This is a genomic window from Streptomyces sp. NPDC002619, from assembly GCF_042889305.1.
In the GTDB taxonomy this organism is placed as follows: Bacteria; Actinomycetota; Actinomycetes; order Streptomycetales; family Streptomycetaceae; genus Streptomyces.
Window position 1 is genome coordinate 110,835 of record NZ_JBIAQV010000015.1, and the last position, 57,518, is coordinate 168,352.

Below are 57,518 nucleotides of genomic sequence, written 5' to 3' on the forward strand. Positions count from 1 at the left end.
AGGCCGTTGAGCGTGGCGGCGCCGTACCTTTCCGATTCGGGCTTCGTGGCGTCGCCGAGCAGCGTCGCGTTCCAGTCAGGGGTGCTGAGCGTGCGCCACGACTCGACGCGGGAGCGCCGGAGTTCCTCGTGCTCCTCCAGCGCGGGCATCATCGAGAGGTACTGGACGGCCCGGACACCGTTGTCGGAGAGGTTGGGCGCCACGCCGTGCGCCAGCAGCCCGTTGAAGATCAGCAGGTCGCCGGCCTGGAGGTCAGGACGTACCACGGGGAACTCGGAGCGGTCGATCGCGGGCCTGATCGGGTCGCGGTCCGCGGGCTGGGTGATCCGCCACTCCTCGAACTGCCGGAACAGTTCGGGCGCGCACTGGAAGCCCCCGAGCTCGGGCTGGGTGTCGTTGAGGGCGATGATGCCCTGCACGCGCTGGGGCAGCACGCCGAGGGTGGTGTCGACGTCCCAGTGGAGCTCGATGTCGAAGCCCGTGTCGGTCGGTTCGATGAGGGAGCGGGAACGGGTGCCCCTGTTGGGCGGGTTGAGGTTGAGCCGGTCGAGCGTGACCCACAGCTCCTCGCAGTCCCAGACGTCCACGAAGGCGTCGTAGACGCGCTGCGACTGCCGGCTGTCCCAGATGAGCTGGTGGTGGTAGGCCTCGACGAAGCCGTAGACGTGCAGATCGCGGTCCAGGTCGGAGCGGAACGTGCGCTCCTGATACCAGGTTTCGGGGCGATCGGGGTCCAACCCCTGGAATTCCCAGGCGAATTCCAGGAGGCTCTTGGCCTCGCCGGGCGTGATGGCATTCCGGACGACGACGTACCCGTACGTCTGCCAGAAGGCGAACTCCTCCTCGGACAGCACACGGAGGGGGCGGGACTTGTCGATGTGTCGCAGTGGTGTCTGCGCGAGGTACGTCTCGCCGTCCGCGCTGAAGTAGGGGCGCTCCGAAGCGGCGCGGTGCAGGTAGGGGGCATGCGTGGGCATGCGATCACTCCAGGGATCGAGTTCTTCGGCGGCCGTGTGGCTGAATCCCCGACGGCCGCGATCATCGAACTGAGGTTCACTCAACCTGGACTAGACCACTTGCCGATGTCAACGCGATCCGCCCGAAGTTGCCGCCAAGTGCCCTCGAAGTGCCGGTAGTTGGAGTCCCATCCCGATTCACGGTCCCGCAACAGGAACATGCCGAGGCCCCCGGCGCAGCCACGCCCCGGAGGCCCTGGTGTCGTACGGCGCTCGGTGTCAGCCCGTGACGATCGCCTCCGCCGCGGCCACTCCACAGACACGGGCTGCACCGTGCGTAGCGATGTGTACGGCGCCTCGCGGAGGGGACTGCGGTATGCCCATCTCGACGACGATCGTGTCCGGGCGGGCGGCGAGGAGCACGTCCAGGGCCGACCTCATCCACGCGTGCCGGTGCTCGTCGCGGACCACCGCGACGATACGGCGGGCGCCCGCCGCGGCCAGGGCCTCGGTGCCCGCGTCCGGCCCCGTGAAGGTCCCGGTCGTCGTGCCCGGCAGCAGCCGCTCCAGCTCCGGTCCGACGCCCCACGGAGTCACGTCCCCCACCGCGATGTTCGGAACGGGGTTGAAGGTCGCGACGTACACCGGCCCGTCCACCGGCGCCGCGGGTCCCTGGCGCCGTACGGCAAGCGCACGGCGGGCCGCCACCAGGCCGATCTCCGGGTCGGGCGCCGCATCCGCCGCCGCGTGCCGTCGCGTCTCGACGGTCCACCGAGCCAGCCGCCGCACGCGGGCAGCGGCGTCGGCCAGTCGCTCCTGCGGCATCTCCCCGCTGTGTACGGCTGCCACGAGCGCGTCCCTGAGACTCAGCACCGTCTCCTCGTCGCACAGCCCGCCGCCCACGCAGATGGCGTCGGCGCCCGCAGCGATCGCCATGACGACCCCGCGCTCCAAGCCGTACGCCCCGGCGATGGCCCGCATCTCCATGCCGTCGGTGACGATCAGCCCGTCGTAGCCCAACTCGCCGCGCAGCAGGTCGGTGAGGACACGGCGCGAGAGGGTGCCGGGGCGCTCCGGGTCCAGCGCGGGGACGAGGATGTGGGCGCTCATGATGGCCTGCGTGCCGGCCTCGATGGCCGCGCGGAACGGCACCAACTCCCGCTCGCGCAGCGTCACTTCGTCGACGTCGATGCGCGGCACGGCATGGTGCGAGTCCACGTTGGTGTCGCCGTGTCCGGGGAAGTGCTTGGTGCACGCGGCGACGCCGCTGGACTGCATGCCCTGGACGTACGCCGCCGTGTGCCGCGCCACCAGATCGGTGTCGGAACCGAAGGCGCGCACCCCGATGACCGGGTTGTCGGGGTTGGCGTTGACGTCCGCTGACGGCGCCCAGTTGAGGCTCACGCCGCATTCCGCGAGGCGACGGCCCAGCTCGCGTGCGACGCGCCGGGTGAGATCGGGGTCGTCGACGGCTCCGAGCGCGTGATTGCCGGGAAACGCGGAGCCCGTGTGGACGTCCAGGCGCGTGACGTCGCCGCTCTCCTCGTCGATGGCCACCAGCAGATCGTCCCGTTCTGCCCTCAACTGCTGGGTCAGGGAGGCGACTTGTTCCTGGGTGACGACATTGCGGCCGAACAGGGCCACGGAGGCGAGACCTTCACCGACGCGGCGGCGCACCCAGTCCGGTGCGGTGGTGCCGGCGAACCCCGGTTGCAGCACCGCGAGGGCGTCCCGGGTGAGGGTCTCGTTGCCGGTGGCGATAGTGGTCATCGGTGACGTCATCCCTTCACGGCGCCGTCGGCGAGGCCGCGCGCAACCGCGTGTTACTGAGGTGGAAAGTGATCGAAAGGGGGCACGAGGGGAAAGCCGGACAGCATCAAGGCGCACCACCACGAGTGCCGGGCCGCACCACGCCTCCACCTCCTTCACGAACTGCCACGACTCGCCCCCGGCGATGTTCCGAGCACGCCGCCACCGCACGCGGGCGGGGCCCGGCGCGCCAAGTGGTGTAGACCTGCACGAGGGAGCTTGGCCTAGACTTTTGGGCAGCGTCAAGGCCGCAGAAGTGACCGATCTCGACACTTACGCGAAGAACGTCCCGCGATATCCGGCCGCGCAGCGCATTCACCGGTTGGACTAGACCAAAGACAGGTTGGCCGCTATAACGGGGTCCGGCGAGAGAGCCGGGAAGGCAGGCAATGACCACCGACGTCAGCAGCGCCCAGCAGCACGGGGCGGCGTCCGGCCGCACAGCGCGAGTGCCGAAGTACTACCAAGTCAAGCAACAGGTCCTCGAGATGACGGATGCGCTGACGCCCGGTTCCCGCATGCCGGCCGAGCGATTACTCGCCGTCCAGCTCGACACCTCACGCACCACCGTCCGGCAGGCGTTGCAGGAACTCGTCGGTGAAGGCCGCCTGGACCGGATTCAGGGCAAGGGCACGTTCGTCGCCCGGCCCAAGCTCTACCGCACCCTCCTGCTCACCTCCCACACCGAGGACATGAAGGCCCAGGGCCTCGAACCAGCCTCCCAGGTCCTGGAAATGGGCCAGATCGAAGCGGACGGGAAACTGGCCGGCCTGCTCGGCATCGCCGTCGGCGAGAGCGTGCTGCGCATCGAACGGCTGCGGCTGGCCAGCGGCGAGCCCATGGCCATCGAGACGACCCACCTGTCCACCCGGCGATTCCCCCGGCTACGGCAGTCGTTGGCCACCTACAGCTCGCTCTACACGGCACTCGCCGAGGTGTACGGCGTGCATCTGACGGAGGCCGAGGAGGCCATCGAGACATCACTCGCCACTCCCCGCGAGGCCGCCCTCCTCGCCACCGACGTGGGCCTGCCGATGCTGCTGCTGTCCCGCCACTCGCGCGACGCACAGGGCACACCCGTGGAGTGGGTGCGCTCGGTGTACCGCGGCTCCCGCTACAAGTTCACGGTGACCCTGATGCGCCCGGCGGACTGACCCCGCCCCGCTTCCCCCTCCCCCGCTCCCGAGACGGCCGTACGGAGCACAACTCCTCCCTCCTCCTCCCCGCGGCGAGCTTCCTCTGTCGCTCCCGCAGGCTCACCACCGTCCCGGCGTCCGGACATCGGGACAGCACCGAACGACGAAATGGGCGTGATGTGAGCGATACATCCACGTTGAACACGCTTGCGGCGGCACTGGTCAACGCGCGCGAGGCGGCCTGTCTCACCCAGGAGGACCTCGCGGAGAGGTCGGGGCTCAGCGTGCGGGCCATCCGCAATCTCGAAACCGGTCACACCTTGCGGCCCCGAAAGCAGTCACTGCTCCTGCTCGGCAAGGCGCTCGGGCTGCCACCCGCCGAGGTCGGCCGGTTACTTCGCACACCCCGGGAGGCGAACCGGACCGAACGGCCGCCCAGGTTCCTGCCCGCCGAACTGCCCGCGGCCCCCCGCGATCGTCTGGTCGGGCGAGAGCGGCTCATCGACTCCCTTCGCGCCCATCTCGCAACGCGGGAGCTCCGGGATCGCGGACGGCCGGCCGTCGTCGTCGGCCCTCCTGGCGCGGGCAAGACGTCGCTCGTGCTCCAGGTCGCGCACGGCGTACGCGACCGGTTCCCCGAGGGACAGGTCTTCGTCGACCTGCATCCGGCCTCCGGCGACCCGCTCACACCCGACATGCTCGTGCGCCGCATTCTCCGTTCGCTCGGCGGCGCAGCCGCCGCCGAGAATCCGGAGGAGGCCGGCGCCCGATTGCGGGACGCGCTGAGCAGGAGACAGGTCCTCGTCGTTCTCGACAACGTCGACAGTGAGGCACAGGTACGGCCGCTGCTCGTCGACGACGCCCGAAGCGCCGTCCTCGTGGCCGCGCGGCGCGAACTCGCCGCCCTTCCCGGGCAGTTCCGGCACCGGATCGGTGGTCTCGACCCGATCGAGTCCCACAAGATCCTGGAGGATCTGGTGGGGGCCGTACGCAGCCGGGCGGAGCCGTCGGCCGCGATGAGCATCGTACAGTCCTGCGGGCGGCTGCCTCTGGCTCTGCACATCGCCGGGCTGTGGCTCTCGGCACGACCGCACCGTGCCCTGCGGGACCTCGCCGGCCGTCTGGTGGACGAGCGGGACCGCCTTCCGTTCCTGCGGCTGGGGGATCTGTCGTTGCAGGCGAGCGTGGCGGCCCGGCATCAGGTCCTGCCGGCCTCTGTCACCGCCGCGCTGCGGCAACTCGGCGCGTTGCGCGGTGACTTCGGCATCGACGACGTGGTGGCGCGTGCGGCTCCTTCGAGGGAGGTCGCGGTGGACCTCCTCGACGAGTTGCTGGACCGCCAGGTCACCTATGTCAGCAAGTCCTGTGGCAACGATCGGGTGCGCTACCGGTTGTACGACTCGGTGCGCCTGTACGTGGCGTACGGCCCCGGGGGTCCGCCGAGCGACGGCGAGCCGGCCGGCTCGGTCTGGCTTCCTCGCCAGGCCGGGACGACGAGGGTGCCGGTCAGCGCAGAAGAACGCAGGCGATGAGGACGGCCAGGGCTGCACCGCCCTCCCGCCCGGCGGATCAACCCGCTCCGCCGACTCACTCGAACGGCTCGAGGCGAAAGCTTGCCTTGAAGTCCGCTTCAATTCGTAGCGTGACGGCATGACAACACCTCAGCACAGCATCGAGTCGGGCTTCGGGGCGCACAGCACCGCCCGGGGCGGTCGTGCGCGGAATCGACCTCACCGGAAGACTCGCGGCCGTCACCGGCGGCTACGCGGGCCTGGGCCTGGAGACGACGCGGGCACTCGCCGACGCGGGTGCCCGCGTCGTGGTCCCGGCCCGGCGTCCCGCAGTCGCGCGGGAGGCGGTGGCCGGCATCGAGGGCGCGGTGGTCGATGAGCTGGATCTGGCCGACCTCGACAGCGTCCGGAGCTTCGCGGAGCGCTTTCTCGCCTCCGGTCGCCGTGTCGATCTGGTGATCAACAACGCCGGGATCATGGCCTGCCCGGAGACCCGGGTCGGCCCCGGCTGGGAGGCGAGGGATCCCGTACAGGCGGCGCGGCTGTGGGCGCTGTCGGCCGAACTCACCGGCGTCGACGCGTTCGTGGCAACCACCTGAGCGGTCCCGCCCCAACGCCGCTGCGCGGCGGCACCGCTGGAGGCTGTGCCCCAGGCGGTGCCGCTTCGTCGTACCGTGCCCGTGCGCGTTCAGGCGCTAGGTGTCACGGGAACTGGGTGAGCTTCGACGGGACGGTGTCCGTTCCCGACGTCGGGGCGCCCGTGTTGTTGATGACATGGGCGTACTGGCCCTTGCCGCCCAGGGAGATCACCAGGATGTCGTGCATCTTGATGCCCGTCTTGACGGGCACCTGGAAGCCGTGGGCCTGGACGATCGACGGGTCGGACGTGTAGTTGCAGTAGCTGCCCAAGCCCCACGCCTCGTGGTCGTTGACGGTGTCGGCGACCTTGTAGGCCGCGTAGCCCACGATGCCGTCGTGGGTGATGGCGGCGGCGTTCGGGGCGTCGTAGGCCTTCTCGTTCTGGAAGAAGATCGTGCGCCCGCGCTCGCCGCTCCACAGCACGTCGTACTTGTTGAAGTGCTCGACGAACAGGCCGGTGGCCAGGACGTCGTCGCCGTTGACGCGCAGTCCGTAGTCGGCTCGGTTGGTGTCCCAGCCGACGCCCTCGCCGTGGTCGGCACGCCAGATCCAGGTGTGATCGATGACCACGTCGTCGCTGTTGACGACGACGGAGTTGGTGGCCAGGCCCGGGCCCGCGCCGCCGATGCGGATGAACACGTCCTGCATGGTGGTGGGGTTGGCGGAGTGGTCGGCCGCCGAGCCGGACGGGCCGATCTGCAGGAGCGTGTCGGAGTTGGCGGAACCGGCGTCGATCAGGAAGCCCGCGAGCCTGACTCCGTCGACGTCCGCCACGTGCATGGCGTCGACGCCGTTGTCCGGGACGAGGGTGGCCAGGCCGAGGCCGAGCACGACCGTGTTGGCCCGCGTCACGTTCAGGGTCTGGTTCAGGTGGTAGACACCGGGCGTGAACAGCAGGTTGAGGCCCTGGGCCAGCGCGGCGTTGATCGTCGTCGCGGTTGCGCCGGGCTTGACCACGTAGAACTGGTCCAGCGGGATCGAGGTGCCGGCGTTGGCGGGCCAGGACACGCCCCGCGCGTTCGTGCGCTTGGCCGGGACGAAGACCTTGTAGGCGCTGCCGTCGAGGTAGAGGAACGGCTTCTCACGCGAGACGGGGGTGGTGTCCAGCGTGGTGTACGGACCGCTGTCGAAGTTGGTCGCCGGGGCGCCCTGGACGCCGGAGAACGTCATGTTCCACACGCCGTTGGTCCAGCCGCCCACCGAGCTGTCGCGGGTGTACCACTGCTGCTGGGAGTACGGCCCGACCGTACCGTCGATCTTCGAGTCGGCGATGTAGCCGCCGGAGGCCCAGCCGTAGCCGTTCGGGGCGAGGTTGAGGCCGCCCTGGACGTGGATACGGCGGAACGGCGCGGCCTGGGCGACGGCCCAGCGGTCGTCGCCGCTGACGGGACGGATGGCGAGGTTCTCCGCCGAACGCCAGAAGTTCTGCGTCGCATTGCCGTTGAACCAGCCCGCGTCGACGGTGATGTCACCGTTGATCTGGGTGTCGTCGGGGTTGAGGCCCAGGCCGGAGATCGAGGTGTAGAAGCCGAGTTGGGCGTTGATGCCGTTGTAGGTGCCCGGCTTCAGGAGGAACTGGTAGCGGCCGCTGCCGAACTGGCTGGACTCCTGCTGCGCGAAGACCTGGTCGAACTTCTGCTGGAGGTTGGGCGTCGAGGGGTCCACGACGATGACGTTGGGACCGAGGTCGCCGCCGCCCTGGACGGGAGGCGTGCCGGTCGATCCCGTGTGGACGGCGACCTCCCACAGGGAGTACCCGTAACCCGTCCCGCGTACGGTGCCGTTGATGCGGACGTAGCGGCCCGAACCGCTGACGTCGTAGGACGCGGTGCCGCCGGTCGCGCCCGTGACGCTCTTGAGGGTGGTCCAGTTCTGGCCGTCGGTGGACGCCTGGATCTGGAACTCCTTGGCGTACGCCGCCTCCCAGTTGAGGTCCACCTTGCAGACGTCCTGGACCGATCCCAGGTCGACGCGCACCCACTGCGGGTCGGACGCCTGGCTGGACCAGCGGGTGCCGGTGTCGCCGTCGAAGGCGGCGGACGCGGGAGTGCCCGCGTTCTCCGTCGAGGACGCCGTGGCCGTCTTGCCCTGCGCGGCGTTGGCCGTGCCGCAGGACGGCGCGGTGCCGCCACCGGTGGTTCCGAAGACCTGGAACTCCCAGAGCGAATAGCCCCATTGGGTGGCCCGGTGAACGCCGTACATCCTGACGTAGCGGCCCTGGCCCGAGACGTCGAGCGTGTCGACGCCGCCGTCGCCGCCGGTGACGGACTTCAGGTCGGTCCAGCTGCTGCCGTCCTGGGAGACCTGGATCTTGTAGTCGCTGCCGTAGGCGGTCTCCCAGTTGAGGACGACCTGGGTGACCGAGGCCGTGGTGCCGAGGTCGACCTGGAGCCACTGAGTGTCACTGGCGGCCGAGGACCAGCGCGTACCGGTGTTGCCGTCCACGGCACCGGCGGCCGGGGTTCCGGCGTTCTCGTCGGAGGACGAGGTGGCCGTTCTGCCCTGGGACAGCAGAGTGTCGGCCGCCGCGGCCGGTGTGTGGGCGACGGGCAGGGTGATCAGCGCTGCCATGGCAGCCAGCGCGACACCCAGGGATCTCAGCTTCATGTGGGGTTCCCCTGCGGGTGCGAAGTGTCGGTGGTCACGACGAGCGGTGGCGGTGAAGTGCGGCCCTGCCATGTGCCCCGATCGACGTGAGGGCCGAACAGGCCCATGGATTCGCTTAGTTCACGACTTGATTTAACTGATGAGTCGTCGGGGCAGGCAAGCCCCGGGACACAGGAATCTTTCAACTTCTTGCCGCCGATGCGCGCCTACCACGGGCCCGCGTATTCAAGAAGTGGAGGGTCGCCACATCAACTGCCCGGTCGGCGAGGTCAGTTCATCGTAAAGAACCTTGACAGACGATTGGTCTAGTCCAAACATGGCTGTCCTCGCGTACGCAATTGCCTGCTCATTTCACTCTGGGAGCGTCCATGAGACGATCTGGCCCTGTTCGCACACTGCTGTCCGGTGTGACCGTCACCGCACTGTCCACCGCGCTGATCTGCCTGGCGGGAACCGGCGCGGACGCCTCGTCGCGTGCGCACTCGTACGCCGGCAGACCCATGCCCGCACATGTGGCGGCGCCGTACTTCGAGGCCTGGACCGGTGACAGTCCGGCCCGGCTCGCCGCCGAGTCGGGCAACAAGTACCTCACGATGGCCTTCCTCCAGACGGACCAGGCCGGTTCGTGCACCGCGTACTGGAACGCCGACACCAGCCAGCCGATCTCGAAGACCGCCTTCGGTGCCGACATCGCCGCGATCCAGGCCCGCGGCGGCAACGTCATCCCGTCCTTCGGCGGATACAGCGCCGACACCACCGGCACCGAACTGGCCGACAGCTGCGCCGACGTCCACGCAATAGCCTCGGTGTACGAGAGCCTGGTCAAGACGTACGGCGTCACGCGCATCGACCTCGACATCGAGGCCGACTCGATCAACAACGCCGCCGGCATCGACCGCCGCAACAAGGCCATCGCCGAGGTCCAGCGCTGGGCCGAACGCACCGGGCACAGCGTGGAGTTCTCCTACACCCTGCCGTCGACGACCACCGGTCTCGCGCCGAGCGGGGTCGCCCTGCTGCGCAACGCGGTCGACAACGGCGCCCGCGTGGACGTCGTCAACATCATGACGTTCGACTACTGGGACGGCGCCACGCACGACATGGCGGCCGACACGGAAACCGCCGCGGCCGGCCTGCACGGCCAACTGGCCGCCCTCTACCCGAAGAAGAGCGCGGAGAAGCTCTGGCGCATGATCGGCGTCACCGAGATGCCCGGCATCGACGACTTCGGCCCCGAGGAAACCTTCACGACGCAGGACGCGGTCACCGTCGAGAAGTGGGCCGAGGCCAAGAAGATCAACACCCTCTCCTTCTGGGCGCTCCAGCGTGACAACGGGGGCTGCGCCGGAACCGCCGGGGCCAACTCCTGCTCCGGGATCGACCAGGACACCTGGTACTTCAGCCACACCTTCGAACCGTTCACCCGGGGCGCGGGCGTCCGCTGACGGCCTGACACCGCCGCGAGCCCCGGGCGCCGACCGCCCGGGGCTCGCCGCCTCGCTCTGTCAGTCGAAGTAGTCGGGCTGCGTCTGCACGTTCAGCTCACCCAGGTGGATCCCCTTCGCAGGATCCGTCCGCCGGTCGCTGATCTTCAGGACGTCGAAGCCCTTGGCGATGTCGTTGGAGTAGATGTAGCCGTTGTAGTAGTACGCCGACCATGAGCCGCCGATCGAGAGCTGGTCGGTGGTCAGCGGACCGCGTTCGAAGTAGCCGATCTCCTTCGGCGCGGTGGAGTCGGTGAAGTCCCAGACGGAGACGCCGCCCTGGTACCAGGCCTGCACCATGAGATCCCTGCCCTTGACCGGGATCAGTGAGCCGTTGTGGGCCACGCAGTTCTCGGTGTCCGCCTGGTGGCGGGGGATCTTGTAGTAGCTGCGGAAGACGAGCTTGCGCCCATCGCCCTTGCCGACGATGTCGTAGATGCCGTCGGCCCCGCGGTTCGGTCCGATGGCCGCGTTGCAGGTGGCCGCACCGCCGCCGCCCAGTTCGTCGGTGAAGACGACCTTGTCGGCCTTCTGGTTGAAGGTCGCCGAATGCCAGAACGCGAAGTTGACGTTGTCCTGGACCTGGTCGATGACCTTCGGGTGTGCCGGGTCCTTGATGGACAGCAGGATGCCGTCACCCATGCAGGCGCCCGCGGCCAGGTCCTTGGACGGCAGGACCGTGATGTCGTGGCAGCCGGTGGTCTTGGAGACGCCGGGGTTGGTGGGTGCACCCGGGTTGCCGCCGCCGTCCGGGCCCTCACCAGGGAACAGCACCGGGAAGTCGACGACCGCCGCCTTCTCCGGGGCGTTGCGCGGGACCTTGATGACGGAGATACCGTCGTGCGGCGGCCGGCAGTCGGGGTAGGTGGCGCTCGGCGAGTACGAGGCCACGTAGATGTAGACGTTCCCGCGCTCGGGCACCAGCGTGTGCGTGTGCGAGCCGCAGTTGGTCTCGACGGCGGCGACGTACTTCGGGTTGGTCTTGTCGCTGATGTCGAAGACCTTCATGCCCTCCCACGAGGACTTCTCGGTCGCCGGCTGCGTGGTGCTGTTGCAACTGCTGTCGCTGCGCGAGGAGTCGGTGGAAAGGAACAGCAGGTCGCCGGAGACGGACACGTCGTTCTGTGAGCCCGGGCACAGGACCTGGGCGACCGTCTTCGGGGAGCTCGGATTGCCGATGTCGAAGATACGGAAGCCGTCGTAGTTGCCCGCGAAGGCGTATCTGCCCTGGAAGGCCAGGTCCGAATTGAGCCCGAGGAGGGCGTCCTTGGGGACGTTGACGAGGTGTTCGATGTTGGTGGAGTGGACGATCTCGTCCTGGCCGGGTATCTCGCCGCTCGCGATGGCCTCCCGCGCCTCGGCCTGCGCGCTGCGGGAGACCGCCGTGCCCGTGGCCGGAGCGTCCCCTGGGTCGGGGGTCGCGGTGGCCGGAGCTGCCGTCACGAGGGCGGCCAGCAGTCCAGCGGCCGCCGCGGCAACTCCCAGGCGTCTGCGTCGCGTTAGAGGGTCGTTCAACAGGATCACTGTTTCCTCCCTTGTGCCGTTCGCCTCAGAACGGTTCACGCATCCCGCAGTATCGTCTTCATCATGCACATACCAATAGAGGGCAACGTACTTGTAATGAAGGTTTTCGATCGGTAACGCGCGGAAGCCTGCAAGGACAGTCACCACACTCACGAGGTGTCCCTCAACCCGCCTGTCACAGGAGGTCGTTGTGCAGCTCCGCCGCACGTCACTCGTCGCGATCGCACTGTCCGTCGTGGCCGTGCTCGGCAGTGGGGGGTGCGATTCCGGTACGACGGCGAAGCCCGCCGCGGTCAACGGCCCTTCGGTGATCGTGCCGGGCGAGCCCGGAGAGGCGAACCGGACCCTGTCCGCCGAGGATGCCGCCGAGCAGCGGGCGGAGGACGACTCCCCCAACTCCGCGGACGTCTCCTACGCGCAGATGATGATCGAGCACCACGCGCAGGCGCTGGACATGACCGAACTCGCCCCGAAGCACGCCGATTCCACACAGGTCGAACGGCTCGCCGAGCGGATCGCCGCCGCCCAAGGGCCGGAGATCAAGGCCATGCGGGGCTGGCTGACGTCGTACGGCAAGCCGGAGAAGCCCGGCGGTCACGCGCACACCGCGATGCCCGGAATGGCGACCGAGGCACAGCTGAAGCGACTGCGCGCGGCCGAGGGGAAGGCCTTCGACCGGCTCTTCCTCACGCTGATGATCACGCATCACGAGGGGGCGATCACCATGGCAACCGACGTGAAGGCACAGGGCAACAACATCCGGATCGAGGAGATGGCCGACGATGTGATCGCCCAGCAGACCAGCGAGATCGCGAGAATGCGCAAGATGCTGTAGAAGGCAGGAATTTGGGAGACAGTTCCAGTTCCATCAGAATCGCCCGCAATGTCATGTTTCATCGGCCGGGATGCCGGGACTCTCCTCGCGCGGCCGCGAACGGCACAGGCATACTCGGGCCCTGCGGGCGCGCCGGTGTCCGTGAGAACCAGGAGGTGGGCGATGGTGTCGTCGTCGGTGTCGGGGACGGAGCCCCGGAAAGTCACGATCCATGACGTCGCCCGGTCCGCCGGAGTGTCACGTCAGACCGTGTCGCGGGCGCTGAACGACAAGGGCGAGATCGACGGCTCCACCAAGCAGCGCGTCCTCGACGCCGCCCGCGCGCTGGGCTACCGGCCGAGCCGGTTCGCCCGCGGACTGGTGCGGCAGGACACCACCACCATCGGGCTGGTCATCCCCGACCTGCTCAACCCGTTCTTCACCGAGGTCGCCGCGGCCGCGCTGGAAGCGGCCCGGGCCCGCGGCTGGCACGTCGTCGTATACGACACCGCGGACAGGGCCGAGGAGGAGCTCGGCACGCTCCAGGTGATCAGCTCGCAAGTGGACGCGGTCGTTGGTTACTTCAGCTGCTCCGAGGACGAGCTGGAGCTGTTCACCCGGGGCATGCCGGTGGTGCTCATCGGCCGTGAGCACCACTCCGCGCGGTTCAGTTCGATCCGGATCGACGGCGGGGAAGGCGTCCGCGCCGCGGTCGCGTACCTGGTCGCGCAGGGCCACACGCGGATCGGGATGCTGGACCACTCCGGCCGTGCCGAGCCGAGCGTCCGGCACGAGTGGTTCACCACTGCGGCGTCGTCCCACGGGCTCGACGCCCGTATGGTGGTCGCCGCCGACCAGTCCGCCGACGGCGGCGGCGCGGCCCTCAAGAACCTGCTCGCCGCCCACCCGGACGTCACCGCGGTCTTCACCTTCAACGACATCATCGCGATCGGCGCCCTGCGCGAGGCGCGCCGGCTCGGCCGGAGCGTCCCGCGGGACCTGGCCGTGATCGGCTTCGACGGTCTGCAGCTCGGCGCGCTCATCGAACCCCCGCTCTCCAGCGTCGCCCTGGACACGCGCAGACTCGGCGCGCTCGCCATCGACCAGGTCGCACGGCTGCTGACCTGCGTGGACCCGCTCGGGGCCGACGACCTCGTCGTGCGGGCCGAGTTGCGATTGAGCGGGTCAGCTTAACCTTCCTGACTCGCCTGCGAAGCGCAGCCTTGACACTCGACTGCACCGGAGCGCACACTTCCGAACACTTCGCAACGCCATCCGTGAGCGTTCACGTGAACGCTCACGTGAACGCTCACGGGCGGCTGAACGATCGTTGCCGGTAAGCCGCCCGAGGTGTCAACGTCGACCCGTCTAGCGCCCTCGCTAGTCGCTCTCTGGAACGGAAGATATGAGCAACACAGTCACGCGCATCCGCCTCGCCACTGTCGCCGCCGCGGCCGGTGTCGCCGTACTCGCCGGATGCTCGTCGCCAGCGCCGTCGGACAAGGCATCCGCGGCCTCCTGCACGCCCGCGAAGGGCAAGGTCACCCTGCAGTACTGGAACACCGTTCCGGGGATGGACAAGGTCGTCGCCCTGTGGAACGAGAAGAACCCGAACATCCAGGTGCAGACGAAGAACATCTCCAACGACCAGTACGGAACTCTCGGCAACGCCCTCAAGGCGGGCAAGGCGCCGGACCTCGCTCAGGTCGGTTACGACGAGCTCCCCAACCTGCGCACCCAGAACGCGTTCGTGGACGCCTCAGCCTGCTCGGCAGCCACCGCGGCCAAGTCGCAGTTCGTGCCGTGGACCTGGTCGCAGACCAGCTTCGGCGGCACCGGCGTGTTCGCCTTCCCGCAGGACACCGGCCCGATGGCCCTCTACGTGCGCAGCGACCTCTTCAAGCAGCACGGCCTCACGATCCCGAAGACCTGGGACGAGTACGCAGCGGATGCGCAGAAGCTGCACAAGGCGGACCCCAACCTCGACATCACGTTCTTCGACCCGAACAACGCCGAGTGGTTCAACGGACTCCTCTGGCAGAACAACGCCGAGATGTACAACTACTCCGGCAACAAGTGGCAGGTCACCGTCGCATCCGACCAGAGCAAGCAGGTCGCCGACTACTGGCAGAAGCTGATCGACGCCAAGCTCGTGCGCACCGACCTCGCCAACGGTTCGACCCAGATGTACGCCGCGTACCAGAAGAACCAGATCGCCACCTACGTCGGCGCCGCCTGGGGCTACAGCCTGATGCGTGACAACCTGCCCAAGCAGGCCGGCAAGTGGTCGATCGTCCCGATGCCGACATGGGGCTCGAGCGCCGCATCCGGCGACTGGGGCGGATCCACCGTCGCGTTCATGAAGGGCAGCACGCACCTGTACGAGTCGGTCAAGTTCAACACCTGGCTGAACACCGACCCGGAAGCCCTCGCGCTGGAGAACAAGCTGGGCGGCCTCTACCCGGCGGCCACCGCCGGTTCGAAGCTTCCCGCACTCTCGCAGGGCGTCCCGTACTACAACAACGAGAAGATCTTCAACGTCTTCGCCGATGCGTCCAAGAAGATCGACACCAACTTCTCCTGGGGTCCCACCCAGAAGACGGTGAACCTGGCGCTTCAGGATGCGATGGCCAAGGCGGCAGCCGGCAGCGGCACGCTCACCGACGCACTCTCGGCCGCCCAGGCGAGCGCACTGAAGTCGATGAAGGATCTCGCGATCCCGGCTGCGGCGGGCAAGTGACCGCAGCATGACTGACACCGCAACCCGCGCGACCCGCGTGGTGGCTGCGAACCGGGGCCGCCGGCGTCACAACGGCGGCGGCCCCCGGGCGGGCACCATCGCGGCGTTCCTTACTCCGTTCTTCCTCCCGTTCGTGCTGTTCTACCTGGTGCCGATCGGCTACGCGATCTGGCAGAGCTTCCTCGTCGTGCGCCGCACCGGCGGCCAGTACGGCACGTCGTACACGACCTTCGGCGGCTTCGAACAGTACGTGCAGGTGTTCCAGAACAACGAGTTCTGGAACAGCATCGGGCGCATCGGACTGTTCGGCATCGTGCAGGTGCCGGTCATGCTGTTCGTCGCGCTGGTCATGGCGCTGCTGCTCGACACTCCCCTGCTGAAGCTCAAGTCGTTCTTCCGCATCACGGCGTTCATGCCGTATGCCGTGCCCGGCGTCATCGCCGCGATCATGTGGTCGTTCCTCTACTCGCCGCAGCTCAGCCCCGTCATCGACCTGCTGAAAGCCATCGGACTCCAGCCCGACTTCCTCGGTCCGGGCGCCGTGCTGTGGTCGGCGGCGAACGTCTCGACCTGGCTCTGGACCGGCTACAACATGCTGATCATGTTCTCGGCACTGCAGTCGATCCCGCAGGAGCTCTACGAAGCCGCCAAGCTCGACGGTGCGAGCAACTGGGCGATCGCGTGGAAGATCAAAGTCCCGATCATCTCCCCGTCGATCATCCTCACCACGGTGTTCTCGATCATCGGCACGCTGCAGCTCTACGCCGAGCCGGCCGTGCTGCGCCAGATCTCCTCGAACATCTCGAGCACGTTCACACCGAACATGCTCGCGTATGCGGTGGCCTCCGGAAACAACTACCAGCAAGCAGCAGCGATCTCCGTGGTCATCGCCCTCATCACCTTCGTCTTGAGCTTCGGATTCATGCGACTGACCTCGAAGAGGGCCGGACTGTGAGCAACCAGCCCCTGATTCGCGAAAGCCGCGTCAGCCGCACGGCTGTCATGGCTCTGATGTTCCTCCTGGCGATCTACTTCCTGCTGCCGATCTACTTCCTGATCGTCGCGGCGACGAAACCGCAGGGCGACCTCGCCTCCACCAACGGACTGGCGTTCTCGCACTTCAACCTGTTCAAGAACCTGAGCACCCTGTTCAGCCAGAGCAACGGCATCTTCGTGCAGTGGGCTGTGAACAGCGTGATTTACGCGGTGCTGGGCGCGGTCGTCGGAACCCTGCTCTCCGCGCTGTGTGGCTACGCGCTCGCCAAGTTCGAGTTCCGGGGCCGCGAGTTCCTGTTCTCCGTCATCCTCGGCGGCGTCCTCGTTCCCACCACCGCGCTCGCGCTCCCGCTGTTCCTTCTGTTCTCGGCGACCGGGATCGTCAACACCTACCTCGCGGTGTTCCTGCCCAGCATCGTCAGCCCGTTCGGCGTCTACCTCGCCCGCATCTTCGCTGCCGCCGCCGTACCCGAGGAACTCCTCGAGGCGGCGCGCCTGGACGGCGCCGACGAGTTCCGCACGTTCTTCTCGGTGGCGCTGAAGCTGATGGCGCCGTCGCTGGTGACCATCTTCCTGTTCCAGTTCGTCGCCATCTGGAACAACTTCTTCCTGCCGATGGTGATGCTGCAGAAGGAGTCGCTCTTCCCGATCACGCTCGGCCTCTACGAGTGGAACGGTCAGACCTCCCGTGTCCCGCTCCTCCAGGAATCCGTGATCACCGGCTCGCTGGTCTCGATCGTGCCCGTGATCATCGTGTTCATCCTGCTCCAGCGGTTCTGGCGCACCGGGCTCGCCTCCGGCTCCCTCAAGTAACACCGCACCCCCCCGCCAATACAGAACGGTCCCTCTCGCCATGCAGAACTCCGCCGTCTTCGTGCCCCACTTCCACTGGGACCGGGAGTGGTACGAGCCTTTCCAGGTGTTCCGGCACCGGCTCGTCACCGCCCTCGACACCGTGCTGGAGACGGCCGAGTCGAACCCCGACTTCCGGTTCACCGTCGACGGGCAGATGGCCGCGATCGAGGACTACCTGGAGATGCGACCGGAGAACCGCGACCGTGTCGTGGCCCTGGTCACCGGCGGCCAACTCGCCATCGGACCGTGGCTCATCCTGCTGGACGAGTTCCTCTGCTCCGGTGAGACCATCGTCCGCAACCTGCAGATGGGATGGGCGGCCGCGGCACGGCTCGGCGGCTCGATGCCCGTCGGCTATCTGCCGGACATGTTCGGCCACATCGCGCAGATGCCGCAGATCCTGGCGCGCGCCGGCATCGAGCACGCGGCCCTGTGGCGCGGTGTGCCCGGCTCCGTCTCCGGTCACGCCTTCCGCTGGCGCGCTCCCGACGGCTCCGAAGTACGCACCGAGTTCCTCTTCGACGGCTACGACAACGGCCTCGACGTCCTGCTGGTGCCCGACCAGATCGGGCGCGCGCTCGGCGAGTACGCCGAGATGACGGCCGAACGGTGGGGCGGCGACCCGGTGCTGGCGATGGCCGGAACCGACCACAGCGCACCCGACCCGCGCCTCGCGGACTGGCTGCGGCGCGCGTCGAGCCCGGAGCGCCCCATCACCCTCGCGACACTCGACGAGTACATCCGTGAACACGTGCGCGACGAGGTGTCCAGCTGCGTCACCGGTGAACTGCGCAGCCATGTGCGGGGCAACATTCTCCCGGGTGTGCTCTCCGTGCGGCTCGGGCTCAAGCAGGCGATGGCCGTCGCCGAGCGCACCGTCGACCACGCCGAGCGGATGAACGCCCTGTGGTCCCGGCGCGACGACTCTCCGTTCCTCACGCTCGCGTGGCGCAAGATCATCGAGTCGACCGCGCACGATTCGGTGGTCGGCTCCGGCACCGACGAGACCTGCGAGCAGGTCGAGGCACGGCTCGCCGAAGCCGCCCAGACCGCGCGCGCCGTGCGGGACGCGGCCCTCGCCGAGCCGGCCGCCCTGGTGCCGAGCGACGGATACCTGATCGCCAACCCTCTGCCGTTTGCCCGTACGGCTCTGGTCGAGGTGGATGTCGCGGCCTCCTCCGAAGGAGCGGTCCTGGTCGCGACGGCCGCCGACGGCTCGGCGCATCCGGTGCAGCTGGTCTCCGAGGCCCCGACCGTGCTCAGCGACGAGCGCATGGACGCCTCGCAGCTCGAACGGGTACTGCGCCGCATCCACCGCCGCGAGCTCTTCGGCCGGCTGATCGACCACTACGAACTCACCCCGGGCTCGCTCGTCTTCCACCTCGCCGAGGTACCGGCAGACGCACCGTTCGACCTGCTGATCCTGCGCCGCGAGGTCGCCGCCGCGGCTGCCGCACATCCGGGTGAGTGGCGGGTGCTGACGCTGACGGAGGCACGGGCGACCGCGCTGGTGCCGGTGCGGGTGCCGGCCTCCGGGCTCGCGAGTTTCCGGGTCGGTCCGGGTCACCGGGCTGTCTCGCTGCCGACGGACTTCGCACCCGCGACGGCGACGGCTCGAGCGCTCTCGAACGGGCTCGTCGAGGTCGCGGTCGCCGCCGACGGCACTCTGGACGTGACCGGCGCCGACGGCACCGTACTGCGCGGAGTCGGCCGTCTCGTCGACGGCGGCGACCGCGGCGACAGCTACAACTACGCTCCCCCGGCCCGGGACGTGCTCGTGTCGGAGCCGACGGAGATCGCCGTCGAACTCCTGGAGAGCGGCCCGCTGCGTTCCACGCTGCGCGTCACCCGCGTCTACGAGTGGCCCGCCGCCCTTTCCTCCGACCGCGACGTGCGCAGCGGCCCGACCGGGCCGACGCCGGTGGAGACGCTCGTGGAAGTGCGCGCGGGTGAGCCGTTCGTGCGTGTGTCCACGTCGTTCCTGAACCAGTCCGCCGACCACAGGCTGCGCTTCCATGTGCCGCTGCCCGAGCCGGTGGCCGGGTCTGCGTCCGCCGGGCAGTTCGCCGTCACCGAGCGAGGGCTCACCGCGGAGGGCGGCTGGGGCGAGTACCCGCTGGCCACGTTCCCCGCGAGTTCGTTCGTGTCGGCCGACGCAGCCAACGTCCTGCTCGACCACTCCAGCGAGTACGAACTCGTCGACGACGGCCGCGAACTCGCCATCACCGTGCTGCGCGCGATCGGCTCGATCAGCGTGAACATCCATCCCCTCCGTGACGAACCCGCGGCGAGCGAGATTCCCGTTCCGGGTGCGCAGGACCTCGGGACGCGCGTCGAGAACCGCCTGGCCGTCGTGCCTTCGGCGAGCGGCTGGCGCGGCGCCGGCGTGGTCGCTCTCGCCGAGGAGTTCCGGAACGACGTGCTGGTCGTCCGCGGGACCGCGCCGGGCGCCGGCCAACTGCCGCCCGACGTAGTCGGCTTGCAGGTGGACGGTGCGGACGTCCTCGTGTCGAGCATCCGCCGTGTCGACGACGGCGATCGCGGCGCCGGCACCGAGATCCGGCTGGCCGCGATGAACGACACGGAGTCGACCGTCCGCGTGTCCGGCGCGTTCACCAAGGCCACCACGGTCGATCTGCTCGGCCGCCCCCTCGCGCCGGCGCCGGTCGCGGACGGGCTCGAACTCGCCCTCGGCCCCTGGGAGATCCGCACGGTCGTGGTCCGCTAGGGATCCTCAGCCGGCCTTCGCATCCCCCCGCCTGCTACCCAAGAAAGAGTCGTGACCTCTTGCTCCCCGAGCTTTCCGCGTATGTGTCCGACATCGCGCCAGGGCGTGGCGCGCTGCGCCCGGCGCGCTCGTGGCTGCACTCCGACGCCCCCACCCGTTCGCTGAACGGGGATTGGCATTTCCGGCTGTCGCCGACGCCGTCGGTGGCGGAGGACTTCGCGGCCGAAGGCTTCGACGACAGCGGCTGGGACGACATCCCGGTGCCCTCCCACTGGGTGCTCCGGGGCGACGGTGCCTACGGCCGGCCGATCTATACGAACGTGCAGTTCCCGTTCCCGATAGACCCGCCCCATGTGCCGGACGAGAACCCCACCGGCGACTATCGCCGCCACTTCGACCTGTCGCCCGACTGGGCGGAGGCCGAGCGCGTGGTGCTGCGGTTCGACGGTGTCGAGTCGTTCTTCAGGGTGTGGGTGAACGGCGTCGAGATCGGCAGCGCCGCCGGCAGCCGGCTCGCCCACGAGTTCGACGTGACGTCATCCGTACGCCCCGGCGGCAACGTCATCGCCGTACGGGTGCACCAGTGGTCGGCGAGCAGCTACCTCGAGGACCAGGACCAGTGGTGGCTGCCCGGCATCTTCCGTGACGTCACCCTGCTCGCGCGGCCGGCCGGGGGCATCGAGGACGTCTGGCTACGGACCGGGTTCGAGGACGGGCGCGGCCAGGTCGAGCCGGAGGTGACGGCCGATGCGGCCGCGTTCCCCGTCACCCTGCGCATCCCCGAACTCGGCATCGAGCACGTCTGGGGCACCGCGTCCGAGGTGGCCCCGCTCGACGTCGGCGGCGTGGAGCCGTGGTCGGCCGAGCGGCCTCGGCTGTACGACGTCACCGTGTCGACGGCCGCGGAGAGCATCGCCCTGCGGGTGGGTTTCCGTACGGTCGAGATCCGGGGCGACCGGTTCCTGGTCAACGGCCGCCGCGTCGTCTTCCACGGGGTCAACCGCCACGAGACCCACCCCGAGCGCGGCCGGGTCTTCGACGAGGCGCACGCACGCGAGGACCTGGCCCGCATGAAGCGGTTCAACGTGAACGCGATCCGCACCAGTCACTACCCGCCGCATCCACGGCTGCTCGACCTCGCCGACGAACTCGGGTTCTGGGTCGTCCTCGAATGCGATCTCGAGACGCACGGCTTCGACACGACGGACTGGGTCGGCAATCCGAGCGACGACCCGGCGTGGCGCGAGGCGTACCTCGACCGGATCCGGCGCACCGTCGAGCGGGACAAGAACCATCCCAGCATCGTGATCTGGTCGCTCGGCAACGAGGCGGGAACGGGCAGCAACCTCGCCGCGATGTCGGCGTGGGTGCACGCCCGCGACGCCGGCCGGCCCGTGCACTACGAAGGTGACCACGCCGGCGACTACACCGACGTCTACTCGCGCATGTACGCGTCGGTGCCGGAGACGGAGCGGATCGGGAGCGACGACTCGGACTCGACGCTGCTGAACTGCACGCCCTCGCAGAGCGCCAGGCAGCGCACCAAGCCGTTCCTGCTGTGCGAATACGCCCACGCGATGGGCAATGGGCCCGGCGGACTCGACCAGTACGAGGCGCTCGTGCACCGGTATCCGCGGCTGCACGGCGGCTTCGTCTGGGAGTGGCGCGATCACGGCATCCTGGCGACGGCCCCGGACGGTACGCCCTACTACGCGTACGGCGGCGACTTCTCGGAGGCCGTCCACGACGGCAACTTCGTGATGGACGGAATGCTGCTGAGCAACGACGTCCCGACGCCCAGCCTCCACGAGTTCAAGGCCGTCGTACAGCCGGTCCGCTTCACCTTCACCGGTGACGACGTGGTGATCACGAACCTCCGGCACTCGGCCGACACGTCCGACCTGCGATTCCGCCTGCGCGTTGAGCACGACGGAACTCCCGTGGATTCAAGGGACTTGACGATTCCCGTCGTCGCGGCGGGCGAGTCGGCGCGCGTGTCGTTGCCCCGGACACCTGTGGCGGAGGACGCGGAGACGTGGGTCTCGCTCGACGCGGTGCTGGCGGCCAAAACCGCCTGGGCGCACGAAGGCCATGTGATCGCCTCCGCTCAGCTGGACCTTACGCCGCGCCGTCCCGCACCCGGCGTCCGGCGCCGGACCGGGTGGCGCCGTGCCGACGGGACTCAGGTGCTGGGAATCGGCGAGTTCGTCGAAGGCTCCGTCGTACGCCTCGCCGGTCGCACTGTGGCGGGCCCGCGGCTGGAGCTGTTCCGTGCCCCGACCGACAACGACGAGAGCGCGTCCGAGGAGGTCGAGGAGAGCGACGCCGACATCCCCGGGGTGTCCAACGCCGAACTGTGGCGTCGCGACGGTCTCGACCGGCTGACCACGCGCCGGCTGTCCGTCGAACGCACCGCGGACGCCCTGCGCACCCTCGCCAAGGTCTCCGCGGCGAACTCGGCCCTGTCCGTGATGGTGGAGACCGTCTGGTCGATCGAGGCCGACGCACTGGAACTGCGTGTGGAGATCGAGCCGTCGAGCGGCTGGCGGACGGTGTGGCCGCGCATCGGGATCCGCTTCGACCTGCCCGATGGCGCTGCTCCGGTCGACGGCGCCGAGTGGTTCGGCCTCGGCCCGCACGAGTCCTACCCGGACAGTCTCCGCGCGGCACGCATAGGCCGCTTCGCCTCGGGCATCCACGATCTCTCCGTGGAGTACGCGCGCCCCCAGGAGAGCGGACACCGCTCCCGGCTGCGACAGCTCTCACTGACGAGCGGCGGCACCGAGGTACTGCGCGTCGCGGCACTCCCCGACACACGTGGACGGCTCCCCGGCTTCACCCTCAGCCGCCACAGCCCCCAGCAGATCGCACGAGCGGCCCACCCGTTCGAGCTCCCGGACTCGACGACGAGCCACCTGATCATCGACGCCGCCCAGCACGGGCTCGGCTCCCGGGCCTGCGGTCCGGATGTCCGGCCCGAGTTCTCGCTTCGTCCCGAATCCCGCACGATCCGCCTGCGCATCGCAGCGGGTTGACCCCCCGGACTCCGCCCGCACGCCGGCGCCCCTCACTCGTTCGGTGTCCCCGCTCGCGGACGCCCGCGTGCGGGGACGCCGGAGTGTGCGCACAGTGGGACTCACGGGTCGCGTGACGACAGTGAGGGGCGATTATCGTAACGGTGCTGTCGAACGTACGCGTCCCGTGGCCGTACGACACCTGGAACAACGCGCGTCCCGGCCGCTCACAGGACGGCGATCGGGTTCACCGGAGAACCGGTGGCCGCGGGCAGTCTGAGGGGCGCGACGACGCACAGGAAGCTCCAGCGGCCGAGTTGTTCGCAGACCGGGAGCAGTTCCTCGAAGTCCAGGTAGTCCATGAGGTGCAACCCCAGGGCGTTCACGGCGAGTACGTGGACGGGGAAGGGGACCTCGGCCACCGCGCTGGGAGCCGTGTCGTTGTTGCCGTCCGACCCGAGGGCGGCCACGCGGCGTTCGACCAGGAAGGACATCGCCGCGGGGTGCAGTCCCGCCCGCGCCTGTGCGGCATTCCAGGGGCCGAGGCTCCGGCGCCGATGGCGGTGCCCGACGCGCACGAACAGCAGATCGCCCGGTCCGACCGTGACGTCCTGGGCGGTCTCCGCGGCCAGGAGGTCGTCGGCCGTCACGAAGTCGCCGGGATCCAGCCATGGCTCGCCCCGCAGGCGCGGGATGTCCAGGAGAACACCGCGGCCGACGATGCCGTCCCGCACCAGGGCCAGGGTGAGCGCGTCGGCACCGTCCGGTGTCACGCTGCTCGCCGGGACACCGCCGTGGAGTTCGCCGTCGAAGATCACGTGGCACAGCGCGTCGAGGTGACTGTCGACTTCCCCGTGCACGTTCATCGCGAACCGGTCGCGGGCGAAGTGCAGTCCGGGCGCCTCGGCCTCGTGTCCGGTGGGTGCGGTCATCCGGTGGGACGCGGGCTCGGGGTTGTCCGGACCCGGCTCGGTCTCGATGGGGGCGGCGAGCGACACGCTGCGTCCGCGCCGTACCCCGGCGGCGGCGGCCACGACACGCTCGGGCGTCAGATGAGCCAGCGCTCCAGGCCGCTCGTCCGTGCCGCGCGGGGCCTGCTCGCGCAGCCGGCGGTACAGGGACAGGAAGTCCGCCCCGGACATCCAGTGCGGTGTCGCCGGGTGCGAGAGGGCGGGATGGTGGTGCGTGCTCATGGTGACCGATGGCCTGACCGGGCGGGAAGTCATGGTTCACCGCCCCGGGAGACGGAGCGTCGGCTCGGCCCTGTTCGTACGAACCGTCACGTGAGCTCCTCCTCGTCGGCTCGGGGCTCTGGTTCCAATGTCGACCTCCGTCGGCCGCTACGCATCCCGGGGTCCTCGGACGTCGTCCGCCACCCGGGCTCCAGGCGGTCGAGGAGCAGGCGGAAGGCCGTGGTGGCCCGTGCCCAGTCGCCGGTGGCCAGGGGGGCGAAGAGGAGGCCGAAGACGGTGTCGACGAGGAGCGTGGCCTCGTGCCGGGCGCGCGCTTCGGGCATGCCCAGGCCGCTGTAGAGGGTGGCCATCAGGTCCGTCCACTCGCTGAGCAGATCACGCATCAGCGGCCCGTAGCGGTCGGGGTGCAGCAGGCTGGTGGTCATCATCTCGAGGTACAGCGGGAGCGTGGCATGGATGTCGGGGGTGTCGAACCGCAGCCACAGCTCGTCCAGCAGGCGGCGCAGGGCCGCGGTGTCCCGCGGTGGACCGGCCGCGGCCAGGTCTTCGCGGACCCTGAGGAGCGGTCGTCTCTCGTCGATGGCGAGGGCCTCCGAGACCATCCGCTCCTTGGTCCCGAAGTAGTACAGGAGCATGCGGTCGCTGGTGCCCAGGGACCGTGCCAGGGGACGCAGGGACAGGTCGGCGAGGCCGTTGCGGAGCACGTACGCGCGGACGCGGTCCAGTAGTTCCCGGCGCTTGGCCGGATCGGCCGGGCGTGGCATGGACGCCTCCTGAGGCGGGGTCACGGACAGGCGACCCCTTATGTCTATCTTATTGCGCTTTACCTCTTTACCGTAGCACTCGCTACATGTATTCTATTCATGTAGCACTCGCTACATGCAAGGCAACCGGGCTGCACGAGATCGCCGAAGGGATTGATTCACCATGGCCCGCCCGACCGGTGCACAACGGCAGGGATGGGTGGCGAAGGACTCCTCGACGTCCTGGCTCGCGCGGCATCGCGGGCTGTGGGCACGCACACTGGCGCCGCTGCGTCCGCTGGACGCCCCCGCCGCGCGGGTCACAGCCCTGCAGGCGTCCTGGCCCCTGGCGCGAGACCTACGGTCGGCGGGCGTCGCGCGGCGAGCGGTGACCGGGCGGCTTCGCGAATGGAACCTGGACCATCTGACCGACAGCGCCGAGCTGCTGGTCAGCGAGCTGGTCACCAACGCCCTGCGGTACGCGCCCGGGCCCGTACGGCTCAACCTGCGAGTGACCGACAGCTGTCTGCGCTGCGAGGTCGAGGACACCCACGTCGCCGTCCCGGTGAGGCGCGGCGCCGACCACGACGCCGAGGGCGGTCGTGGCACGGAGCTCGTCGATCTGCTCAGCGACGGCTGGGGCAGCTACGAGACGGGGACGGGCAAGACCACCTGGTTCGAACTGACTGTTCCTCCCTGCCCCGAGAGCGCGGAGGGCGCCGGCGATCCGGTGTCGGTGGCGCTCTGACGGCACCGGCCGTGCGGGTCAGCTTGCTCTGCCCCGTCGACAGTCCGGTCCAGCGGCCGAACCCCGTGAAGACCAGCGACCCGATCCCGCTGGACACGAGCGCCGGGAGCATGATGGCGAAGAGTTGAGTGCCGCCCACTCCGGCCACCTCGATGAGGAACACGGCCCCGACCAGCGGATTGCCGAAGATCGCGGACAGCGCCGCCGCCGCACCGGCCGCGCCCAGAAGTGCCGAGCTCCGCGCGGTCACGGGGGCACGGGCCAGCCCCGCGAGGAGCAGTGCCAGGCCGCCACCCAGCGCGATCAGCGGGGCATCCGGACCGAGCGTGGCGCCGAGCGGCAGGCCGGCGACGGCAACGAGGATCACCCCCGGCAGGGCGGCCGAGAACATCCCGCCGGAGTACAACCCCGAGGCGGGAACGTGGCCGCCCGCGCCCGGGAGACGTGGGCCCGCCACGCCGGGTGCGGGGCGGGCCCGGACGGTGTTCGGTTTCTACCAGCCCACGGCGACCAGCAGCCACTGCGGATTGGCGTGGGAGACGAAGGAGGACTGGCCGGCCACATCGTCGTAGGGGAATCCGTAGGCGAGGCGGTTGATGGCGTTGTCGTGCCAGAACTTCGCGTAGTAGTTGGCAGGCGCGGCCTTGTAGTACTGGCTCGGGTCGCCCTGCTGGTTCGCCGGGAGTGTCGCGACGTGGCGGTTGAGCGCGGCGCACATGTCGGGGTTGGCGGCCAGGGACGCGGCGCAGCCGAAGATGTCCGAGGTGGCCGCGTTGACGCCGACCGACTGGGCGTAGGCGGTGAAGTAGCCGGCGTTGGCGCCGCCCGCGCGGAAGCTCGGGTCGCTGCCGGGGGCGATGATGCGGTACGGGGCCTGGGTCTGGGCGAGCACCTTGAACTCGGCCGGCACGTAGTCGGTGAACCGCTGGAAGGTGGTGGCGCGGTCCTCGGCGAACGTGCTTCGGTTCTCGCCGACCTCGACGTCGTAGCCGTCCTTGGTGTGCAGCCGCATGGCGAGCTTGAGACCGAAGGCGTCGACGCGGGTGGTGTTGCCGTTGAAGACGTTGTCGCCGACGGTGAACTCGATGAAGTCGTAGTAGGGGCCGTTCGGCGAGCCGAGGTAGAAGTACATGCGCCCCGCGGAGTTCGCCGGCATGTCCAGATAGGGCTGCTCGGCGATGGAGTGCACCTGGCCGTTGAAGCTCCAGTACACCTGACTGTCGGGGTACTTGCCGTTGGTGCGGTTGAGGATCTTCACCTCGACGACGTTGCGGGCCGGCGGAATGTCACTGGTGCTGCCCCAGAAGTCGTCCGGCGGCGGGGTGCTGCCGCCGGGTCCGCGGACCTCGAACTCCCAGAGGGAGTAGCCGTACGGCGTGCCCCGCTCGGTGCCGTAGAGGCGTACGTAGCGGCCGCTGCCGCTGACGGTGAGGTTCTGGGTGCCGCCGATGGCTGCGGTGGTGGAGTAGATCGTCGTCCAGTCCTGGGCATTGGCGGATGTCTGGATCTGGAACGATCTGCCGTACGCGGCCTCCCAGTTCAGGGTGACGCCGGTGAGCTGCTGGACCGAGCCCAGGTCGACCTGGAGCCACTGCGGATCGGCGAAGGCCGAGGACCAGCGGGTACCGGGGTCTCCGTCGACCGCCGCGGACGCCGGGAACACGGCGTTCTCGGTCGAGGAGGCCGTGGCGGGCCGTCCGCGGGAGAGCACGACGTCGGCCGCTCGAGCGGGCGACGGCGCCAGGGCGACGAAGCAGGCGGCGAGCAGAGTGAGGATCAAGCACAGAGCCGTTCGGGAACGCGTGGCGCTGGTCGACGGTCTTGCCGTGGGCGCGCTGAAGGTTGGCTGCATGGGGGTCTCCGAAGCCGGGCGGCCTGTGGGGATGGAGGGGCGGCAGTGCTTGAGAGCGCTCTCCCAGGGTTGTACTCCCGCCGGTTCCCGCGGTCAACAAGTGAACGCAGAACGAGGGAAGTTGGCCCCCGCCCCTGGCCTTGCGACCAGGAGTCGGCGACGGCTCACCATGCCGAGGAGTACGGCTCGTTCATGCTCACGCCGGCCGGTTCTGTTGCTCGATGTACTGCTTGACCACGGAGAGTGGGGCGCCGCCGACGGTTCCTGCAAAGTAGGAACCGGACCAGAGCTTGTTGGCCCGCCAGTAGTGCCGTACCAGGTCGGGGAACTCCTGGCGCAGGCGGCGGGAGGAGACACCCTTGAGGGAGTTGACGAGCTTGGTGACGGCGACCTTGGGCGGGAAGTTCACCAGGAGGTGGACGTGGTTGTTCTCGCCGTTGAACTCCACCAGTTCACACTCGAAGTCCGCGCACACCGACCGCATGATCTCCTCCATACGCACCAGATGAGCGTCCGTGAACACTTTGTGCCGGAACTTGGTCACGAAGACCAAGTGCACATGCATCACGAAAACACAGTGCCGGCCAGTTCTGATCTTCTGCATCTCACCCATAACCCAAGTATGTATCGTGGCCGCCATGCAGCTTCGGTACAGCTTCCGCGTGCGACACGAGGTCGCACCATTCAAGTGGGCAATCCGGTCTCAACTGGACTGTCCCAGACCAGTGTTCTGAGGTCTGGCCCCACGCTCACATGCGTCGCTGGCAACGGCGGGGTGTGAAGCTGAGCGCTCAAGGCCCAAGGGTGCCAAGGCATCTGGCGCCACAGGCCGAGGGGCAGTTCGGAAGGGTGAACGAAAGTGAACCCCTGTCAAAGCCTCGTCAAAGTAGCCCGCCCGATGCTGAGCAGGAGCGGCGGTTACGGCCCGGATGCTGGGAGGCATCGAGCGGGGCCGAAGGTTCGGACCTGAGGCTCGTGAACACCGCTGGCCGCGGGGCAATAGGGGGCACCCTCCCCGAACGCATCTTGGTGGTGCGGAACGTGGAAACCCGGTTGAGGTCCAGAGCGATCTGGTAGGCCGACCGCAAGGGAAGCAGAATTCCTCAGCCGGACAGGATGGTCCAAGAAGCGAATGCCGGTCCCCGAAAGGGAGAGGGAAAGCGGGCGAATGCGCCTGTATAACCTGCCGGATACGGGGTCGTCCCCGGCCTGAAAAGGAGCAGACGTGGACCAGGTAAGCCTTTGAAGTGAACTGAGAAGAAGCCCGAACCGACGGACAAGTTAGACACCGGGAGGACGGTGGACATGCCTGCTCTGCCACTCACCCCGGCGAACGGACCAGAGGACGCTTCCACGCTGTGGCATCAGATCGACTGGAGCCAGTGCGAGGGAGAGGTACGGCGACTGAGACAGCGGATCTTCAAGGCCGCGCAGGAAGAGGACTGGCCCAAGGTCAGGAATCTTCAGAAGCTCATGCTACGGAGCCACTCCAACACACTCATCAGCGTGAGACGAGTGACTCAGCTGAGCACTGGCCGCAAGACCGCCGGCGTCGACAGGAAGAAGGCTGTCACGCCCGGGGCCCGATGGAACCTTGCAACAGAGGTCCATCAGGCAGAAAAGCCATGGCAAGCCATGCCGGTCAAGCGGGTGTACATCCCGAAGAGCAACGGGAAACAACGACCGCTGGGGATTCCTACCATTCGAGATCGGGCCATGCAGGCTCGTGTCAAGAATGCGCTGGAACCCGAGTGGGAGGCTCGTTTCGAACCCCGGTCGTACGGTTTTCGACCGGGAAGGGGTTGCCACGACGCCATCGAGGCCATTTTCGGGGCGGCGGCACGCAAGAACGCCAAACGCCTCTGGGTCCTGGATGCGGATCTATCAGCGGCATTCGACCGCATCGACCACCCACGACTGATGGACGCCGTCGGAAGATTCCCCGGCCGGAGTCTCGTCCGGGCGTGGCTGAAAGCCGGTGTGGTCGAACAAGGGCGGTTCACGCCGACCGAGGAGGGAACTCCGCAAGGCGGAGTGATCAGCCCACTGCTGATGAACGTGGCACTCCACGGGATGGAAGAGGCGGCAGGGTGCCGGTACTGGGGAACCGAGGCGAAGTCATACGAGCCGAAAGCAGCCCCCAGGACACCGATCCTGATCCGGTACGCAGACGATTTCGTGGTCATGTGCCACAGCAAGTCGGAGGCGGAACAGGTCAAGGAGAAACTGTCGGAGTGGCTGGAGCCGAGAGGACTACGGTTCAACGAAGAAAAGACCCGGATCACCCACGTGGAGAACGGGTTTGACTTCCTCGGCTTCAACATCCGTCGCTACGACGGAAAGCTACTTATCAAACCGAGCGCCGACGCCGTCAAGAGGATCCGGCAGACCCTGCGCACCGAAGTGAAGGGGCTCTACGGCTCCAACACGGCAGGTGTGTTGAGGGCGCTGACCCCCATCATCCGAGGGTGGTCGGCATACTACCGGAAGGCGGTCTCCTCGCGAACATTCTCCAGCCTCGACCACTACTTGTGGAAATTGCTGTGGGAATGGGCCCGAAGAAGCCACCCGAGGAAGTCGAGAGTCTGGGTTGCCAACAGACACTTCGGCAGGTTCAACGAGTCCAGAAATGACAGATGGGTCTTCGGGGACCACAACAGCGGTGCCTATCTTCCCCAGTTCAAATGGACGAAAATCGTCCGTCACGTACAAGTGAAGGGTGCGGCGTCTCCTGACGACCCATCCCTGAACGAGTACTGGCAAGGACGTCGCCGGAAGAAGACGCCACCGCCTATGGACAAAGTAAGCCTGTCCTTGGCGTACAAGCAGAAGGGGCTGTGCCCGCTCTGCAATCAGGCGCTTATCGCCGGGGCCGAGTACGAGCCGGACAGTCCACGCGAGTGGATCAACTGGTTCGCGGCGTCGAAGAAGATGCTGAACAAGCATCACTTCGTTTACCGGAGAGAAGGCGGCTCCGACGAGAGAACCAACCTCCGCCTCGTGCACTCCGCATGCCATCGACAGCTACATGCTCAAGATGGCAAGCGGGCCAACTGAAATGCGCTGGCCCATGGGGCGAGCTTGAGCCGTGTGCATTGAAAGGTGCACGCACGGTTCTGAGGGGGCCTGGATGTGGCGACACATCCCGGCTACCCGACCTGTACCCGGACACCGGCCAACGCACCGCGCTGGCCCAGGCGTTCGGGTGCGCCCGCGTCGTGTTCAACGACGCGGTGCGCGCCCGTGAGGACGCCCGCACAGCGGGCGGGGCATTCCCGACGGCCGGTGAGCTGTCCAAGAAGCTGATCACCCGGGCCAGGCAGACCGCGGAGCGGTGCTGGCTGAGAGAGGTCTCCGTCGTGGTGCTCCAGCAGGCTCTGCGCGACGCCGAGGCCGCCTACCGCAACTTCTTCGCCTCCCTCAAGGGGACCCGTAAGGGTGCGCGGGTGGGGGCGCCCCGGTTCAAGTCCCGCAAGGACAACCGGCAGTCGATCCGGTTCACGGCCAATGCCCGCTGGTCGATCACCGGTAGCGGGCGGCTGAACCTGCCGAAGATCGGTGCGGTGAAGGTGAAGTGGTCCCGGACCCTGCCCACCGCCCCCTCCTCCGTCACCGTGATCAAAGACGCGGCCGGACGATACTTCGCGTCCTTTGTCATCGACACGGACCCGGCCGCCGACGCCACCGCGATGCCCGACAGTGACCAGATGGTCGGCATCGACCTGGGCCTGACGCATTTCGCGGTCCTCTCGGACGGCCGAGTGATCGACTCCCCGCGGTTCCTACGCCGCGCGGAGAAGAAGCTGAAGAAGGCCCAGCGGGACCTGTCCCGTAAGCAGAAGGGGTCGAAAAACCGGGAGAAAGCCCGCCTGAAGGTCGCCCGCGCCCACGCACAAGTGGCCGATGCGCGCCGCGAGTTCCACCACCAGCTCTCCACGAAGCTGATCCGCGAGAACCAAGCGATCGGTGCGGGTGCCCCCGGCAGCGGACGGGTGCGGGTGTTCAGGCGGCGATCACCGCCGCCGTCGTACGGCCGCCGTCCACGTCGAGGGTGATCCCGTGCACGAACTCGGACTCGTCCGAGGCCAGATAGACGGCGGCCAGCGCGATCGCCTCGGGTGAGCCGGTGGTTCCGGCCGGGGTGCCGTGCATCATCGCCTCGGCGGGGTGGCTCTCCTCGTCGCCCGGCGCCCGCTCGTGGATCACACCCGGGGAGATGGCGTTGACGCGTACCCCACGCGGGCCGAACTCGGCGGCCCAGGCACGCGTCAGCGTCTCCACCGCGCCCTTGGTGGAGCTGTAGAGCGCGCCGATCGGAACGCCGAGCCGGGCGATCCACGACCCGAGGTTGACGATCGCGCCCCCACCGGCTTCGGCCATGGCCGGGGCCACCTCCGCCGTCAGGAAGAACGGGGCCTTGACGTTGACGGCGACGACACGGTCGAAGGTCTCCTCGTCGGTCTCGGGCGTGGTGGGGCCGGGATAGATTCCCGCGTTGTTGACCAGGATGTCGATGCGTCCCCCGAGTGCGCGGCGGGCCTCGTCCGCCAGTCGCCGGGAGGCGGCGGCGCTGCCGTCCAGCTCCGCCGGGACGAAGTCGGCGGAGCCGCCCTTGGCGCGGATCTCGGCCACGACCGCCTCGCCCCGTTCGCGGCTGCGCCCGGAGACGGCGACGTGGGCGCCCTCCGCTGCGAAGGCCACGGCGATCGCCCGGCCGATGTTGCTGGTGGCCCCGGTGACCAGGGCGGTCTTGTGCTGCAGACGTGCGGTCATGATCTGGAAACTCCTTCGGTGCCGTTGAAACGCCCTCCACCCTGCGTCGCAAAAAATGGACTAGCAAGTCCAAATCGAGGTCGCGCGCCACCGCTGGTTCGCTAGGCTGGACCGACCGGTCCAACTCAGGTGAGGAGGTGCGTTCCATGCCGGGCACGCTGACGGCCAAGGGGCGGGCCACGCGGGCGCGGATCGTCCACGGCGCGGCCGAGGTGCTCCGCGAGAAGGGCGTCGCGGCGGCGACGCTCGACGACGTGATGGCGCAGACGCACACGAGCAAGAGCCAGCTGTTCCACTACTTCCCCGGCGGCAAGGACGAACTGCTGCTCGCGGTCGCGGAGTTCGAGGCCGAGCAGGTGCTGGAGGACCAGCAGCCCTACCTGGGGTGCCTGGACTCCTGGGACGCGTGGGAGCGGTGGCGCGACGCCGTCGTACGGCGCTACGAGGAGCAGGGCGACCACTGTCCGCTGGGCTCGCTGTTCCTGCAGATCGGCCGGTCCACACCGGGCGCCCGCGCGGTGGTGGTCGCGCTGATGAACCGCTGGCAGGAGAGCCTGGCCGCAGGCGTCCGCGCCATGCAGCAGGGCGGGCACGTGTCCGGCGGATTGGATGCGGACGAGACGGCGGCCGCGATGCTCGCCGGTCTGCAGGGCGGCGTGGCGATCCTCATCTCCACCGGCGAGTCCACCCACCTCCGCGCGGTCCTCGACTGGTCGCTCGGCCGACTTCGCGCCGCCGCCCCGGCGCGGTGACGGAAATCGGGTCGGCAGGAGCGACGGTTTTCCGCGCCCCGGGTGGTCAAGAAGGGGAAACCCGATCCGACCGTCCCAGGTGGAGAAACCGATGTCCGCTCTCTTCCGCACCGCCGTCGTCACCGGAGCCAGCCGTGGCTTCGGGCACGCCATCGCCGCCGCGCTCGTCGCCGGTGGCACCCATGTCGTCGGGATCGCCCGCGACGCACAGGCACTGCAGACCGTCCACGACGAGCTCGGCGACGCCTTCACACCGCTCGCCGCCGACGCCACGAGCGACGGCCTCGCCCACGATGTGATCCGCGACCACCGTCCCGGCCTGCTCGTTCTCAACGCCGGAACCACCCCGCTCATGGCTCCCCTGCAGGAGCAGACCTGGGAGACGTTCAGCCGCAACTGGCACACCGACACCCGGCACGTCTTCGCCTGGACCCGAGCCGCTCTGCTGGCACCCCTGGCACCGGGCAGCGCGGTCGTCGCCGTCTCCAGCGGCGCCGCCCTCGTCGGATCCCCGCTCAGCGGCGGATACGCCAGCGCCAAGCAGGCCATCCGCTACATCCGCGGGTACGCCGCCGACGAGGCTCAGCGCGCCGGCCTCGGCATCCGCTTCACCGCGCTACTCCCCCAGCTCACTCCCATCACCGCCCTCGGCACGGTCGGCGTCGCCGGGTACGCCGCCCGCCAGGGCGTCGACCCCGACACCTTCGTGGCGTCGATCCAGCCGGTCCTCACCCCCGACCAGGTCGCCAAGGCCGTCCTGGACATCGCCGCCGACCCCGACAGTGCCCCGGAGTACCAGGTCGGCGGCGCCGGACTGCGCCCGGTCGGCTGAAGGGGCGCCTATCGTGAAGACAAGCGCGCCCGTGAAGGAAGCCACCATGCCGGCCGACACCGAGTTCACCGCGGTCACCGCACCGCTGCGGCCGGAACTCCTCGCGCACTGCTACCGCATGCTGGGCTCCATCCACGATGCCGAGGACCTCGTCCAGGAGACCTATCTGCGGGCCTGGCGTGCGTACGACCGCTTCGAGGGCCGTTCGTCGGTGCGCCGGTGGCTGTACCGGATCGCCACCAGGGCCTGTCTGACCGCGCTCGAGAGCCGGTCCCGGCGGCCGCTCCCGTCGGGGCTGGGGGCGCCCTCGGACGACCATCGCGTGGTCCTGGCCGGTGCCGAGCCGTCGGTGTCCTGGCTCCAGCCGGTCCCGGACGCGCTGCTCGACGGCGACGACCCGGCGACCGTCGTGGCCGCGCGCAGCGGCGTGCGGCTCGCCTTCATCGCCGCGCTCCAGCTGCTGCCCGCCCGGCAGCGGGCCGTGCTGACCCTGCGGGACGTCCTCGCCTTCCGGACGGCGGAGGTCGCGGAGATCCTGGACACCACGATCGCCGCCGTGGACAGCGCCCTGCGCCGCGCCCGCACCCGACTCGCCGAGGCTGGACCCGTGCAGGAGGAACTCGCCGAACCCGACCAGGACAGCCGGCGGGCCCTGCTCGACCGCTATGTCGACGCCCTCACCGGTGCCGATCCGGACGCACTGGTGGATCTGCTGCGGGCCGACGTCGAGCTCGAAATGCCGCCGCAGCCGACCTGGTTCACCGGCCGGTCCGCCGTCGTCGGGTTCCTCGCCGTACGGGTCCTGCGGAAGGGCAGATGGCGGCTGACACCCACGTTCGCGAACGGTCAGCCCGCCGTGATCGCCGACGAGCACCTGGGCGGCGGGCGGTACGAGCCGCACGGCGTCCAGGTCCTCACCCTCACCGGACCGCGGATCGCCCGTATCACCGCGTTCAACGACCCGAGCCTGGTCCCCGCGTTCCGGCAGGCGACCGCGCGGACAGCCTGACGCGGGGTGCGTGACACCGGCCCGCCTGTCGACCGGCCGGTGTCACGAGCAGGTGTCCGCGGGGGGCACTCATGACCGCCCCCCGCCGAACTGCGGTCCCGTCCACGCGGGGCGGACCAGATCCGGGGTGAGTTCGTCCAGTCCGGCGGCCCCGCACAGGGTCAGCGCGTCCGTGATCTCCTCGCCCAGCAGCTCCAGCAGCCGTCGTACGCCCTGCTCCCCGTCGGCGGCCAGCGCCCACATCACGGGCCGGCCGATGCCCACCGCCCAGGCGCCGAGTGCCAGGGCCTTGACGACATCGGTGCCGCGCCGGACTCCGCCGTCCAGCAGGACGGGGATGCGACCGGCCACCGCGGCCTGCATCTCGGGCAGCAGCTCCAACGTTGCCGGGACGGTGTCGAGTTGACGGCCGCCGTGGTTGGACAGCAGCAGTCCGTCCACACCGTGGCGTACGGCGAGCCGGGCGTCCTCGGGATGCCGTACGCCCTTGAGCAGGACCGGCAGGTCCGTGATCGTACGCAGCCAGGTGATGTGATCCCAGGAGAACTCCGCGGACATGGCGATCCGGCGCACGTGGCCGCTTTCACCGCGGCGCAGATCGACCATGTTCTCGCAACGCAGTCCCTCCGGCAGGTCGTGGAAGCCGTTGCGCCGCTCGCGTTCGCCCGCGCCCGGCACCGGCGAGTCGACGGTGACCACGAGCGCGGTGCAGCCCGCGTCGGTGGCGCGGCGCACCAGGGCCTCGGTGATCCCCGGGTCGGGCTGGAGATAGAGCTGGAACCACAGCGGTACGGGGTGGCCGGACGGTGCCGCGGTGCGGACCGCGTCGGCGACCGCGCCGACGGCGACGGTCGACGCCATGCTCGCGATCATGATGGCGCCGGCGGCGGCCGCTGCCCGGGCGGTCGCCAACTCGCCCGCCGGGTCGAGGAGTTTGTGGAAGGTGGTCGGCGAGAGCACCACGGGCAGCCGGGCGCGCCCGCCGAACAGGGCGATGTCCAGGTCCGGCGCCGCGCGCCCGCGCAGCACACGGGGCATGAGCCGCAGCCGGCCGAACGCCTCCTCGTTGGCCCGCAGGGTGACCTCGTCCCGGGCGCCGCCCGCGATGAAGTCGGCGTGAGCGGGGTCGATCCGGTCGCGGGCGGCGGCCTCGAAGTCCCTCGCGCAGAACACCACGGCCGCCTCACCATCCCGCGCTCGTGGGTTCCGAGTCCCGTCAGGTGGATCACGGCGGCATTCTTGACAAGGTTGTCATCCGTCTCGCGTGCGGGGTTTCCCTTGCCGAGGACGAGGACACGTCGGCCGGTGACCGCGATGTCCCCGCCGACCTGGCGCTGTTCGACCACGTGCAGCGGGTCCCCGCGGGCGACGCCCGCGCCCGCTGGGACGGGCACAGCGCCGCGCAGAAGTACCTGCGCATCCGCACCCACACAGCAGTGCTGTGCATGTCCGACGACGACACCAGCACCTGACGTTCGGCCAGCAGCAGCACTTCAGTGCCATCGCATCCTGGGGCGCGGCCCCGGAAGTTGTTCCATCGCAGGACGCCGGCCGGTCGGGACCGTCTTGTGGTTCATGCCCGGCCGGCCGTGCTCCTTCGTTGCAGCCCGGCACAGCCCTCCCCACCGCAATGGAGCGCAATGTACTCGCGTTCCGGACCCGGTCGGAAGGGCCAGCCGTCGGTGCGGGCCGGGGTCAGCCGGTGATGCTGGCCTGGCCGGTCTCGAGGTGGCCGGTGAACCGCTGCGACCAGGCGTGGTCGCGGTCCGCCGTGACGGTCACGTCGTACCAGCCGCCGCTGACCTCCAGCGGGCTGACCACCCACGCCTCCTTGCTGTGCGCGGCGACCTTCACCCGTTGCGGGGCGCCGGAGATGTACTGGTTGTGCGTGATAGTGAACTCCACGGGTGAGTCCCCGTTGTTCCGCAGCCACAGCTTCAACTTCGGAAGTGCCGTCGACTTGCCGTCGTAGTAGCTCGCTTCGACGACGAGGTCCTTGCCGGCGGTGGCGACGTCGCCGATGAAGCGGCGCAGGAACCGGTTCGGCCCGGTGACGGTCAGGTCGTAGGCGGTGTCGCCGTCCGAGGAGCCGACGGGGCCGGCGCCGGTGGCCGTGTCCTTGGCGGCGACGGTGTACTGGCCCGGGAACCTGGCCGGGTACTGCGCCAGCGTCGGGAAGCCGCCCCGGTTGTTGTAGACGGCGAAGTGGCTCGCCTTGGTGACGAACGGGGCCTCGTTGCTGAACTCCAGCTTCGCCGCACCGTCGGCGAACCCGGTCAGGTTGGCGTTGGGCTGGTACGGCAGCGGACGGGCCGGCTTGGTACCGCTCTCCTGGGTGGGCATCGTGTTGTCGCCCGGCAGCGGGGTGTACCGCGTCTCGGGGATCAGATTCCCGGTGTCCGGCAGGTCGGGCAGCCCGTAGACCGGCGAGGTGAAGTCGAAGGCGCCGGTGAGGTCACCACAGACCTTGCGGCGCCAGGTGCTGATGTTGGGGCAGATGGCCGGCTTGCCGAGCGCGGTGGTCCACTTCTCGACGAACTGGATGACTGAGGTGTGGTCGGAGACCTCGGAGGTCACCCAGCCGCCGCGGGTCCAGGGCGAGATGAGGAGCAGCGGCACACGGAATCCGAGGCCGACCGGGAGGGGTGCGGTGACGCCGTACTGGCTCATGGTGCCGGAGACGAACTCGTCCGCCTCGCCCGCCGCTGGCATGGGCGGCGGGACGTGGTCGAACTGGCCGTCGTTCTCGTCGTAGTTGATGATCACTAGGGTCGAGTTGAAGACGTCCGGGTCGGCGTTGAGGGCCTCGAGGACGCCGCGGAGGAAGTACGCACCGTTGTTCGGCGAGGTGACCGGGTGCTCGGAGAAGAACTGGTTGTTGACGACCCAGGTGACCTGCGGCAGCGTGCCGTTCAGCACGTCGGCGCGGATCGCGGCGTTGATGTTGTCGGCGTTGCCCGCGAGTCCGGTGGCCGGCTCGGGGACGTTCTTGACACCGTTGTCGTAGTAGACGTTGCCCGGCGCGGCAGTGCCGCCCTGGGTGGGGTCGAGCTTGGCGAAGGTGTCGAAGTACTCCAGCCCGTTGTCGCCGTAGTCGTCGGCGCACTGGTAGACCCGCCAGCTGACGCCGGCCTTCTGGAGCGTCTCGGCGTACGACTCCCAGGGCAGGAACTTGCGGCGCTCGTCGCCGCCGTCGGTGGCGGTGAAGGTGCCGTGCTTCTTGTCGGCGTTGATCGTGCCGCCCCACAGGAAGGTGCGGTTCGGGCCGGTCGCGCTGAGCACGGAGCAGTGGTAGGCGTCGCCGACCGTGTAGGCGTCCGCGAGGGCGTAGTGGAAGGGCAGGTCCTTGCGGTCCAGGTAGCCGAGAGTGGTCGGGCCGCCCTTGGCGTAGTACCAGCCGTTCATCAGGCCGCCGTACCAGGCACCGTGCTGGTCGGTCCAACCGTGGGCGGTGCCACCGTAGTTGGCGGCGCCGAGCTCGGCGCTCGGCGGGGTCGGGCCGTTCCAGGACTTCGCCCCGCTCAGCCGCCACGGGTACTGGGTCTCGGCCCCTTCGGTCGGCGTCTTCGGCTGCTCCCAGACGGACTTGCCGCCCGGCAGCTGGACCGTCGAGCGGTCACCGAACCCGCGTGCGCCCTTGAGGGCACCGAAGTAGTGGTCGAAACTACGGTTCTCCTGCATGATCACGACAACATGCTTGATGTCGCGGATGTCGCCGTGCACCTGCCCGTGGGAGGCGGCGTCGGTCTGCGAGGGAGTCGCGGCGGCGCTCACGCCGGGCAGAGCGGCACCGATGGCGGCCGCACCAGCGACGGTGGCGGCGGTGCCGAGGAAGTTTCTTCTGGATACTGCGGACATGGCCCAGAACCTTTAGGTAGGCGATACATCTACCTGCAGACCCTGATGCCGCGATCTTGCCCCCGGATGTCGGAAACCGGGCGCGGAAGTGGACGGGTGGAGTCCGCCGCGAGGACGGCCGTGCGGTCAGCAGTCTGGAACGGTTCCGTCGGGGGAACGAGAACTTCCCGGAAGGCGGGCCGGGGCGAGTGAAACGCCTCCCGGGGGTGTATCGGCAGCCCTGCGAGGGGCGACCGTCGTATTCATGGATGCTTCACCCTCGTCAGCTGCGGCTTCAACGTCTCCAACGCCCTGGTCACCGCCGGGGGATGGGCGGTGGCCACCGTCGCACCGCTCGCGCAGATGGTCGCCCTGGAGATGGGCATGCAGGAGGTGCGCGCACTGCTGCTGCCGCAGCCCGAGGCCGCACCGCAGCCCGCGCCAGCAGCGGCGGCGGCCCCAGCGCCCGTGCCGACGCCAGCACCGGAACCGGTGGCAGCGCCAGCAAAGGCGCCAGCACCGGCGGCCGACAGCAGCAGCCGGCAGACCGGACAGCAGGCCGACGACGGCGAGCGGCAGTCCAAGCAGCAGGAGAAGCCAGCCGACGAGGACGCGCCCCAGCGCCAGCAGCGGCAGCGGCCCCGCTGCAGCCGGACACCAGCAGACCCTGGGCGCATCTGTACGAGGCGTGCAGCACGGAGGAGCAGCGGATCGCGCTGACCCGCGAGGCGCTGCCCGCCCGGCCCAAGCTGACAGCACCGCAGTGGGCCGTCGACATCGGCAAAGGCGAGACGCGGGCGCGGGATCTGCTGCGGGCGGCCCGCAAGCCGCCCGCCGACACCGACGGCCCGGCGCAGCTGGAGCTCGTGCGCGCGTGATCCTCTAATGTGGGCGGGCGTAGGGCGCGGGGGCACGCTCCTACACGAAGGGCTCCTGCTGTGAGTGCTGCGCCCGCCCGCATCCCCGAGTCGCTGCTGCCGCTTGCCGTCCCGATCGACGACCTGACCGGGTACCACCGCAACCCGCGCACCGGCGATGTCGCCGCCATCGCCGAATCGCTGCGCGTCAACGGCCAGTACAAGGCCATCGTCGTCAACCGCGGCACCCACACCGGCCGCCCCAACGAGATCCTGGCCGGTAACCACACGTGGGCCGCCGCCAAGCAGCTCGGCTGGGAGCAGATCGCGGCGACGTTCGTCGACGTCAGCGACGAGGACGCGGCCCGCATCGTCGTCGTCGACAACCGCACCTCCGATCTCGCCGGCTACGACAGCGAGCTGCTGGCCGTCGAACCCGCCGCCAACAAGGCCAAGCCCGCCGGCGACGTCGACGAGGACGACGAGGACCAGGACGACGAGTACAGCGACGAGGACGAGGAGGACGAGGACGCATGAGCGACGCCCCCACCACCACGTTCTACGAGGCGTACCCGCTCAAGGATTTGCGGCCCGCCGACTACAACCCGCGGCACCTGTCCGAGGAAGCGTTCGCGCGGCTGCAGGAGTCCATCAAGCGGCACGGCATCGTCAAGCCGGTCATCCTCAACGCCGACGGCACTCTGGTCGCAGGCCACCAGAGAACCAAGGCGATGACGGCGCTCGGCATGACGCACACGCCGGCGGTGATGCTCGGCACCAAGGTCCGCCTGACCGACGAAATCCAGTTCAACCTCCTCCACAACAGGGTCGAGACCGAGGCGTCGATCGTGTACGCGCAGCCCGGCCCCATCGGCGAGTGGTCGTGGATCCCGTGGCAGACCATCGAGGTCACCGAGTCCCGCAACAAGCCGTTCCAGCAGGCCATCTCGTACATGACCGGCGGGCACGGTGCGTGGGGCAGCGTCGTCATCGACGACCAGGGCCAGATCGCGCTGAACGCCGAGTACGCGGTCGTCGCCGCCAAGAACCACTTCGACGTCCTCGCCTGGACCTGCCCGTCCCTGGACGCGGCGACGCTGGTCGCCGACCTCACCGGCGAGTACGGCGTGTACGACTGGACCGGCCTGGAGGAGCAGGCGCCCGTCTACAACCAGCACATCGTGCAGCCCAAGCGGCTGCGCCAGTACACCTCGCTGCGCAAGGCCGGGAAGGTCGCCTACAAGAGCGAGGTGTGGGAGAAACTGGCCCTGCCCCGGCTGCGCAAGCGGCCCCAGACGCGGGTGGTCGACTTCGGTGCCGGGCACGGCGACTACGCGAAGAAGCTGCGCCCCGAGGGCTACCTGATCGACGACTACGAGCCGTACCGCACCACGCCCGGCAAATACGCCGTCGACATCAAGGGCGTCGTGACGATGATCCGCACGATCGAGAAGCGGCTCGCCGAGCACGGCCTGTACGAGATGGTGGTGTTGGACTCCGTCATCAACGCCACCACGTCGCTGGATTACTAGCACTGGGTGCTGACGGCTGTGAATGCGCTGTGCGCCGCCGATGGGACGGTGTGCATCGGCACCCGCAACCTGCTGGTCGAGCAGGCATTCGAGAACAAGCAGCATTCCACCAGCCGAAACGACTCCACCCGGCTTTCGTTCCTCGACTTCGAGAACGTGGACATGCGGTTCATGGCGGGGAAGTGGATGAAGATCCGCTACGACACGCCCGAGTCGCTGGCCGAGCTGCTGGAGGCGTACTTCGGGGAGGTGAAGGTCACCGGCCGGTCCAACGCCACGCTGCGGGCCATCTGCCGCAACCCGCTGCGGCTTTCCGATCTCGACTATTCGAAAGCCCTGGACGAGGAATTCAATATGCCTTATCCGAATGACTTCCGGCATGGCCGCCATAAGCAGCTTGTGGAAATTTTGGTAAAATTGACTAACGAAAGGAATACCCTGTAGCACTAATCCCGAGGGGGGAGTTCGTAATGCCGCTGCCGCCCGTGAGGGTCGGTATCACCGCTGCTTCTCCATACCTGATCATGTGGCTTGCCGGGGTCCGCAACATCAACCTCGAAAAACACTGCCTGGAAAGCTTCGGCAAAGCCGACCGTCACCCGCTCGACCCGCGGGCACCACGCCAAAGTGCCGTCCTGGCGGCGGAGAACCCGCCACTGGCCTGGTACCTGTGCGCCCTCCCGCATCCCTGGGACTGGACGAAGAACGCGCACCTGGCCTTCGAGTACACCGAAGGCCACCACTGGGAAGGCCCCGCCCTCGTGCGGGGCCTGCAGGTGACCCTCGACAACGCCCGCCCCATCACCGGATGGGGCGAGCACTCGATACCCGCCACCGCCCGCCGCCGCAACCAGTTCCTGTACCGGACCTGCCGCAACTGGCAGTTCGCGTGGTGGCTGCGCACCAACCGGGGCGCACCCGACGCCCCGCCGCCCGTCCAGCCGCCGCCCGACCCGGACGCACCCGAGCAGCTGACCTTCCTGTAGCGGCAACGGCCCGGCGACCACACCAGGCCCGCCGGGCCGCACCGCTGTGTGGCCCCCGCGCTCTCCTCGGCCGGGCCCAGGCGGCGTACCGTCGAACACGTGAGCGACACCGGCAGCATCCCCGAGCCGACACCGGCCCGCCCGTGGCGTCGCGACGACGGGCCCGAGCCGAAGGTCACCGTCTACCCGCGGGTCGGCGGCCCGGTGCTCGAGGTTTTCTCGCACGGCGCGTGGCGGTGGGCGCCCGTCGCAGCACGCCAGGACTGGGCCGACGGCCGGGTCTTCTACCAGGTGTCGGTGCGCCTGACCGACACCACCGGCGGCACCCGCCGCCTCTACCAGTGGCCGCAGCCCGGCCTACGGATCGCGGAACGCCCCACCGCAACCACCAACGGCGACGGCTGGCCCACACCCCCCCCAAGCGCCGACTCCGCTTCCGCTAGCGCCCGCTCGCCCCCATCGGATCTTGCAGTGACATCATGTTCTCGGCGTGGGGGCGCGCAGCAGCGGAAGGAATCCTGCCGATGGGACGCCCCGACAAGGCCGCGCGCGCCGCCATTGCACAGCGGCGAGCGGACGCCATCGACCTGCGCCTGGCCGGCGTGGACTGGCTCACCGTAGGCCGCAAGCTCGCCGCCGACCCCGCCATCAACTCCGACCGGATCGCCTACCCGCAGGGCTACGGCATCGACCGGTACAAAGAAGGGTTGCGACCGACGTGACCCTGCGATGGGAAGCGTTCCTCGACCATGCGAAGGAACGCGGCAAGTACAACAGCCGGCAGGAAGCAGAACGCGCGGCCCGCGTGGTGCTCGCCCTGCTTGGCGCACACCTGGTCGGCCAGGTCCGCGTCGGGCTGCCTCATGCACTCTCGTCCTGCCGCCGGGTATGCCTCGGTGATGTCGTGCCTCGCCGCTTCCCCCAGGAAGCCACCACAGGGAGCTATCCGCTCGTCCACCCGTTCGGCAGCACGCCGCGCCTGCGGGCCGGGGCACCCCTAGCATGCTGACTGTGCGAACCATTCTCCCGAAGATCGAGGGCGGCCGGGTACAGGGCTTCCTGCAGCTCATCGAGGACGGCATCCACCTCGTCGTCGCGGCGCTCCTCGTACTGCTCGCGGGGCTCCTGACCGTCGGGGTCGTCCACGACGTCATCAGGTCGATCCAGGGGCCGTACCGCGAGGAGACGGTCGTTCTCTCCGCCTTGGACAACGGCCTTGTGCTGTTCATCGTGGCCGAGCTGCTCCACACCGTCCGCCTCACCATCAGGAACCAGACCCTCAACGCGGAGCCGTTCCTCGTCGTCGGCCTGATTGCCGGCATCCGCAAGGTGCTCATCGTGACGGCCGAGGCGGAGAAGTCCTTCCGGTGGAACGTCGAGGGGATCGAACTGCTCATCCTGGCGGGGCTGATCCTCGTGATGGCGACAGCGGTGTACGTGTGGCGGCGCTCGACGCGGCCGGGAGACTACTTCCCGCTCCAGGAGGCGCGGCGCTCCCCGTCGCCGGAGCCGTCACCCACCCGGGTGGGCGGGTCCTGATCCGTCACCTTCCGCCGCCACGGCCGCCCGCACCCGCTGCTCCTCGCGAGCAGAGCCGACGTCCCGTTCCAGGGGTGTGCGGCTCACGGCCGTCGCGAGGTCCTCCAAGGCCCGCTTCTGCAGTTCCGCCCCGCGCCGCACCACGGGGCTCCGGTCCCCGGCGGCGGCACCCTCCCACGCCTGGAGCGCCTCCTCCACGCGCCCCCAGTCCGGATTCCTGTGCTCGCGCACGTCGACTGCCGCCTGCGCGGTGTCCGCCTCCACGGCCTCGGCGAACCGCTCCGCCTCGGGGACGAAACGGTTGTCGGCCCGCGGGACGTGGCTCTCCATGAGCATCGCCGCCCGGCCGAACCCCTTGAGCGCCTCCTGCGCCTCCTCCGCCTCGCGCAACGTCAGACCCCTGGGGCGGACCGGTTCCTGCTTTGCCCGGTCGTAGGCCTCCTGCCAGGCGGCACGTGCCTCCCTGCTCGCCAGAAGTGCCCTGCGCATGTCCGCGCGATGCTCCCGGGTCGGTTCGGCGTAGCTGCGGAGCACCGCGGCCGCGTAGCGGCCGTTGGCGGCGAGCCAGTCCGCAAGCCGGCCCGGCAGCCGGGGTGTCTCCCATGCGGGGAACACCACGTACGCCAGCATTGCCAGGGCCCCGCCGAGCAGGGTGAGCACCACCCGCTCCGGGACCGTCTGCTCCCACGCCTGGCCGCCCATGCCGAGCAGGAAGACGACGTACGCGGCAGTGAAGCACTGGGAGTAGGCGTAGCCGGTACGGATCAGCGTGTACGACAGGCCCGCCGAGACCACCGCCAGCGCGCCGAACACATGGGCGTCCGGGCCCAGGGCCCGCACCATCCCGGTGGCGAGCGCGACCCCCGCCAGGGTCCCGGCGAGACGGGCCACCGCACGCGCGTATGTCCGGTGGAAGTCCGGCCGCATCACCATCACGGAGGCGATGGGCGCCCAGTAGCCGTGGCCCAGGGGTAGCCAGGCGGCGATCAGATAGCCGAGCGTGGCCACCGCCGCCAGGCGGACGGCGTGCCGGAACACGGGCGAGTCCCGGCGGAGCTCACGGCGGACCGCCCGGACGACAACCGGGACCAGCCGGAACATTGTCGGGCGCACCAGGAACGGGGCGCCCGCGGGGCCGGGCGGCGTGGGCGTCTTCCCGCGCGCGCCGCCGCTCCCGGCGATCTCCAACGCCTCGCCGAGCAGTTCCACGAGCCGCTCGGCGGCCTGCCGCGCGGGCCCCTCCAGCACCTCGTGCTCCTCATCGACGCGCAGGACGTCCGTGCTCCCGGGCAGCACCTCGGCGGGAGTGCCGCGGCGGATCGAACGGGCGGCCGCGTCCAGGACGCCGGCGGCCGCGTCGAGCAACTCCCGCGCCCGGTCCCGCCCGGGTCCCTCCGCCGGGGCGCCGATGTCCGGGTCGGCGAGCGCGGCGACGACCGGCCGGATGCGCTCGGCGAGGCCCCGGGGGCCGTGGAGGACGGGGGGACGGGTGCGGGCCTGTGATGGCGTCACGGCGGCCGCGTCCCGGGCCGTCATCAACGGCTCCGGGTCGAACGGGGCGGTCGGGTCGTGCCGCAGCCGGCGGGCGTAGTCCGCCACGGCGGCCAGGGCGTCGGCGAGCGCGTCACGATGCGCCCCCCAACGGCGGATCGGGAACAGCAAGATCAGCACGGCCTGCGCCACGCCTCCGAGCGCGATGACCCCGGCGTGCTCCAGAGCTCGCCCGACGCTCGTGGGCAGGGTGATGGTCACCAGCATGCTGCCGACGGTCGTCGCTGCGACGATCCCAGCGGTCGATCCGACAGCCCACGCCATCCCCGCGACAAAGGCCCATACGGCCAGCAGTGGGAGGAACGCCACGAGTCGCCCCGCCGCCAAGTAGCCCACAAAGGTGCTGAGCGCCAGACCCGCGCCCGCGCCGAGCGCGATCACCTTGCGTGGACGCCAGGTCCGCTGGAAGGTGGCCCCACCCGCGGAGTAGGCACCGAGGGCGGCGGACGCGGCGTACGCAGGGGAGACCAGCCACAACGCCGGCCCGATGACGATCGCCACCCCAGCAGCCGTGCGCAGCGCGAGCAGGGGCTCCAGCCGCGTCTCCTCGATCGTGAGCCCAGATCGCACGACCTCCCCGAAGGCCCGCAGCCACGTCACGGGTGTGAGGCTAGCCGGAACGTTCTGCCGGGTCGCGTCGGCCGCGCCGCCGCCTCATGACAGCGCCGCGCTCGGCCGGCGCACGCCCCCGGGCCGAACTACACCCATAAACCGGCACCCTCGCGTACATTGGCGAGCCCGCCCGGCCACCGCCGAGCCGTATCAGCCCGAATACAGCGGTCTGGGACCGCCCACACTGCCCTGCTACCGCCGGGCGGCCGGCCTCTGACCACGTTCATCCAGGCCGATACCCGCTTCGAGGACGTCGCCTGGCGGCAGCGCAGCAAAGGCCCATTTGCGCCGGTATCGGTTCACTTCAGGGGCTGGTCACCGTGGTCGTCATGGAGCATGTGACGACGTTCCCGTTCGCGCTTGGAGTAGGCGACTGCCCGGATCGCCTCGTCGCTCTCCAAGCCTGGTCCCAGCGCGCCGCCCACGGTGGCGACCGAAGCGACGAACCAGGACAACGTCAAGTATTCCGTGGCGTGCAGCGGGGTTCGTGTCATGGAAGCGAACACTCGGTCGTTGATGATGAACAGCGCCCACACCAAGTTGATGACGATCAAGCCCCCGTAGCAGACGAGCACCCCGATGCCCACGGTCATGACCGTCGAGGCGTTGTAGAGCCTCGCCCTCTGCCTCGCCTCCGGCGAGAGCTCTGTTGATCGATGTCACAGCTGCCCGTCTACGATCAGCCAGCCGATCATGAGCCCGACAGACCCGACCATGGCGATCGCGAGGCGTGGGGCGCTCAGGGCCTCAGCGAGGCTCCAGGTGGTGAGTTCACGGTGGCGACTGCTCCCGTCGCGAGTGCGGCCGCCAGGGCTTTCGACAAGCCCGGCACCAACCGCCACGGCCGGTTGGCGCGGACCATACCGACGAGCACCCTCAGGTAACCGCGCGGCCCGCTGACGACGTAGCGAAGATCAGCGGTCTCCTCCTCACCGACCGGGCCCGGGTGGATAGGCGTGAGACGACCGGCAAAGGGCCCCAGAAGCGGCTGACTTTGCGGAGGTCCTTCAGCCCCGGTGGCCCGCGGACCCGCCAAGCCAAGCACGACTTCTTCCAGGGCCCGCCGGGCCCTCGTCTGCAGCCGCAAGCCCCCAACGGAGGAAGAGACAGCAGCGCCAAACCGTGTTCGTGACTCAGATCCACAACGAGCTTGCGCCCGTGTGAGTGCAGCGGAGGTCGGTGAGGGCCACGACGATGTCTCAATTCTCCGCACTTCAGCGGTCCATGATCCGGCGCATCAAGGTGGGCGGGTCCTCCGTCCCTGACGTGAAGGGCTCACTGACCACCTCGACGTCGAACCGTCGCCCCTGCCCTGACTTGTCGGCGAGCCGAGTAGGAAGTATCTGGGCCATGCGCTGCGCGATCTCCGTCGGCGCATCCGGATCCGCCAGGAGAGCCACGACCGTAACGCCCTGAGACGACACCCGCATGACTGGACCCTTCTCGTCGGCTGCCACCGCGATCGCAAGTGCCCACAGGATGCCCCGAGGTAACGTCGACGCCGCGTGACACGCTGGCCCCCGCCAGCAGGTGCAGGCGGTACGGCCAGATCTCCTCGTCCTGCCAGTACAGGGCCTGCTCCCACCACCGGGCCACGATCGGGTGCGCCACCGCGAACACCCGCTCCGGCACCACCGCGGCCCGCACCGCACGCCGCGCCACCGGCCACCCGCTTCGGTGTCCGGCCCGGGAGTAACGGCTCGATCCGCCCCACTGCGCGTCGGTCAACGGCGCACCCGGACCAACGATCCGATGATCCAAACGAAACGGCCTAGGCGTGGTTGGAGCGCTGATCCCGGAGTCCGGCAACGCCCTGCCACCCGGGAGGATCCAGAACACCTGCGAGGCACAGCACTACGTCCTGCCCGGCGTCCGCGGGCGGTTGCGGCTGCTAGGCGGGATGGTCCGCGTCAACCGGCCCTGGCTGCTGTTCATCGGCCTCTTGCGAGCGCTCGCTGGCATGTTCGCCACCGCGGCGTTCGGCCTCGTCAGCAGCGACATCTGGCGGGTCACCCTTTAGGTGGGGCCGCTCCGCGACGCGGTGTTCACCCTGCTGTCGATCACCGCGCTGGTCGGCTGGCTGGTAGTCGACACATGAACTGTGGGACCGTCCGCGCGACGAGATCGCCCGGCAGCAGGCCCGCCTGTTCAACCTCGTCACCGTGATCACCTTGTTCATCGGCATCACCTGCCTCTACGCCACGCTGTTCGTGCTCGCCCATGTCACCGCGGCGTTCCTGCTCACACCGGAGTCGTTGGGCCCGCTCGTCGGGCACCAGCCCGATGCCGGCTACTACCTCTCCCTCGCCCGGTTCATCCCGTCCAGGGGAACTGTCGGCGGTGCGCTGGGCGCCCGCTGAGAGGACCACCGTGTGGTGGGTCGGGCCGCCTACAGGGTCCGTCAGGGGGAGGGTCAGCGCCAGGACACGGACCGGCCCGCCACCGGCCGACGCCCCTCGGGGCCCGCGGTGCGAACCAGGTTGCCCGTGTGCTCCCGGTGCTCATGCACGAGGCGGATCGCCATGGCACCCTCACCGGTCGCCGAGGCCACCCGTTTGACCGAGCCGCTCCTGACGTCGCCGGCGGCGAAGACCCCGGGAAGGGTGGTCTCCAGCAGCAACGGACCACGGCCGAGCGAGGCCCACCGGGTAGCGTCGGCCGCCGCATGGGCGTCGGCACCGGTGAGGACGAAGCCCTTCTCGTCCAGGGCCAGCACGCCCCTGAGCCATTCCGTGCGCGGCCGGGCCCCGATGAACACGAACAGCGCCGCGGCCCGCAGCTCCCGGCGCTCACTGCTGGCGTTGTCCTCCACCATCAGCGACTCCAGCTTCTCCTCCCCGGAGACGCCCCGGACTTCGGTGTGGAGCAGTACCTCGATCTTCGGGTGCCGTTCCACCTGGTCCACCAGGTAGCGCGACATGTCCGCGTTGAGGGCACCGCCCCGGACGAGAAGGTGGACCCTGGACGCGTGGTTCGCGAGGAACAGCGCCGCCTGCCCGGCGGAGTTCCCGCCGCCGACCACGGCGACCGGATCCGCCTGGCAGAGACTGGCCTCGTGGACCGTCGCCGCGTAGTAGACGCTGATGCCCTCCAGGCGGTCGATGCCGGGCACCTCGAGCCTGCGGTACCACACGCCCGAGGCGAGCACCACAGCGCCCGCCCGGGCCCGGGACCCGTCTGTGAAGGTGACGACGTACTCGTCGTCCTGCGGGGTGAGCCCGCTGACCTGGGCCGGCACCATGAGGCGGGCACCGAACTTGTGGGCCTGGAGCACCGCACGTTCGATGAGTTCGCCCCCGGAGATGCCCGACGGGAAGCCAAGGTAGTTCTCGATGCGAGACGAGGTACCTGCCTGGCCTCCGGTGGCCACGGCGTCGACGGTGACCGTGGTGAGGCCGTCGGAGGCACCGTACACGGCGGCGGCGAGTCCCGCGGGGCCCGCACCGACCACCATTACGTCGCACCGCCCGGCCTCCGGCGAGGGGGCGGGCAGCCCGATGAGCCGGGCGAGTTCGGCGTTGCTCGGATTGCGCAGCACCCGCTCGCCCTTCCAGATGACGACCGGAGTCTCCTCGGGACGGATGGAGAACCGACGCAGCAGCGCCTCCGCCTCCTTGTCCTTCTCCAGATCTACCCAGCGGTGGGGCAGCCGGTTGCGGGCGGCGAACTCACGCAGCCGCAGCGTGTCCGGTGAATAACACGACCCCAGGATCCGGAAGCCGGCGCCGAGGCCGATGAGCAGATACCGGCGGCCCAGGTAAGCGCGGAGGATCAGGTCGCCGAGGACGGGGTCGCGGCCGACCAGGGCGCGTTGCCGCTCCACCGGTACGGCCAGGATCTCGCCCGCCTCGCGCACCACGGCGGTGTCGAACGCCGCCTGGCCCTCCAGCAGCCCGAGTTCACCCAGGAACCTGCCAGGTCCGTGCACCGCCACCGTGCGCTCGTCGGGCCCGCCGTGGTCGTGGAGGATCTCGACGGTCCCGCTGAGGATCGCGAGGAACTCCCGGAACGGCTCGCCCTCGCGGTACAGCACCTCGCCCTCGGCGGTCCTGCGGCGCTCACCGTGCGCGGTCAGGTCCTCCAGCTGCTCCGGCGCCAAGCGCGGGAACGCCCCGTATCGGTCCGGTGTCTCGCGGACCGCACCGTGCTTGTGCTCGGCCGTGCTCATCAGACCAGGGCCTCGTGGACGTAGCACCAGCGCCAGTCCTCTCCCGGCTGGAAGGACTGCACAATGGGGTGACCGGCGCTGCCCGCGTGCCGCCTGGCGTGCTTGAGGGGCGAGGAGTCGCAGCAGCCGACGTGCCCGCAGGTGAGGCAGAGCCGCAGGTGCACCCAGGGGGAACGCTCCATGAGGCACTCCTCGCAGCCCTCCGGGGTACGGGGCGTCACTGGGCGCACCATCGCCAGGTGCGGGTCGGGAATCGTGGCCATGAGGGTTCTCCTTCCGTGGGCGGGACCGCTCAGCCGCGGCCCGCGATGGTCTCCTCCACCCAGCGGCGCAGCTCCGGGGCGGGGGGCGGCACCAGCCCGGGGCATCTCCACTCCCGTGTCGAGTAGGACCAGGGTCGGCACCGCCATGACCTGGAACCGCTGCGCGAGCGCCGGCGACCGGTCGATGTCGACCTTTTGACGAGGTTGAGCTCGCCAGGCGAACTGTGTTCGGGTCACCGAGTTCAGCTCGGTCTTGGCCCTTTCCACAGCCTCGAACAGTCGCTGCAGCGCGTGCGGGGCCTTGCGCAGGTCGATGCCGTTGTCCTGCTGCAACTTGTCGGCGAGGTGGTCCACCAGGCGCTGGTCGAAGCCCGTCACCGCACGGGTGGCTGTCGCCCGCCGTGGACCGCGCATCGACCACGCCATCGCCGACGTCGAGGAGGCTGACGTCGAAGTACCGCCGCCCAGGTCGAAGACGAGCCCGGTCTCGTGCTGCTTCTTGTCCAGGCCGAAGGCGAGTGCGGCCTTGTTGATATGCGCAGCACGTCGAGGCCCGGTGTGCGTCCGGCGTCCTTGGGGCGCCATGGGCTGGGCGTCGTTGAAGTGGGCGGCACGCTGATGACCGCCTCCGTCACGCGTTGCCCGCGTCGTCGGCGACCAGCACCAGCGCGCTGATCTCCTCCGGCGCGCACAGCTTGTCGCGGATCCTGAAGCGCGCGTTGCCGTGCTCGTCGGGGACGATGTCGAAGCCGTCAACCTTGGCCTCGTCGGGGACTTCGTCGAAGCAGCGGCCGGTGAAACACTTGGCGGAGTAGATGGTCCCCTTCGTGTTGGGGATCGCCTGCATGCGGGCGAGCTGGCCGACAAGGGGTTCGCCAGTGGCGGTGAAGGCGACGACTGACGGGGTGGTACGGCTGCCCGCGGAGTCGGGGATGACCGCGGCCTCCCCGCCCTGCCACGCGGCGTCACGGAATTGGTCGTGCCGAGGTCGATTCCGACTGCCTCGGCCATAGGAGTTTTCATGCGTCGAAACTCCTGGAACGTGGGGTGGGCCAGCTGAGCCGCGTGCGGCAGCAATGGCCAAACCGGTCACCGGCCCGGAGTCGGACGCGTCGAGACGGGCTTCCCGGGCCTTTGGGCGCTCCAACCGGTCTCGCGTCGCGGCGCCAGGGTTCATGCGGCCTGCGTCCGATCGGGCCCGAATTCACCCGGCTGCCCAGGCCGGCCAGCACGAACAAAGATACCAAAAATGGCCACACCCGCGGGTATCACACGCCCGTCCAATTACCCGGGCAATGGGACGCCTGGGCCTGGCAGGGTAATTCAGGGAGGCTAATTGGTCCCGACATGCGCATGCGTTTCCGCGCCCCGTCGGCCAGGCTGACTGGGAAGCCCAGGCGCCGGGAGCCACCCCGGCGCCCGCAACCGGAGGTTGCCGTCATGACCGTGATGTCCATCGCCAGGTTCGAAAGGTTCTTCCGCGCGGCCGCGGGGCTGAACGTCGACAAGAACGATCTCAAGCGCTACAGCGACTTCGTCGACGCCAAGCTCTACGATCTGCTGATCGTCGCCCAGGCCACTGCCAAGGCCAACGGGCGCGACATCATCCGGACCTGTGACCTACCGATCACGAAAGGCCTGCAGGAGAGCATTCACCACTTCCAGAAGATCGACCAGGAAGTAGAACTCAAGCCGATCCTAGAACAGCTCGCCACCCACCCCGCTCTGGACCGTACGCCCGACGAGGAGACCGAGGCGGCCTATCCGGACGTCATCGGCGGACTCAGCCTGGCCCTTGCCCAGAGCTTCAAGATCCTCCACCCCGACCTCAAGAACCCCCAGACCCAGCACTGGGACGAGGCCCGAGCACTCTTCGACCTCCTGCTGTGAGTGGCGACCGGACGAGGTGGTGCAGGCCACGGCCCAACAGCGTCACCGCGCTCTGCCTCCTCGGCTGCCGCAACGATCCTGCTGGCCCGCCGCAGGGCCTGATCCACGTCCAGGGTGCAGCCAAGAGCGGTCGTGACCTCCGCCAGCAGCGCCAGGCTGCGGTCCAGAGCCCGCTGCAGCGCCGCGTCCACGTCGAACTCGTCCGAGTCTCGGTCGGGCAGGGGCGCCGCTGTTTCGACGGGCCGGTCGTCACCTGCTGGGCGCCGGGTGCCTGACCGGAACGGCGGGCCGCGCGGGCCGGCGTCCTGCGTTCCCGCTCGTCGCTTTCCGTCTTCTTCCGCACCGTGGCGCACCCTCGCGTTCCTGGTCGGCGGTTCGGGTGCCGCCGAGCGGCTACGGCAGTACGGAGGCCAGCGATTTCGGCAGACCGGATTTGAGGTGGTCCCACTCGCCTTCGCTGACGTGGCGTTCCAGAGCCTCCAGCACGGTGTGCACGACTCGTTCGATGCCACCGTCGACCGCGTAGGGAAAGTCGTCCCGAACGCGCTGGAGGAATTCCTCGCCGCTTAGCTTCACTGGTGTCTCGGACGGCTTCCATCCGTCGTAGTAGATGCCGCGGATCAGGGTCGGAAGCTGCGCCCCGAAGTGTACGGCCCCGTCGACGGAGAGCCGGTCCCGTAGCAGGTGTAGGACGGCGCGCAGTGCGGCGTACGACTGCTTCCGGCGTTCCTTGGGCCATCCGTTGGCCTGCTCGATTTCCCTGAGGAGCCGGTTGGCCTTGTCCACCATGGTGTCGAACGAGGAGAAACCCGTTTCGGTCATCTCATCGCCCCTTTCGCTCCCGGAGCGCCCGGCGGTGCCGGAACGTTGTCCCGCACCCGCCGGGCTCCTCGGCTCAACGACCGCCGCTCTCGCCGCTCTCGGTGATCTGGACGTGACGGGGCTTGGCGACCTCCGCCTTGGGGACGGTGACCGTGAGCACACCGGCCGACATCTCCGCTGTGACCTTCTCGGCGTCCACCTCTCCGGGCAGCCGCAGTCGGTACTCGAAGGCACCGGTCCGGCGGGTGCCACGGCGCAGGACGCCCTTGCGCTCCTTTTCCTTGATCTCTCCAGTGACCACCAGTTCCTGTCCGTTGGCCTCGACGTTGATGTCCTTGCTCTTGACGCCAGGGAGTTCGATCTCGACCTCGAAGGTGTCGTCGGTCTCCGTGACGTCCGCGAGGGGGGTCCACGCGGCCGCGGGCGCGGCGCCGCCCACCGTGGATTCGAGCAATCCGCTCATCTGGTTGAGCAGTTCGTCGAATTCCATCAGCGGATTGCGGGCCCACCCGAGGGGTCGCTCCGTTGTTCCGCCACTGCGGTGGCGCCGGACGGGCAAGGTCATCGCCCATCACCTCCGTCTTCTCGTGGGTTCGCGGCAGTACCGCCTTCTTCGCCCGGCACGGCGGACCGGCCGGGCGGAGCATGGATGTCATCGGGCAGACTCTGCGCACGCGATTCGCGGGCGGCTTCGCGCAGTGCCTTACGGAAGCGTCCAGGGCCCCATGCCTGTCCCCCACGGTCCGCTCGAGATCTTCGCGGCTGGTCGGGCCGCGCTCGGCGAGAGCCTGGGAGACCTGCTCGATCTCGTCGTCGAGGACTTGATCGGCCATGGCCGAGGTCCGGCTCGCCGTGTCTGTGGTGCCGACCATGCCCGGCGAGTAGAATGCACTGCCGGTTTCGGTCCCGGGACGGTACCCGTGCCCGCCTGCGCGCTCGCGCCGTATGCGGCGGGCGTTGCGGTCGGCGATCCGCTGTTGCCGCTCGCGCGCCGCCCGCTGGACATCTTCGGGCAGGGCGCGCTGGGAGCCGTTGCTCAGCAGTACAGCGAGCAGGACGGTGACGGCCGCCGCACCGAAGCAGGTTCCTGTGATCATCGGCTGAAGGATGAGGTCGCCGAGGGCGGGATCACCGGAGACAAGAGCCTGCAACCGGTCGACCGGGACGGAGAGGACCTCTCCGTCCCCCCGGGCCGTGTATTCGACCACCTGCCCCTGGAGCAACCCCAGTTCACCGAGGAAGCGGCCGTGACCGCTCACTCTCTGGACATGATCTTCGGCGGTGCCGTGGTGCTCGACAATCGCGACCGAGCCGCTGAGGACGACCACAACCTGCTCGCACGGCTCTCCTTCCCTGATCAGGATCTGACCGGCGTGAACTGCCTGGTGGCGGCCATGACCGGCGAGTAGGCCGATCTGTTCGTCCGTCAGCCGGGGATACGCCCCGTAAAAATCCGGAGTCTCGGGGACTGCGGTTCCGTGGGGCTCCCGAGGTGGCCGGCCCATCGTGTTCATCCTCCTGCACTGGTTTGCCGGCCCGCCACCGCCTGCTCAACCCACGAGCGCAGGACGTGCGCGGGTGCCGCGCCGGTCTGCCGGGCGACCGTCTCGCCATGGTCGAGGACGAGCAGGGTCGGCACCGCCTGCACCTGGAACCGCCGGCTGACCCGGGGGTTCTTGTCGACGTCGACCTTGACGAGCTTGATCCGTCCGGCGAGCTCCCGGGCGACCTGTTCGAGGGCGGGGCTGACCATTCGGCAAGGGCCGCACCAGGTTGCCCAGAGATCGACCACGACGGGCGGGGCGGCGTTGTCGGCGACCTCGGCGAAGTCGTCGTCGCTCGCGTCGACGATCCAGGGCAGGGCCTGCTTGCAGTGACCGCACTTGGGGCGGCCCTCTGCGGCCACGGGCACCCGGTTGGTGCGCCCGCAGTTCGGACAACTGACGGTCGGCACCTGCATCGTGCTCATGCCGCCCGTGCTCCCTTCACGTCCTCGGGCTGGTCGTAGGTGACGACCAGCTCCCCGTGTTCGGCGTCGACGCGGACCGTCGCGCCGTCCTGGACGTCGCCGCGCAGCAGGGCACGTCCGACCAGTGTCTCGACCTCGTGGGAGATGTAGCGGCGCAGTGGCCGGGCCCCGTACACCGGGTCGTAGCCTTGGTGGGCGATCACTTCCCGGGCAGCGTCGGTGAGTTCGACGGTGATGCGGCGTTCGGCGAGCCGCTGCCGCAGTTCGTCGAACTGCAGCTCCACGATCCGCTCGATCTGCCGCTCGCCGAGCGGTTTGAACAGCACGATGTCGTCGACGCGGTTGAGGAACTCCGGGCGGAAGTGCCCGCGCAGCTCGCCCATCACCAGGGCGCGGGCGTCGGGCTTGATCTCACCTTCGGCGGTGGCGCCGTCGAGGAGGTGCTCGGAGCCGATGTTGGACGTCATGATGATCACGGTGTTGCGGAAGTCGACGGTGCGGCCCTGAGCATCGGTGATGCGGCCGTCATCGAGGATCTGCAGCAGGGTGTTGAAGACATCGGTGTGCGCCTTCTCGATCTCGTCGAACAGCACAACCGAGTACGGCTTGCGGCGTACGGCCTCGGTGAGCTGGCCGCCTTCCTCGTAGCCGACGTATCCGGGCGGTGCGCCCATGAGCCGGCTGACGGTGTGCCGCTCCTGGTACTCACTCATGTCGAGGCGGACCATGTTCTCCTCGGAGTCGAACAGGGTCCGGGCGAGGGTCTTGGCCAGCTCGGTCTTCCCGACGCCGGTGGGGCCGAGGAAGATGAACGAGCCGATGGGGCGGCGTGGGTCGCGGATGCCGGAGCGGGCGCGGATGATGGCGTCGGCGACGAGCTTGACGGCTTCGTCCTGGCCGATGACGCGCTCGCGCAGGATCTCGTCGAGGCGCAGCAGTTTTTCGCGTTCGCCCTCCTGGAGGCGTGCGACGGGGATGCCGGTCCAGGCGGCGACGATCTCGGCGATCTCCTCCTCGGTGACGACCTCGCGCAGCAGCCGGTTCTGCCCTTGTTTGGCGGCCAGTTGCTCCTCCTCTGCGGCAAGTCGGCGCTCCAGGTCCTGGAGTCGGCCGTAGCGGAGTTCGGCGGCGCGGTTGAGGTCGTAGGCGCGTTCGGCCTCCTCTGCTTCGTGGCGGACCTGCTCCAGTTCCTGGCGCAGGTCCTGCACGCGGCGGATCGCCTGCCGTTCGGCCTCCCACTGGGCGTGTTTGGCGTCGGCCTCACCACGCAGGTCGGCCAGTTCCCTGCGTAGCTCCTCCAGACGGGTTTTGCTGGCGGGGTCGGTCTCCTTGGACAGGGCCGCTTCCTCGATCTCCAGGCGGGTGACGCGGCGGGTGATCTCGTCGAGTTCGGCGGGCATCGAGTCGATCTCGGTACGCAGCCGGGCGCACGCCTCGTCGACGAGGTCGATGGCCTTGTCGGGCAGGAACCGGTCGGTGATGTAGCGGTGGCTGAGGGTGGCCGCGGAGACCAGCGCGGTGTCCTGGATCTTCACGCCGTGGAAGACCTCCAGGCGTTCACGCAGTCCGCGCAGGATGGAGACGGTGTCCTCCACGCTCGGCTCGTCGACCAGGACCTGCTGGAAGCGGCGTTCGAGGGCGGCGTCCTTCTCGATGTGCTTGCGGTACTCGTCGAGGGTGGTGGCGCCGATCATGTGGAGTTCGCCGCGGGCGAGCATCGGCTTGAGCATGTTGCCCGCGTCCATCGCCCCTTCCGCGGCGCCCGCTCCTACGACGGTATGGAGTTCGTCGACGAAGAGCAGGATGCGCCCCTGGGCGGCCTTCACCTCAGACAGCACGGCCTTGAGGCGTTCCTCGAACTCGCCGCGGTACTTGGCGCCGGCGACCAGGGAGCCCATGTCGAGGGCGAACACCGTCTTGTCGCGTAGACCCTCGGGGACGTCGCCGCGAACGATGCGCTGGGCCAGGCCCTCGACGATGGCGGTCTTGCCGACGCCGGGGTCGCCGATGAGGACGGGGTTGTTCTTGGTCTTGCGGCTGAGGATCTGGGTGACGCGGCGGATCTCCCCGTCACGCCCGATGACCGGGTCCAGCCGCCCGGACCGAGCCTCGAGGACCAGGTCGCGGCCGTACTTCTCCAGAGCCTCGTAGGCCACTTCGGGGTTGGCGGAGGTCACGCGCTGGTTGCCGCGGACCTGGGTGAGCGCGCTCAGGAACGAGTCCCTGGTGATGCCGGCCTGTTTGAGCAGTCGCCCGGCGGCGGTCGAAGAGCTCTCCTCAGCCAGGGCGAGCAGGAGGTGCTCCACGGACACGTACTCATCCTTGAGGCGTTTAGCCTCCCGTTCGGCGGCGTCGAGCAGGCGGGCGAGGCGCTGGGTGACGAAGACCTGGCCGGGTGCCGCGCCGGGGCCGGTGACCTTCGGGCGGCGGGAGAGTTCCTCGTGCACGGCCGCGCGCAGTTCCTTGGGCTCGGTGCCGGCCTGTTGCAGCAACCGCGGAATCAGACCGTCCTCCTGATCGAGAAGTGCGAGCAGCAGGTGTTCCCCGTCGACCTCGGTGTGCCCCATGCGGACGGCCGCGGTCTGGGCCTCCTGCAGGGCTTCCTGGGACTTCTGGGTGAGACGGTTCATGTCCATGGCGGTATGTCACTCCTCGTGCCGCGGCCGCGCAGGGCGGCTTCGAGCAGGCTGATGCGGTCCAGCAGATCGAGCACCAGGCCGATGGATGCGTAGTTGAGGCAGAGTCCGGAGCGCAGCCGCTGGACGCGGGCGAGGACC

Annotated in this window: 46 protein-coding genes and 7 pseudogenes (2 of these 53 cut by a window edge); 29 read left to right on the forward strand and 24 right to left on the reverse strand. The window is 69.2% G+C overall.

Annotation, left to right across the window (positions count from 1 at the left end; genetic code table 11):
* Both ACFYXB_RS23740 and ACFYXB_RS23745 read right to left on the reverse strand, forming a co-directional pair.
* On the reverse strand, positions 1-977 hold the 5' portion of the coding sequence (locus ACFYXB_RS23740) for a phytanoyl-CoA dioxygenase family protein (RefSeq protein WP_389585549.1). Its footprint begins 46 nt before the window's first position; the window shows 977 of its 1,023 coding nt (coding positions 1-977); its start codon is at positions 975-977; its stop codon lies beyond the left edge, outside the window.
* Between the two features lie 258 nt (positions 978-1,235).
* Positions 1,236-2,726 carry a glycoside hydrolase family 3 protein gene (locus tag ACFYXB_RS23745; RefSeq protein WP_389585551.1) on the reverse strand — a complete coding sequence of 497 codons (1,491 nt, stop codon included), beginning with the start codon at positions 2,724-2,726 and terminating at the stop codon, positions 1,236-1,238.
* Between the two features lie 428 nt (positions 2,727-3,154).
* On the opposite strand from ACFYXB_RS23745, the gene ACFYXB_RS23750 reads away from it, so the two are divergent.
* The 3 genes and pseudogenes from ACFYXB_RS23750 to ACFYXB_RS23760 all read left to right on the forward strand — a co-directional run.
* Positions 3,155-3,919 carry a GntR family transcriptional regulator gene (locus ACFYXB_RS23750; RefSeq protein WP_351357194.1) on the forward strand — a complete coding sequence of 255 codons (765 nt, stop codon included), beginning with the start codon at positions 3,155-3,157 and terminating at the stop codon, positions 3,917-3,919.
* Positions 3,920-4,098: 179 nt separating this feature from the next.
* A complete protein-coding gene (locus ACFYXB_RS23755) occupies positions 4,099-5,433 on the forward strand; it encodes an NB-ARC domain-containing protein (RefSeq protein ID WP_389585555.1) in 1,335 nt (444 codons plus the stop codon).
* Between the two features lie 118 nt (positions 5,434-5,551).
* Positions 5,552-5,933 (forward strand): annotated as a pseudogene (locus ACFYXB_RS23760) (SDR family NAD(P)-dependent oxidoreductase); the annotation flags it as partial.
* Between the two features lie 181 nt (positions 5,934-6,114).
* Here the strand turns inward: ACFYXB_RS23760 and ACFYXB_RS23765 are convergent.
* Positions 6,115-8,658, reverse strand: coding sequence for a discoidin domain-containing protein (locus ACFYXB_RS23765; RefSeq protein WP_389585558.1), 2,544 nt, complete (start codon positions 8,656-8,658; stop codon positions 6,115-6,117).
* 368 nt (positions 8,659-9,026) lie between these two features.
* Here ACFYXB_RS23765 and ACFYXB_RS23770 point away from each other — a divergent pair, with 368 nt between their 5' ends.
* Entirely contained in the window at positions 9,027-10,103 is a 1,077-nt protein-coding gene (locus ACFYXB_RS23770; protein WP_389585561.1) for a chitinase, read from the forward strand.
* Positions 10,104-10,163: 60 nt separating this feature from the next.
* Here ACFYXB_RS23770 and ACFYXB_RS23775 read toward each other — a convergent pair whose 3' ends face one another.
* Positions 10,164-11,666 carry an LVIVD repeat-containing protein gene (locus ACFYXB_RS23775; RefSeq protein ID WP_389585563.1) on the reverse strand — a complete coding sequence of 501 codons (1,503 nt, stop codon included), beginning with the start codon at positions 11,664-11,666 and terminating at the stop codon, positions 10,164-10,166.
* Positions 11,667-11,856: 190 nt separating this feature from the next.
* Here ACFYXB_RS23775 and ACFYXB_RS23780 point away from each other — a divergent pair, with 190 nt between their 5' ends.
* The 7 genes from ACFYXB_RS23780 (at position 11,857) to ACFYXB_RS23810 (ending at position 22,834) form a co-directional block, all read left to right on the forward strand.
* Positions 11,857-12,501 (forward strand): DUF305 domain-containing protein, encoded by a 645-nt coding sequence (locus tag ACFYXB_RS23780; RefSeq protein WP_389585566.1) that lies wholly within the window; start codon positions 11,857-11,859, stop codon positions 12,499-12,501.
* A gap of 162 nt (positions 12,502-12,663) precedes the next feature.
* On the forward strand, positions 12,664-13,674 hold the full coding sequence (locus ACFYXB_RS23785; RefSeq protein WP_389585568.1) for a LacI family DNA-binding transcriptional regulator: 1,011 nt from the start codon (positions 12,664-12,666) through the stop codon (positions 13,672-13,674).
* Positions 13,675-13,885: 211 nt separating this feature from the next.
* Entirely contained in the window at positions 13,886-15,220 is a 1,335-nt protein-coding gene (locus tag ACFYXB_RS23790) for an ABC transporter substrate-binding protein (protein WP_389585570.1), read from the forward strand.
* 7 nt (positions 15,221-15,227) lie between these two features.
* Positions 15,228-16,175 (forward strand): carbohydrate ABC transporter permease, encoded by a 948-nt coding sequence (locus tag ACFYXB_RS23795; RefSeq protein ID WP_389585572.1) that lies wholly within the window; start codon positions 15,228-15,230, stop codon positions 16,173-16,175.
* A gap of 47 nt (positions 16,176-16,222) precedes the next feature.
* Positions 16,223-17,029: a carbohydrate ABC transporter permease gene (locus tag ACFYXB_RS23800; protein ID WP_389585574.1), complete on the forward strand. Its 807-nt coding sequence runs from the start codon at positions 16,223-16,225 to the stop codon at positions 17,027-17,029.
* Positions 17,030-17,069: 40 nt separating this feature from the next.
* Positions 17,070-19,799: an alpha-mannosidase gene (locus ACFYXB_RS23805; protein WP_389585576.1), complete on the forward strand. Its 2,730-nt coding sequence runs from the start codon at positions 17,070-17,072 to the stop codon at positions 19,797-19,799.
* A gap of 59 nt (positions 19,800-19,858) precedes the next feature.
* A complete protein-coding gene (locus ACFYXB_RS23810) occupies positions 19,859-22,834 on the forward strand; it encodes a glycoside hydrolase family 2 TIM barrel-domain containing protein (RefSeq protein ID WP_389585578.1) in 2,976 nt (991 codons plus the stop codon).
* Between the two features lie 206 nt (positions 22,835-23,040).
* Here the strand turns inward: ACFYXB_RS23810 and ACFYXB_RS23815 are convergent, their stop codons facing one another.
* Both ACFYXB_RS23815 and ACFYXB_RS23820 read right to left on the reverse strand, forming a co-directional pair.
* Positions 23,041-23,955 (reverse strand): cyclase family protein, encoded by a 915-nt coding sequence (locus ACFYXB_RS23815; protein ID WP_389585713.1) that lies wholly within the window; start codon positions 23,953-23,955, stop codon positions 23,041-23,043.
* Positions 23,956-24,092: 137 nt separating this feature from the next.
* Entirely contained in the window at positions 24,093-24,770 is a 678-nt protein-coding gene (locus ACFYXB_RS23820; RefSeq protein WP_389585581.1) for a TetR/AcrR family transcriptional regulator, read from the reverse strand.
* Between the two features lie 163 nt (positions 24,771-24,933).
* Here ACFYXB_RS23820 and ACFYXB_RS23825 point away from each other — a divergent pair, with 163 nt between their 5' ends.
* On the forward strand, positions 24,934-25,497 hold the full coding sequence (locus ACFYXB_RS23825) for an ATP-binding protein (protein WP_389585582.1): 564 nt from the start codon (positions 24,934-24,936) through the stop codon (positions 25,495-25,497).
* Between the two features lie 19 nt (positions 25,498-25,516).
* Here the strand turns inward: ACFYXB_RS23825 and ACFYXB_RS23830 are convergent.
* The 3 genes and pseudogenes from ACFYXB_RS23830 to tnpA all read right to left on the reverse strand — a co-directional run.
* Positions 25,517-25,957: pseudogene (locus tag ACFYXB_RS23830) on the reverse strand (chloride channel protein); the annotation flags it as partial.
* A gap of 33 nt (positions 25,958-25,990) precedes the next feature.
* Positions 25,991-27,349 (reverse strand): beta-1,3-glucanase family protein, encoded by a 1,359-nt coding sequence (locus ACFYXB_RS23835; RefSeq protein WP_389585585.1) that lies wholly within the window; start codon positions 27,347-27,349, stop codon positions 25,991-25,993.
* Between the two features lie 196 nt (positions 27,350-27,545).
* Entirely contained in the window at positions 27,546-27,962 is a 417-nt protein-coding gene (gene tnpA, locus ACFYXB_RS23840; protein ID WP_389585587.1) for an IS200/IS605 family transposase, read from the reverse strand.
* A 692-nt stretch (positions 27,963-28,654) separates the two neighbouring features.
* Between tnpA and ltrA the strand changes: the two genes are divergently transcribed.
* Positions 28,655-30,406: a group II intron reverse transcriptase/maturase gene (gene ltrA / locus ACFYXB_RS23845; RefSeq protein WP_389585589.1), complete on the forward strand. Its 1,752-nt coding sequence runs from the start codon at positions 28,655-28,657 to the stop codon at positions 30,404-30,406.
* A 101-nt stretch (positions 30,407-30,507) separates the two neighbouring features.
* A pseudogene (locus ACFYXB_RS23850) lies at positions 30,508-31,314 on the forward strand (RNA-guided endonuclease InsQ/TnpB family protein); the annotation flags it as partial.
* 37 nt (positions 31,315-31,351) lie between these two features.
* On the opposite strand, the gene ACFYXB_RS23855 reads toward ACFYXB_RS23850, so the two are convergent.
* On the reverse strand, positions 31,352-32,122 hold the full coding sequence (locus ACFYXB_RS23855; RefSeq protein ID WP_389585592.1) for an SDR family NAD(P)-dependent oxidoreductase: 771 nt from the start codon (positions 32,120-32,122) through the stop codon (positions 31,352-31,354).
* Positions 32,123-32,268: 146 nt separating this feature from the next.
* Between ACFYXB_RS23855 and ACFYXB_RS23860 the strand changes: the two genes are divergently transcribed.
* The 3 genes from ACFYXB_RS23860 to ACFYXB_RS23870 all read left to right on the forward strand — a co-directional run bounded on the left by ACFYXB_RS23860 (position 32,269) and on the right by ACFYXB_RS23870 (position 34,715).
* Positions 32,269-32,874 (forward strand): TetR/AcrR family transcriptional regulator, encoded by a 606-nt coding sequence (locus ACFYXB_RS23860; RefSeq protein ID WP_389585594.1) that lies wholly within the window; start codon positions 32,269-32,271, stop codon positions 32,872-32,874.
* 91 nt (positions 32,875-32,965) lie between these two features.
* Positions 32,966-33,706, forward strand: coding sequence for an SDR family oxidoreductase (locus ACFYXB_RS23865; protein WP_389585597.1), 741 nt, complete (start codon positions 32,966-32,968; stop codon positions 33,704-33,706).
* 13 nt (positions 33,707-33,719) lie between these two features.
* Positions 33,720-34,715: a sigma-70 family RNA polymerase sigma factor gene (locus ACFYXB_RS23870; RefSeq protein WP_389585600.1), complete on the forward strand. Its 996-nt coding sequence runs from the start codon at positions 33,720-33,722 to the stop codon at positions 34,713-34,715.
* Between the two features lie 69 nt (positions 34,716-34,784).
* Here the strand turns inward: ACFYXB_RS23870 and ACFYXB_RS23875 are convergent, their stop codons facing one another.
* Positions 34,785-35,891 (reverse strand): alpha-hydroxy acid oxidase, encoded by a 1,107-nt coding sequence (locus ACFYXB_RS23875; protein WP_389585603.1) that lies wholly within the window; start codon positions 35,889-35,891, stop codon positions 34,785-34,787.
* Positions 35,892-35,914: 23 nt separating this feature from the next.
* On the opposite strand from ACFYXB_RS23875, the gene ACFYXB_RS23880 reads away from it, so the two are divergent.
* Entirely contained in the window at positions 35,915-36,187 is a 273-nt protein-coding gene (locus ACFYXB_RS23880) for a hypothetical protein (RefSeq protein ID WP_389585605.1), read from the forward strand.
* 223 nt (positions 36,188-36,410) lie between these two features.
* Here ACFYXB_RS23880 and ACFYXB_RS23885 read toward each other — a convergent pair whose 3' ends face one another.
* Positions 36,411-38,573 carry a phosphocholine-specific phospholipase C gene (locus ACFYXB_RS23885; RefSeq protein WP_389585607.1) on the reverse strand — a complete coding sequence of 721 codons (2,163 nt, stop codon included), beginning with the start codon at positions 38,571-38,573 and terminating at the stop codon, positions 36,411-36,413.
* A gap of 315 nt (positions 38,574-38,888) precedes the next feature.
* Here ACFYXB_RS23885 and ACFYXB_RS23890 point away from each other — a divergent pair, with 315 nt between their 5' ends.
* From ACFYXB_RS23890 to ACFYXB_RS23925, 8 genes and pseudogenes are all read left to right on the forward strand, one after another.
* Positions 38,889-39,272 (forward strand): hypothetical protein, encoded by a 384-nt coding sequence (locus tag ACFYXB_RS23890; protein ID WP_389585608.1) that lies wholly within the window; start codon positions 38,889-38,891, stop codon positions 39,270-39,272.
* 218 nt (positions 39,273-39,490) lie between these two features.
* A complete protein-coding gene (locus ACFYXB_RS23895; RefSeq protein WP_389585610.1) occupies positions 39,491-39,946 on the forward strand; it encodes a ParB/RepB/Spo0J family partition protein in 456 nt (151 codons plus the stop codon).
* A complete protein-coding gene (locus ACFYXB_RS23900) occupies positions 39,943-40,941 on the forward strand; it encodes a ParB N-terminal domain-containing protein (RefSeq protein ID WP_389585612.1) in 999 nt (332 codons plus the stop codon). Before ACFYXB_RS23895 ends, ACFYXB_RS23900 begins: the two co-directional genes overlap by 4 nt.
* A gap of 6 nt (positions 40,942-40,947) precedes the next feature.
* Complete coding sequence (locus tag ACFYXB_RS23905; RefSeq protein ID WP_389585613.1) at positions 40,948-41,385, forward strand: hypothetical protein; 438 nt, start codon at positions 40,948-40,950, stop codon at positions 41,383-41,385.
* Positions 41,386-41,411: 26 nt separating this feature from the next.
* Positions 41,412-41,927 (forward strand): hypothetical protein, encoded by a 516-nt coding sequence (locus ACFYXB_RS23910; protein WP_389585615.1) that lies wholly within the window; start codon positions 41,412-41,414, stop codon positions 41,925-41,927.
* Positions 41,928-42,451: 524 nt separating this feature from the next.
* Complete coding sequence (locus ACFYXB_RS23915; RefSeq protein WP_389585618.1) at positions 42,452-42,649, forward strand: hypothetical protein; 198 nt, start codon at positions 42,452-42,454, stop codon at positions 42,647-42,649.
* Positions 42,646-42,786 (forward strand): annotated as a pseudogene (locus ACFYXB_RS23920) (DUF2267 domain-containing protein); the annotation flags it as partial. The gene ACFYXB_RS23915 and the pseudogene ACFYXB_RS23920, both read left to right, overlap by 4 nt.
* Before the next feature lie 143 nt (positions 42,787-42,929).
* Positions 42,930-43,466, forward strand: coding sequence for a phosphate-starvation-inducible PsiE family protein (locus ACFYXB_RS23925; RefSeq protein ID WP_389585621.1), 537 nt, complete (start codon positions 42,930-42,932; stop codon positions 43,464-43,466).
* On the opposite strand, the gene ACFYXB_RS23930 is transcribed toward ACFYXB_RS23925, so the two are convergent.
* Together ACFYXB_RS23930 and ACFYXB_RS23935 are read right to left on the reverse strand one after the other, a co-directional pair.
* Positions 43,440-45,617 (reverse strand): FUSC family protein, encoded by a 2,178-nt coding sequence (locus ACFYXB_RS23930; protein ID WP_389585624.1) that lies wholly within the window; start codon positions 45,615-45,617, stop codon positions 43,440-43,442. The genes ACFYXB_RS23925 and ACFYXB_RS23930 overlap by 27 nt on opposite strands.
* Positions 45,618-45,928: 311 nt before the next feature.
* A pseudogene (locus ACFYXB_RS23935) lies at positions 45,929-47,059 on the reverse strand (hypothetical protein).
* A gap of 347 nt (positions 47,060-47,406) precedes the next feature.
* Between ACFYXB_RS23935 and ACFYXB_RS23940 the strand changes: the two are divergent.
* A complete protein-coding gene (locus ACFYXB_RS23940) occupies positions 47,407-47,649 on the forward strand; it encodes a hypothetical protein (RefSeq protein WP_389585626.1) in 243 nt (80 codons plus the stop codon).
* A 142-nt stretch (positions 47,650-47,791) separates the two neighbouring features.
* Positions 47,792-47,989, forward strand: a complete 198-nt coding sequence (locus ACFYXB_RS23945) for a hypothetical protein (RefSeq protein WP_389585628.1) — start codon at positions 47,792-47,794, stop codon at positions 47,987-47,989.
* 53 nt (positions 47,990-48,042) lie between these two features.
* Here the strand turns inward: ACFYXB_RS23945 and ACFYXB_RS23950 are convergent, their stop codons facing one another.
* The 4 genes and pseudogenes from ACFYXB_RS23950 to ACFYXB_RS23965 all read right to left on the reverse strand — a co-directional run bounded on the left by ACFYXB_RS23950 (position 48,043) and on the right by ACFYXB_RS23965 (position 51,237).
* Complete coding sequence (locus tag ACFYXB_RS23950) at positions 48,043-49,797, reverse strand: FAD-dependent oxidoreductase (protein ID WP_389585630.1); 1,755 nt, start codon at positions 49,795-49,797, stop codon at positions 48,043-48,045.
* Complete coding sequence (locus tag ACFYXB_RS23955) at positions 49,797-50,060, reverse strand: UBP-type zinc finger domain-containing protein (RefSeq protein WP_384643138.1); 264 nt, start codon at positions 50,058-50,060, stop codon at positions 49,797-49,799. Before ACFYXB_RS23955 ends, ACFYXB_RS23950 begins: the two co-directional genes overlap by 1 nt.
* 219 nt (positions 50,061-50,279) lie before the next feature.
* Positions 50,280-50,651 (reverse strand): annotated as a pseudogene (locus ACFYXB_RS23960) (Hsp70 family protein); the annotation flags it as partial.
* Between the two features lie 40 nt (positions 50,652-50,691).
* Positions 50,692-51,237, reverse strand: coding sequence for an Hsp70 family protein (locus ACFYXB_RS23965; protein WP_389585633.1), 546 nt, complete (start codon positions 51,235-51,237; stop codon positions 50,692-50,694).
* Between the two features lie 263 nt (positions 51,238-51,500).
* Between ACFYXB_RS23965 and ACFYXB_RS23970 the strand changes: the two genes are divergently transcribed.
* The gene (locus ACFYXB_RS23970) at positions 51,501-51,950 is read left to right on the forward strand and encodes a DUF1931 family protein (RefSeq protein ID WP_389585637.1); all 450 of its coding nucleotides are present in this window, start codon (positions 51,501-51,503) and stop codon (positions 51,948-51,950) included.
* 393 nt (positions 51,951-52,343) lie between these two features.
* On the opposite strand, the gene ACFYXB_RS23975 is transcribed toward ACFYXB_RS23970, so the two are convergent.
* The 6 genes and pseudogenes from ACFYXB_RS23975 to ACFYXB_RS24000 form a co-directional block, all read right to left on the reverse strand.
* A complete protein-coding gene (locus ACFYXB_RS23975; RefSeq protein ID WP_389585640.1) occupies positions 52,344-52,772 on the reverse strand; it encodes a DUF2267 domain-containing protein in 429 nt (142 codons plus the stop codon).
* Between the two features lie 73 nt (positions 52,773-52,845).
* Positions 52,846-53,337, reverse strand: a complete 492-nt coding sequence (locus tag ACFYXB_RS23980) for an Hsp20/alpha crystallin family protein (protein ID WP_389585642.1) — start codon at positions 53,335-53,337, stop codon at positions 52,846-52,848.
* 628 nt (positions 53,338-53,965) lie between these two features.
* Positions 53,966-54,286 (reverse strand): annotated as a pseudogene (locus ACFYXB_RS23985) (Crp/Fnr family transcriptional regulator); the annotation flags it as partial.
* The gene (gene trxA / locus ACFYXB_RS23990) at positions 54,283-54,741 is read right to left on the reverse strand and encodes a thioredoxin (protein WP_389585644.1); all 459 of its coding nucleotides are present in this window, start codon (positions 54,739-54,741) and stop codon (positions 54,283-54,285) included. The gene trxA and the pseudogene ACFYXB_RS23985, both read right to left, overlap by 4 nt.
* Positions 54,738-57,377: an ATP-dependent chaperone ClpB gene (gene clpB / locus ACFYXB_RS23995; RefSeq protein ID WP_389585647.1), complete on the reverse strand. Its 2,640-nt coding sequence runs from the start codon at positions 57,375-57,377 to the stop codon at positions 54,738-54,740. The genes trxA and clpB overlap by 4 nt, the downstream gene beginning before the upstream one ends.
* Positions 57,368-57,518 carry the 3' end of a chaperone modulator CbpM gene (locus ACFYXB_RS24000; RefSeq protein ID WP_389585650.1) on the reverse strand. Its footprint extends 257 nt past the window's final position, so the window shows 151 of its 408 coding nt (coding positions 258-408); its start codon lies beyond the right edge, outside the window; it ends in the stop codon at positions 57,368-57,370. Before ACFYXB_RS24000 ends, clpB begins: the two co-directional genes overlap by 10 nt.

Coding starts and splice junctions, on each gene's coding strand:
- ACFYXB_RS23745 (WP_389585551.1), bottom strand. CDS start 2,726: ATGACCACTATCGCCACCGGCAACGAGACCCTCACCCGGGACGCCCTC.
- ACFYXB_RS23750 (WP_351357194.1), top strand. CDS start 3,155: ATGACCACCGACGTCAGCAGCGCCCAGCAGCACGGGGCGGCGTCCGGC.
- ACFYXB_RS23765 (WP_389585558.1), bottom strand. CDS start 8,658: ATGAAGCTGAGATCCCTGGGTGTCGCGCTGGCTGCCATGGCAGCGCTG.
- ACFYXB_RS23770 (WP_389585561.1), top strand. CDS start 9,027: ATGAGACGATCTGGCCCTGTTCGCACACTGCTGTCCGGTGTGACCGTC.
- ACFYXB_RS23785 (WP_389585568.1), top strand. CDS start 12,664: ATGGTGTCGTCGTCGGTGTCGGGGACGGAGCCCCGGAAAGTCACGATC.
- ACFYXB_RS23790 (WP_389585570.1), top strand. CDS start 13,886: ATGAGCAACACAGTCACGCGCATCCGCCTCGCCACTGTCGCCGCCGCG.
- ACFYXB_RS23795 (WP_389585572.1), top strand. CDS start 15,228: ATGACTGACACCGCAACCCGCGCGACCCGCGTGGTGGCTGCGAACCGG.
- ACFYXB_RS23800 (WP_389585574.1), top strand. CDS start 16,223: ATGGCTCTGATGTTCCTCCTGGCGATCTACTTCCTGCTGCCGATCTAC.
- ACFYXB_RS23805 (WP_389585576.1), top strand. CDS start 17,070: ATGCAGAACTCCGCCGTCTTCGTGCCCCACTTCCACTGGGACCGGGAG.
- ACFYXB_RS23815 (WP_389585713.1), bottom strand. CDS start 23,955: ATGTCCGGGGCGGACTTCCTGTCCCTGTACCGCCGGCTGCGCGAGCAG.
- ACFYXB_RS23820 (WP_389585581.1), bottom strand. CDS start 24,770: ATGCCACGCCCGGCCGATCCGGCCAAGCGCCGGGAACTACTGGACCGC.
- ACFYXB_RS23825 (WP_389585582.1), top strand. CDS start 24,934: ATGGCCCGCCCGACCGGTGCACAACGGCAGGGATGGGTGGCGAAGGAC.
- ACFYXB_RS23835 (WP_389585585.1), bottom strand. CDS start 27,349: ATGCAGCCAACCTTCAGCGCGCCCACGGCAAGACCGTCGACCAGCGCC.
- tnpA (WP_389585587.1), bottom strand. CDS start 27,962: ATGGGTGAGATGCAGAAGATCAGAACTGGCCGGCACTGTGTTTTCGTG.
- ltrA (WP_389585589.1), top strand. CDS start 28,655: ATGCCTGCTCTGCCACTCACCCCGGCGAACGGACCAGAGGACGCTTCC.
- ACFYXB_RS23855 (WP_389585592.1), bottom strand. CDS start 32,122: ATGACCGCACGTCTGCAGCACAAGACCGCCCTGGTCACCGGGGCCACC.
- ACFYXB_RS23860 (WP_389585594.1), top strand. CDS start 32,269: ATGCCGGGCACGCTGACGGCCAAGGGGCGGGCCACGCGGGCGCGGATC.
- ACFYXB_RS23865 (WP_389585597.1), top strand. CDS start 32,966: ATGTCCGCTCTCTTCCGCACCGCCGTCGTCACCGGAGCCAGCCGTGGC.
- ACFYXB_RS23885 (WP_389585607.1), bottom strand. CDS start 38,573: ATGTCCGCAGTATCCAGAAGAAACTTCCTCGGCACCGCCGCCACCGTC.
- ACFYXB_RS23900 (WP_389585612.1), top strand. CDS start 39,943: ATGAGCGACGCCCCCACCACCACGTTCTACGAGGCGTACCCGCTCAAG.
- ACFYXB_RS23910 (WP_389585615.1), top strand. CDS start 41,412: ATGCCGCTGCCGCCCGTGAGGGTCGGTATCACCGCTGCTTCTCCATAC.
- ACFYXB_RS23915 (WP_389585618.1), top strand. CDS start 42,452: ATGGGACGCCCCGACAAGGCCGCGCGCGCCGCCATTGCACAGCGGCGA.
- ACFYXB_RS23925 (WP_389585621.1), top strand. CDS start 42,930: ATGCTGACTGTGCGAACCATTCTCCCGAAGATCGAGGGCGGCCGGGTA.
- ACFYXB_RS23950 (WP_389585630.1), bottom strand. CDS start 49,797: ATGAGCACGGCCGAGCACAAGCACGGTGCGGTCCGCGAGACACCGGAC.
- ACFYXB_RS23955 (WP_384643138.1), bottom strand. CDS start 50,060: ATGGCCACGATTCCCGACCCGCACCTGGCGATGGTGCGCCCAGTGACG.
- ACFYXB_RS23965 (WP_389585633.1), bottom strand. CDS start 51,237: ATGAACCCTGGCGCCGCGACGCGAGACCGGTTGGAGCGCCCAAAGGCC.
- ACFYXB_RS23970 (WP_389585637.1), top strand. CDS start 51,501: ATGACCGTGATGTCCATCGCCAGGTTCGAAAGGTTCTTCCGCGCGGCC.
- ACFYXB_RS23975 (WP_389585640.1), bottom strand. CDS start 52,772: ATGACCGAAACGGGTTTCTCCTCGTTCGACACCATGGTGGACAAGGCC.
- ACFYXB_RS23980 (WP_389585642.1), bottom strand. CDS start 53,337: ATGACCTTGCCCGTCCGGCGCCACCGCAGTGGCGGAACAACGGAGCGA.
- trxA (WP_389585644.1), bottom strand. CDS start 54,741: ATGAGCACGATGCAGGTGCCGACCGTCAGTTGTCCGAACTGCGGGCGC.
- clpB (WP_389585647.1), bottom strand. CDS start 57,377: ATGGACATGAACCGTCTCACCCAGAAGTCCCAGGAAGCCCTGCAGGAG.